Annotated in this window: 51 protein-coding genes; 9 read left to right on the top strand and 42 right to left on the bottom strand. The window is 33.5% G+C overall.

Translation table 11 applies throughout. The features are described from left to right. The 12 genes from ACTB0X_RS09915 to ACTB0X_RS09860 form a co-directional block, all read right to left on the bottom strand. On the bottom strand, positions 1-195 hold a 195-nt coding region (locus ACTB0X_RS09915), incomplete at its 3' end, for a hypothetical protein (RefSeq protein ID WP_463024858.1). Between the two features lie 131 nt (positions 196-326). Next, positions 327-989: a C40 family peptidase gene (locus ACTB0X_RS09910; protein ID WP_463024857.1), complete on the bottom strand. Its 663-nt coding sequence runs from the start codon at positions 987-989 to the stop codon at positions 327-329. Positions 990-1,002: 13 nt separating this feature from the next. Next, on the bottom strand, positions 1,003-2,055 hold the full coding sequence (locus ACTB0X_RS09905) for a patatin-like phospholipase family protein (protein WP_463024856.1): 1,053 nt from the start codon (positions 2,053-2,055) through the stop codon (positions 1,003-1,005). Positions 2,056-2,073: 18 nt separating this feature from the next. Then, positions 2,074-2,400 carry a hypothetical protein gene (locus ACTB0X_RS09900; protein ID WP_463024855.1) on the bottom strand — a complete coding sequence of 109 codons (327 nt, stop codon included), beginning with the start codon at positions 2,398-2,400 and terminating at the stop codon, positions 2,074-2,076. A 12-nt stretch (positions 2,401-2,412) separates the two neighbouring features. Further along, positions 2,413-2,868, bottom strand: a complete 456-nt coding sequence (locus ACTB0X_RS09895) for a hypothetical protein (protein WP_463024854.1) — start codon at positions 2,866-2,868, stop codon at positions 2,413-2,415. A 4-nt stretch (positions 2,869-2,872) separates the two neighbouring features. After that, the gene (locus tag ACTB0X_RS09890; protein WP_463024853.1) at positions 2,873-3,226 is read right to left on the bottom strand and encodes a hypothetical protein; all 354 of its coding nucleotides are present in this window, start codon (positions 3,224-3,226) and stop codon (positions 2,873-2,875) included. Positions 3,227-3,230: 4 nt separating this feature from the next. Next, positions 3,231-4,007 carry a hypothetical protein gene (locus tag ACTB0X_RS09885; RefSeq protein WP_463024852.1) on the bottom strand — a complete coding sequence of 259 codons (777 nt, stop codon included), beginning with the start codon at positions 4,005-4,007 and terminating at the stop codon, positions 3,231-3,233. Between the two features lie 486 nt (positions 4,008-4,493). Then, complete coding sequence (locus ACTB0X_RS09880; protein ID WP_463024851.1) at positions 4,494-5,216, bottom strand: hypothetical protein; 723 nt, start codon at positions 5,214-5,216, stop codon at positions 4,494-4,496. Between the two features lie 356 nt (positions 5,217-5,572). Then, positions 5,573-5,941: a hypothetical protein gene (locus ACTB0X_RS09875; RefSeq protein ID WP_463024850.1), complete on the bottom strand. Its 369-nt coding sequence runs from the start codon at positions 5,939-5,941 to the stop codon at positions 5,573-5,575. A gap of 521 nt (positions 5,942-6,462) precedes the next feature. Then, positions 6,463-6,711 (bottom strand): GIY-YIG nuclease family protein, encoded by a 249-nt coding sequence (locus ACTB0X_RS09870; RefSeq protein WP_463024849.1) that lies wholly within the window; start codon positions 6,709-6,711, stop codon positions 6,463-6,465. Positions 6,712-7,067: 356 nt separating this feature from the next. After that, entirely contained in the window at positions 7,068-7,418 is a 351-nt protein-coding gene (locus ACTB0X_RS09865; RefSeq protein WP_463024848.1) for a hypothetical protein, read from the bottom strand. A 15-nt stretch (positions 7,419-7,433) separates the two neighbouring features. Next, positions 7,434-7,790: a hypothetical protein gene (locus tag ACTB0X_RS09860; RefSeq protein WP_463024847.1), complete on the bottom strand. Its 357-nt coding sequence runs from the start codon at positions 7,788-7,790 to the stop codon at positions 7,434-7,436. Between the two features lie 160 nt (positions 7,791-7,950). Here ACTB0X_RS09860 and ACTB0X_RS09855 point away from each other — a divergent pair, with 160 nt between their 5' ends. From ACTB0X_RS09855 to ACTB0X_RS09820, 8 genes are read left to right on the top strand one after another with little or no spacing between them, the layout of a single operon-like run. Next, positions 7,951-8,955, top strand: a complete 1,005-nt coding sequence (locus ACTB0X_RS09855) for a type IV toxin-antitoxin system AbiEi family antitoxin (protein WP_463024846.1) — start codon at positions 7,951-7,953, stop codon at positions 8,953-8,955. After that, positions 8,933-9,775 carry a nucleotidyl transferase AbiEii/AbiGii toxin family protein gene (locus ACTB0X_RS09850; RefSeq protein ID WP_463024845.1) on the top strand — a complete coding sequence of 281 codons (843 nt, stop codon included), beginning with the start codon at positions 8,933-8,935 and terminating at the stop codon, positions 9,773-9,775. The genes ACTB0X_RS09855 and ACTB0X_RS09850 overlap by 23 nt, the downstream gene beginning before the upstream one ends. A gap of 16 nt (positions 9,776-9,791) precedes the next feature. Then, positions 9,792-11,807 (top strand): methylation-associated defense system DNA methyltransferase MAD2, encoded by a 2,016-nt coding sequence (mads2, locus tag ACTB0X_RS09845; RefSeq protein ID WP_463024844.1) that lies wholly within the window; start codon positions 9,792-9,794, stop codon positions 11,805-11,807. 2 nt (positions 11,808-11,809) lie between these two features. Further along, positions 11,810-13,213 carry a methylation-associated defense system restriction endonuclease subunit S MAD5 gene (mads5, locus tag ACTB0X_RS09840; RefSeq protein ID WP_463024843.1) on the top strand — a complete coding sequence of 468 codons (1,404 nt, stop codon included), beginning with the start codon at positions 11,810-11,812 and terminating at the stop codon, positions 13,211-13,213. Further along, positions 13,201-17,928, top strand: coding sequence for a methylation-associated defense system protein kinase MAD6 (mads6, locus tag ACTB0X_RS09835; protein WP_463024842.1), 4,728 nt, complete (start codon positions 13,201-13,203; stop codon positions 17,926-17,928). The genes mads5 and mads6 overlap by 13 nt, the downstream gene beginning before the upstream one ends. A gap of 2 nt (positions 17,929-17,930) precedes the next feature. Further along, positions 17,931-19,481, top strand: coding sequence for a methylation-associated defense system protein MAD7 (gene mads7 / locus ACTB0X_RS09830; protein WP_463024841.1), 1,551 nt, complete (start codon positions 17,931-17,933; stop codon positions 19,479-19,481). A 6-nt stretch (positions 19,482-19,487) separates the two neighbouring features. Next, the gene (mads8, locus tag ACTB0X_RS09825) at positions 19,488-24,890 is read left to right on the top strand and encodes a methylation-associated defense system ATP-binding protein MAD8 (protein ID WP_463024840.1); all 5,403 of its coding nucleotides are present in this window, start codon (positions 19,488-19,490) and stop codon (positions 24,888-24,890) included. Next, positions 24,890-25,594, top strand: a complete 705-nt coding sequence (locus ACTB0X_RS09820; RefSeq protein ID WP_463024839.1) for a PP2C family protein-serine/threonine phosphatase — start codon at positions 24,890-24,892, stop codon at positions 25,592-25,594. The genes mads8 and ACTB0X_RS09820 overlap by 1 nt, the downstream gene beginning before the upstream one ends. Positions 25,595-25,963: 369 nt before the next feature. Here ACTB0X_RS09820 and ACTB0X_RS09815 read toward each other — a convergent pair whose 3' ends face one another. The 29 genes from ACTB0X_RS09815 to ACTB0X_RS09675 form a co-directional block, all read right to left on the bottom strand. Continuing rightward, positions 25,964-26,113, bottom strand: coding sequence for a hypothetical protein (locus tag ACTB0X_RS09815; RefSeq protein WP_463024838.1), 150 nt, complete (start codon positions 26,111-26,113; stop codon positions 25,964-25,966). 75 nt (positions 26,114-26,188) lie between these two features. Beyond that, positions 26,189-26,689, bottom strand: a complete 501-nt coding sequence (locus ACTB0X_RS09810; protein WP_463024837.1) for a D-Ala-D-Ala carboxypeptidase family metallohydrolase — start codon at positions 26,687-26,689, stop codon at positions 26,189-26,191. A gap of 121 nt (positions 26,690-26,810) precedes the next feature. Next, a complete protein-coding gene (locus ACTB0X_RS09805; RefSeq protein ID WP_463024836.1) occupies positions 26,811-27,185 on the bottom strand; it encodes a hypothetical protein in 375 nt (124 codons plus the stop codon). A gap of 16 nt (positions 27,186-27,201) precedes the next feature. Then, entirely contained in the window at positions 27,202-27,687 is a 486-nt protein-coding gene (locus tag ACTB0X_RS09800; RefSeq protein WP_463024835.1) for a hypothetical protein, read from the bottom strand. A gap of 52 nt (positions 27,688-27,739) precedes the next feature. Then, positions 27,740-28,219, bottom strand: a complete 480-nt coding sequence (locus ACTB0X_RS09795; protein ID WP_463024834.1) for a hypothetical protein — start codon at positions 28,217-28,219, stop codon at positions 27,740-27,742. Between the two features lie 109 nt (positions 28,220-28,328). Beyond that, entirely contained in the window at positions 28,329-29,009 is a 681-nt protein-coding gene (locus ACTB0X_RS09790) for a hypothetical protein (RefSeq protein ID WP_463024833.1), read from the bottom strand. Next, positions 29,009-30,772 (bottom strand): hypothetical protein, encoded by a 1,764-nt coding sequence (locus ACTB0X_RS09785; protein WP_463024832.1) that lies wholly within the window; start codon positions 30,770-30,772, stop codon positions 29,009-29,011. Before ACTB0X_RS09785 ends, ACTB0X_RS09790 begins: the two co-directional genes overlap by 1 nt. A 66-nt stretch (positions 30,773-30,838) precedes the next feature. Then, on the bottom strand, positions 30,839-32,431 hold the full coding sequence (locus ACTB0X_RS09780; protein WP_463024831.1) for a hypothetical protein: 1,593 nt from the start codon (positions 32,429-32,431) through the stop codon (positions 30,839-30,841). A 5-nt stretch (positions 32,432-32,436) separates the two neighbouring features. After that, on the bottom strand, positions 32,437-32,856 hold the full coding sequence (locus ACTB0X_RS09775; RefSeq protein WP_463024830.1) for a hypothetical protein: 420 nt from the start codon (positions 32,854-32,856) through the stop codon (positions 32,437-32,439). Then, positions 32,756-33,112 carry a hypothetical protein gene (locus tag ACTB0X_RS09770; protein WP_463024829.1) on the bottom strand — a complete coding sequence of 119 codons (357 nt, stop codon included), beginning with the start codon at positions 33,110-33,112 and terminating at the stop codon, positions 32,756-32,758. The genes ACTB0X_RS09775 and ACTB0X_RS09770 overlap by 101 nt, the downstream gene beginning before the upstream one ends. Continuing rightward, positions 33,105-33,467, bottom strand: coding sequence for a hypothetical protein (locus ACTB0X_RS09765; RefSeq protein WP_463024828.1), 363 nt, complete (start codon positions 33,465-33,467; stop codon positions 33,105-33,107). Before ACTB0X_RS09765 ends, ACTB0X_RS09770 begins: the two co-directional genes overlap by 8 nt. Before the next feature lie 10 nt (positions 33,468-33,477). Next, positions 33,478-33,672 (bottom strand): hypothetical protein, encoded by a 195-nt coding sequence (locus ACTB0X_RS09760; protein ID WP_463024827.1) that lies wholly within the window; start codon positions 33,670-33,672, stop codon positions 33,478-33,480. Beyond that, positions 33,669-34,103: a peptidoglycan-binding domain-containing protein gene (locus ACTB0X_RS09755; protein ID WP_463024826.1), complete on the bottom strand. Its 435-nt coding sequence runs from the start codon at positions 34,101-34,103 to the stop codon at positions 33,669-33,671. Before ACTB0X_RS09755 ends, ACTB0X_RS09760 begins: the two co-directional genes overlap by 4 nt. A 9-nt stretch (positions 34,104-34,112) precedes the next feature. Then, positions 34,113-34,490, bottom strand: a complete 378-nt coding sequence (locus ACTB0X_RS09750; RefSeq protein ID WP_463024825.1) for a peptidoglycan-binding domain-containing protein — start codon at positions 34,488-34,490, stop codon at positions 34,113-34,115. A 1-nt stretch (position 34,491) separates the two neighbouring features. Beyond that, positions 34,492-34,716 (bottom strand): hypothetical protein, encoded by a 225-nt coding sequence (locus ACTB0X_RS09745; RefSeq protein WP_463024824.1) that lies wholly within the window; start codon positions 34,714-34,716, stop codon positions 34,492-34,494. Between the two features lie 11 nt (positions 34,717-34,727). Further along, the gene (locus tag ACTB0X_RS09740; RefSeq protein WP_463024823.1) at positions 34,728-35,216 is read right to left on the bottom strand and encodes a hypothetical protein; all 489 of its coding nucleotides are present in this window, start codon (positions 35,214-35,216) and stop codon (positions 34,728-34,730) included. 58 nt (positions 35,217-35,274) lie between these two features. After that, on the bottom strand, positions 35,275-35,661 hold the full coding sequence (locus ACTB0X_RS09735) for a hypothetical protein (RefSeq protein ID WP_463024822.1): 387 nt from the start codon (positions 35,659-35,661) through the stop codon (positions 35,275-35,277). Further along, a complete protein-coding gene (locus ACTB0X_RS09730; RefSeq protein ID WP_463024821.1) occupies positions 35,654-35,848 on the bottom strand; it encodes a hypothetical protein in 195 nt (64 codons plus the stop codon). Before ACTB0X_RS09730 ends, ACTB0X_RS09735 begins: the two co-directional genes overlap by 8 nt. Continuing rightward, complete coding sequence (locus ACTB0X_RS09725; protein WP_463024820.1) at positions 35,845-36,666, bottom strand: M15 family metallopeptidase; 822 nt, start codon at positions 36,664-36,666, stop codon at positions 35,845-35,847. The genes ACTB0X_RS09730 and ACTB0X_RS09725 overlap by 4 nt, the downstream gene beginning before the upstream one ends. Before the next feature lie 52 nt (positions 36,667-36,718). Continuing rightward, positions 36,719-38,068, bottom strand: a complete 1,350-nt coding sequence (locus tag ACTB0X_RS09720; RefSeq protein WP_463024819.1) for a hypothetical protein — start codon at positions 38,066-38,068, stop codon at positions 36,719-36,721. Further along, entirely contained in the window at positions 38,065-38,874 is an 810-nt protein-coding gene (locus ACTB0X_RS09715) for a hypothetical protein (RefSeq protein WP_463024818.1), read from the bottom strand. Before ACTB0X_RS09715 ends, ACTB0X_RS09720 begins: the two co-directional genes overlap by 4 nt. A gap of 30 nt (positions 38,875-38,904) precedes the next feature. Further along, on the bottom strand, positions 38,905-39,408 hold the full coding sequence (locus ACTB0X_RS09710; RefSeq protein ID WP_463024817.1) for a hypothetical protein: 504 nt from the start codon (positions 39,406-39,408) through the stop codon (positions 38,905-38,907). Beyond that, complete coding sequence (locus ACTB0X_RS09705) at positions 39,405-39,632, bottom strand: hypothetical protein (protein ID WP_463024816.1); 228 nt, start codon at positions 39,630-39,632, stop codon at positions 39,405-39,407. Before ACTB0X_RS09705 ends, ACTB0X_RS09710 begins: the two co-directional genes overlap by 4 nt. A gap of 13 nt (positions 39,633-39,645) precedes the next feature. Further along, positions 39,646-40,074, bottom strand: a complete 429-nt coding sequence (locus ACTB0X_RS09700) for a hypothetical protein (protein WP_463024815.1) — start codon at positions 40,072-40,074, stop codon at positions 39,646-39,648. A 2-nt stretch (positions 40,075-40,076) separates the two neighbouring features. Further along, positions 40,077-40,439, bottom strand: a complete 363-nt coding sequence (locus ACTB0X_RS09695; RefSeq protein WP_463024814.1) for a hypothetical protein — start codon at positions 40,437-40,439, stop codon at positions 40,077-40,079. After that, positions 40,439-41,086 carry a hypothetical protein gene (locus ACTB0X_RS09690; RefSeq protein ID WP_463024813.1) on the bottom strand — a complete coding sequence of 216 codons (648 nt, stop codon included), beginning with the start codon at positions 41,084-41,086 and terminating at the stop codon, positions 40,439-40,441. The genes ACTB0X_RS09695 and ACTB0X_RS09690 overlap by 1 nt, the downstream gene beginning before the upstream one ends. 5 nt (positions 41,087-41,091) lie before the next feature. After that, the gene (locus tag ACTB0X_RS09685) at positions 41,092-41,763 is read right to left on the bottom strand and encodes a hypothetical protein (RefSeq protein ID WP_463024812.1); all 672 of its coding nucleotides are present in this window, start codon (positions 41,761-41,763) and stop codon (positions 41,092-41,094) included. 72 nt (positions 41,764-41,835) lie between these two features. After that, on the bottom strand, positions 41,836-42,645 hold the full coding sequence (locus ACTB0X_RS09680; RefSeq protein WP_463024811.1) for a hypothetical protein: 810 nt from the start codon (positions 42,643-42,645) through the stop codon (positions 41,836-41,838). Between the two features lie 67 nt (positions 42,646-42,712). Then, entirely contained in the window at positions 42,713-42,865 is a 153-nt protein-coding gene (locus ACTB0X_RS09675; protein ID WP_463024810.1) for a hypothetical protein, read from the bottom strand. A gap of 219 nt (positions 42,866-43,084) precedes the next feature. Between ACTB0X_RS09675 and ACTB0X_RS09670 the strand changes: the two genes are divergently transcribed. Beyond that, entirely contained in the window at positions 43,085-43,951 is an 867-nt protein-coding gene (locus tag ACTB0X_RS09670; RefSeq protein ID WP_463024809.1) for a S1 family peptidase, read from the top strand. Between the two features lie 28 nt (positions 43,952-43,979). On the opposite strand, the gene ACTB0X_RS09665 is transcribed toward ACTB0X_RS09670, so the two are convergent. Further along, the coding region (locus tag ACTB0X_RS09665; RefSeq protein WP_463024808.1) for a T9SS type A sorting domain-containing protein at positions 43,980-44,336 on the bottom strand (357 nt) is incomplete at its 5' end.

Genomic DNA, 44,336 nt, shown 5'->3' with positions numbered 1-44,336 from the left:
ATTAAACTTCTTATTTTTAAGCCAGCCTAAGGTTCCCCAAATTGAATCTAGTTTTCCAAAATGTTGGTGTTTTACCTTTCTATAAAGTTGAGAACGGGAGTAATCATCTAGTTCTTGATAAGGCTCTCCCAACGGAAGAAATGATGCATTTTTGTAATTAAAAAGTGAATCGTTAGAAAAGTTATGTGTTGTCATGTTTTGAAAATTTTAAATTCGTTAAGTCTATTTTAATCCTCCATTTTTAGGTAAACTTCGCACAGCCACATTTTAATTATATTAATGGGCCCAACTAGGTTTTATCGTTTACTGTTTGAATGCAGCTTCCACTACTCAGAAATCACCTCCATTAAATAATCAGCAGTCTCCTTATCGAAAACACCATGCACATCAATGTTCCCTGAGGCCTGTAACTGAATCAAAGCCATCTTCGTTTTACTACCAAAGATTCCATCACTCGTTCCAGGTTTAAATCCCAATAATTTTAGGCTGTCTTGCAATTTCTTTACTTCTTCTCCTGTGTCTCCCATATTTAATTCTGGCTTTGGTAAGCTAAAACTATTGGTGGCGGTCAATCTTCTAAATCCTAACAATTTATCTTTTGGGTAAGCAGTAATTGAAACTTGATTTCCTTGATTGCCTCCTAAAGTGTAAATCCGTTCACCCGAATGGTCAAAACCTAAAAAGAATCCTACGTGACCTTGCCAAGAGTCAATCTTACCTCTCCAAAAAATAACAACGTCTCCAGGTTCCGGTGTTTCAGTTGGAATACCAATTGCCAACCAAGATCGAGCATTCGCTTTTTTGGTACTTTTCAAATTGGCTTTTTGAGCACACCAATTCACAAAAATGCTACACCAAGCTGTTTCATCATCGTTTACCCATTCAAAACCTGACTCTTTAGCATAATTTACAATGGTAGGGTTATCCTCAGCGCCACTAATTTCTTTCACCCCTATTTGTGAGGCTGCTATTTCAAGTAAATTTTTCATGTTTTTAATTTTGTTATGCTAATAACTCTGGAGCATTTGCATGCACCAATTTCTTTACAAATTCATCAATCTCTTTCTTGTAGGTTTCAGTTAATACCACTCCATGAGCTTTCAATGCTTGCATGTTTTTAGGACTCGCATCATCCATTTCATTATTCACAGTATTTGGCAATGTTGCTTCTATTCGAACATATTGATTCGGACAACCAATTGCATCATAAATTTGGCGCACTTGGTAATCTACTGTCTCAGCTACTCCACTCATCATAATGTCAATCACGGGTTTTACCCACTCTGCCAATCCCCAATTCTTTGCTTTATTGTAAGGGTAAATCTTTTTATTGTTTCCAGTTCCCAATGAAAGTATGAGCATATCAGAAGCCGTTACAGCCGATTGTGTATCTTCTTTTCTGAATAAATTTCGTGCCTCTGCATAAGCACAAAGTGTTGGATTATTGGCAAACAAACCTCCATCAACCATGGTGTAGTCTCTGTTTAAATCATCTTTGATGCGTGCACATTCAAAATAAGTGGGTGCAGAAGCTGTACTTTCTGCCACTTCTCTTACCAAAAAGTTGTTTCCACTTTTTACAGCATCGTGCTGAGTAAAAAAATGGGCCTTTCTTTTTTCAATTTCGTAAGCGGTGATGAGTGTTGGTTTTAATAAATCACTTAAAAGTGCATCACCCATGTATTCTTTTAGCACTTTTTGCATTCCTTTTTTAGGATACTTTTCATCCAAAACCCCTCCACCAGATTTTATTTTATGGAAAAGTGTGTTTTTAAAAATCTCTTCCCCGTGTTCCAAATAAAGATCAACAATCTGACTAGCCGTATACTTTGGATTATCATTGGTTTTATTCTTGAGTAAATAACAGCAACTTAAAATCCCTCCCGTACTTGTACCTGCTATCAAATCAAAGTAATCTGCTATTCTAGCATTGGGATTACCACTCACTTCTTGGAGTTTATTTTCGATGTAAATTAATATGGTGCCAGGGATAATACCTCTAATTCCACCGCCATCGATGGAAAGTATTCGAGTATACTTTTTTTGAGTAGTCATGTTTCGTTTCTTTTAGGATTACAATACAATATTTAGAGCCGCTTTTACAGCATTATTTAAAACGTCGATCGCTGCATTTGCTGCATTTTGTGCGGTTACCTTAGAAATTATGGCTATGGCATGCAATTCTGTCTCTGCGATCAGCTTTTCATCTATTAATCGCTGTTCAAACTTCTCTTGGGTAAGATCACCCGACAACCTGAATTCGACTAAAAGCTGCAACCGTTCTTTTCTATTTTGCATAAATCTATTTGCAGTAGATTTTGCTTCGCTCCACCCATCTCCTATCTCCACTTTCATAGCGGCTAGCATGTCGGAGAGTACTTCATTTATATCAATTTCCATAACTTATCGGTTTTAATTTGCCTTTTCTTTTGCTATTTCTGCGATGAGTAAGCTAAACATCATGGCTTCCATTCCTTTCATATTTAATTGGATATCCACATCATCAATGGTGCCTTCATTCTCATGTCGGTTTTTATATTCCTTCCAAAGTTGAAGTGTATTCTCAATAATTTTCACCGTTTCGTCGTTCTTCTCTCTCGCTTTGTTTTTCCGAAGTAATGAATTCAATTGTACTTGAATTTCAATATACTCACCTACACTTGCGGTATACTTGCGTTCTAGTTCACTCTTTTTTACTTCCAACAGCGTCAAATAGAAGTGATCAATCTCTTGCGTCGTTGTCTCTATTTGTGATTTAATGCTTTCTTCATATACCGGCAATAAATGTACTTTACAAGACATTAAAGCCAGCAGCATAAAGGAAGTAACGATCGATCGTTTCAGGTGCTGAATTTTTATTGTTCCCATAATGCTATAGTTTTTTTCCTTTTTGCATGGCATCAAATAGTGCTTCTACCACTATTTGAAACAATTGCTCTTCCTTTTTCTCATTCAACAATGGAAGGTTTATTTCTTTGTTTAATAGCAGAACAGTAGAGTTAATTGCTTCTTTCATTTCCTTTTTATCTCCTAAAATAAATCCCTCTGAAATGTCATTCAGGTAATTTAGCAAGTCCTCGGATAGTTTTTCCTCTAATTTTTCGATGATTCGATCTATGATTCTTGAAAAGAATTTTTTCTCGGCTTCTTCTCCCAATAGTGGGATGTTCACCTTTTTATTAATTTTCTTTAAGAGGTGATCTTTTTGTTCGGGTGACAATGTCATATTGTTATAGTTTAGATTTATGTGCAATTATTACGTTAGAAATCCATCCGATCACTGGCTCTTCTTTTTTTCCATTTTCAGTGACGATTACATCTTGAATCAATTTATTTGAATCCATTATATTTTTAGCATCAAGCAAATTGTCTCCTTTAGAGATGTATCCAATACCCGTATTTAAGATATTCTGTATTTCGATAGATCCTTTGGTCTCCATGTCTGCAATCGATTCATTCTTTACCTCCGCCCCATTTACTCCTTCTTCAATCGTTCTCGAAGTAAAATAATTCTCCACTGTACTTCTATGAATAATATAGGCGGCAATGCGTGCTTTTGTAAAAATTGGAATCCGATTGACATTGTACGACTTTGTAAATTGCAACAACTCCTCCACCGTAATTTCTTTATTTGATTGTTCAATTTCAAGATACTTGATGGAAGAGATTGGAATCCAGGCCTCTTCGGCCTTAATGGTCTTCAACTTATCGGCAGTGGTAATCTGACTCACTAAATGTTGTACACTTTTATTGGCCGCTTCAAAATTGTCCTTGGAAAAGTAGTAGGCTAAAATGGTTCCCATCCATGTACCTATTAATGGGAGAATAACACTGTAGACATAGGTCAATCCTTCTCTTTGGTCTTTATTGATCCATGGCAATACTAAGATCCCTGTAATTCCAATTATTGATACCCCGGCTATAGCAAATAGACTGACTTGCTTTGCCAATTTTTCTCTGGCTTCTTTTTTTTCTGTTTCCACTATGGTTGAATCGTTGGCGCTCATCCTACTTTTTATTAATTAGACTATAAACAACTGTCACCTAAATTATTGAAAACTAATTTCATAAAAAATATACCAAGCAGACCACCTGTTCATAACCCTCTTTTTATCAACACTTTCTAACTGTTGGATTTGTTAGAATCCCCGTATTTACTGCAATCGATTCCTATAATTGAAAAAAAATATGTGAAAAACTTTTCTTAGCAACTAGAAAACAACAAATTGGAACAATATTTGAAAGAAAAAATACAAAACCATCAAAAAATCGTGAAGACATAAGGGAAGGAGGCCAAAACAGACCGACTATTTTTAAAATTCTAGAAACAAACGATTAAGACCTCAACTTGATGGTTTATTGTCTTTTTAGGTAGGAATTAATCCAATTGGCGCAAAAAACGAGTTGGATACGCTCAATAAAAAGGATTCAAGTTTTTAAAATTGAGCCATTATTAGACCGATTTGTTTCTTTCTCGCATGAAGAAAAACTGTTTATTCAACAGGATAAATCTTATTCAAGTACTCTCTAATCATCACTGAGGTCTTGTATTCTGAAATAAACAGCTCGCCACCTTCTTGGTGCAATCCATGTCGCATCTCAAACTGCTTGTATTGTTTTTGGAGGGCCTCAATGTCGTTCTCCTCTCCTTCTTTTAATTCACCTAATATTTCAAAAATTTCAGCCAATAATTTATATACCTCAACTTTCTCTGATGCCTTATACTTCAAATTGATGTAACCCGAATAGTTTATAATTTGAGTTCTTAACTTGCCAATGATACTATAAAAGCTTTTTTCTGATTGACTTAAGCTTTCTCCACAACTGTCTAATTGTGACACCAGCTCAGAATTTTGATGTTTGGTTTCCTCCAACAAAAGTGTGATCTCCGAAGTTTTTTGCTCTAAAAGCGGAATTTGAGTACCGCTTTTTAATTGTTCCACTAAATAATCTGCTAATTTTTCATCTGTATCAAAGTCTGCAGCAATGTTCGCTCGCTCTGAAACGGAATGAATACTAATGGATTGATCATTGAAATCAACTCCTTTGAATACTGCAACAACCGCAATAACAACCTCGATGATTAAGGTGTAGAACAGTTTATTGAGGTAATTTTCTTTGATTCCTTTAATCACGTTGGTTATACCCAGGAGTGTGATAATAGCCGTAACAGAAAAGATAATAATAAAGACCCAAATGATTGTTTTCAATTCCATTTTAAGAGTAGTTTAGTTTATACTTTTTAAAATTTCGATGGTGCGCTGCAACACCTTTCAACAATGATGAACCAACTTAATTTAGTTTCCTTTCGGTTTTAGTATTATTGTTGCGATTAATTGGACTAAATGTAGTTCATTTATCTTTTCGATAAAATGAGGGAAATCACCCATTTTTTAGGGAACAAGTAATCCTATTTCTGATTGTTTTTTTGGGGGAGCTTAGAAGATAATTAGAAACACTAACTGTAGCTGAACGCATTCTGAAACCCGTTCGGAAGTCCCATCCGCGTGTATATTTTAGAGGACTTTGTATGTTAAAATTATTCTTTATTTTATAGATTGATCAATTTGCCCTACTCCCCTTTCTTAATTTCTTCAATCAACTCAAAGATCTGATTGCCTAATTCCTCTCCTTTCTGTCCCATAAAGTTATCCCATTTAGATGTCGGAGCAAACCAAACCTGAAATTGGTTGAGCTGAGAAAGGTCTCCACTTTTAAACTTCTGAATTGAAATTTTTAGTTCCTGATGAAACTCCTTTGCAGATAGAGTTTCACCAGAGTATCCGCCTGAATATTTTGAGACGACCCTTTCTGCTTCATCCAATAAATGGATTAACTGTGTTTTCTTATTGAATTTAACCGTTCGTTTGGTGAAGTATTGCCAAACCAAAAAACTCAATAACAACAGTAGATAGATCAACTGGGTATAATCAAACTCCATGAATTTTAATTTTGTAAGTGATGCTGTTGCGCTTTCAACAAATATAGTATTTGTAATCCTTCATTTCGATTTTTCATAACACACTATCTTAAATAAGATACAGAGCGATGAAATTCCATTTCAGGCCATAAAAAAAGGTCAAGAAACCAATCTTGACCCTTTAAAGTGTAGTGCGTGCCTGCCTTTTCGGTGGGTGAGCCGGTTCCGATAGCTATCGGAATAAACCGATGACCTCTATCTAACAAATAAGAATCCTTTTTACTAACAGCCATTTGAGGCCATAAAAAAAGGTCAAGAAACCAATCTTGACCTTTTAAAGTGTAGCGCGTGCCCGCCCCTTTGGAGGGTGAGGCGGTTCCGATAGCTATCGGAATGAACCGACGACCTCTATAAATGATTAAACTCTTGTCTTATAAGCAACATTCTAAAAACAAAAACAGCTTCACATTTCTGTGAAGCTTTTGTAGCGTGAGGCGGAATTGAACCGCCGTCCGCTAGCTAGCGGATATGAATCCGACACTCTACATTAACTTTATTAAATTCCATACAAAGTCTCTACCTTTAGCTGATTTCAATTGTTTTTCTCGAATTAAAGCAGCTTTATTCGTGTCCAAGCTTTCAGTATAAACAACAATCCATGGTCTATATTTTAATGTATATCCTTTCGTGGACAATTTATTATGAGACAACATTCTTTGTACTAAATTAGAGGTATAACCTACATAAATTTTATCATACGATTTGCTGTAAAGAGCGTAAACTATATACATAGATTCTTAGTGTAAATTGATCAGGCACTTTAATAAACCCTTCGTTTTACAAGTTAAGAATCTCATAATAATTATTATATAATTTTTTTGAACATTATTCTTGCTTGTCAATTAAATAAAGAGAAAGTACACTCTACCTTCCATAAGATTGAAAATCTAATTTTTTACAAAAAGCAAAAAAGCTTCACATTTCTGTGAAGCTTTTGTAGCGTGAGGCGGAATTGAACCGCCGACCTCAGGGTTATGAATCCGCAGCCCCTAAAATTTAAATACCTAAATTACAAATGCTTAAACACATTAGTAAATTTAAAAGCATGCAAAAAGTAGTCAAAAGTTGCGCATGTTCCAAACCAGCTTTATGAACTATAATTTTGAGTTAAATCATGTTTATTTGAGTCTAATGAGGCACAAAATGCAACCGTGTTTATGTATAACTTTTTACTATATGTTCCTCCTGAAACAAGAACTCCCAATAATAGAGAAACAACTTTAATTCTCTTTAAAAGTCGATCTGGAATTGGATTTTGCTCCTCTGCAATTTCAGCGTTAATTTCACATCTAATGGAAGGGAAATTCTTTTCGATTGTCGCATGAAATTCACTTTGTATCTCCATCCAATTTTTTACTGAAACATTTTTACCAAACTCTTGAAATATCCTTCCAATTTCGTTTTCTGAATTAGTTACTATTTTGTAAAACGTATCCATTTAAATTGTTTAATGTTAGTTTAAAATTAATGGTTTAGAACATAATTCTTTTTTGAGCAGATAGTCTACCGAGGAGAAATAAAGATTATGATTGTAAGATGTTCCAATAACGCAATGCCAAAGTAACAAAACGGATAGCTCTACTCTCCTAGCTGTCATACTTAGCACTTCTTTGCTCTTAATCTCAAAATGTGCAGTTTCTTCCCTTTTAAACGAATAATAACACTCATCCAATTGGTGTGTAAACTTTTCAAATAATTCATTAAAATCATCAGAGCTTAGCGAAGCTGCTAAACTTGAAAAAATATCTTTAATTGGTAGATCTCCTTCAACTACTTCTCTATAAAACTCTTCTTTGTTTATTAAAATCATCAATAAAACAACGTAATACTTTAATCTTTATTCTAATTTTTTATAATCTATTCTTTGACTTTTAAAAAAAACAGTAAATAATTTGGTTTTTCTCTCGCACGTTCATTATATTTGACCGTTCATTGTCACTGAACACACCAAAATAATGAACACGTAATTTATGTATCGTAATAATGATTTTATATATGAAGCTACTTCTAAGTTAGAACAACTTATCAACATACCTATTGAGATAGATAGTAGCAGGCAGAATTATGATGCGCTATTACGTATCAAGAACGAGCAATTTATTGTTGAAGCAAAATCAGCAGTAAGAACTTCTAATCAAGGTTTAGTAATGTCGCAATTAGAAGAGATGAAACAAAATAATAATAGACCTATTATTTTAATTGCAGAGTACATTTCAAAACAAGCTGCAGAAGAACTTAAATCGCGTGGTTTTAATTATATAGATATAGCTGGAAACGCTTTTATCAGGTGCAATGATCTTATTGTAGCTATAGAAGGACAAAAGAAAGCCAACAAAGAAAAAACCAATCAATCTCGTGCTTTTCAAGAAGCTGGTTTAAAGATACTATTTCATCTATTATATAAGCCTGAACATTTACAAGACTCTTATAGAAAAATCGCTGAAAAAGCAGATGTTTCTATTGGTTCAGTTAGCAATGTGATGGCTGAATTAGAAGATCTAAACTTTCTGCTAAAAACAAATGATAAACGTGTACTTAAAAATAAAGAGGAATTACTGGAACGATGGATTGTTGAATTCAATTCAGTACTAAGGCCTCGTATAGTAAGAAAGAAAATGCGTTTTTTAAATTCAGAAGTAAATCGCAATTGGCAACAGTTGGAAAACGAAAGTGATGAGGGCGTTATTTTATGGGGTGGCGAACCAGGAGGAGCTTTGCTTACTAATAATTTAAGACCTGAACAATTTGTCATCTTTACTGATTTAGAATTATCGAGACTTGCAAAACAGTTTCGTTTAATACCCGCAGAAAATGGAGAAATTGAAGTTCTACAAAAATTCTGGAAAAATGATTTAGGTAACAACAGGATAGCACCAGCACTTTTAATATATGCAGATTTAATTAACAGCGGTTTTGGTAGAAATATTGAAACAGCTAAACAAATACTAGAGAATGAGCTTAGGTATATCAAGTGAGAGGTTCACACATCCATTATTAAAGCCCATTCTTACTGAGCTTTATGCATACTTTAAGCAAGCAGGTATTTCCTTTTTTGTGATTGGTGCCACGGCAAGAGATATTGTAATGGAATTGCATAATGAGAAGTCGGGTCGATTAACGTATGATTTAGACATTGCCATAACAGTCAATGATTGGGAACAATGGCAAAACGTGGTAGAGGATATAGTAAATCTTGAAAATTTCACAAAAGATCCTGAACAGAAACAACGATTTATTTATAAAGATAAATTTCAATTAGACATTGTACCATTTGGCGATATAATGAAACAGGATAGTAAAATATTTTGGCCACCAGATGAAAGTTTTGCGATGTCAGTCCTAGGTTTTGATGCAGTAGAAGAAGCTTCACTAAAAGTAAATATAGATCAAGAAATAGAAATTCACATAGCTTCATTAAGCGGAATCTTTCTTCTAAAAATTACAGCATGGAAAGATCGCCATCATAAAAGCAATAAAGATGCAGATGATATAGGATTTATACTTGAAAACTACTTATCTATCAATGAAGAGCGAGCAGCTGTCAATCACTATGATGAAATCTATACTGAAGATTTTACAATTATAAAAGGTGGCTCGACTTTATTGGGTATTGACATTTCAGAGATTCTTATAGACTATCCTGAGGAATTGAAAATAATTAAACAGATTTTGATTGACACACTAGATATGAAAGAACGAAGTGTATTGATTAATCAAATTATAGAAACACATAAAATGCTATCCTACGACGAGCTTTTAGAAAGCATTAATAACATAGTCCAACAACTTAACTAAACAAAACATTTTTAGAATGTCTACAGATATAAAAAATAAAGAAGAAATAGTGTTAGAGGATAACGAGCTAGTTTGTATTCTCTCAGGAGAAGTCAAGAAGGTAAAAGCTCAAGAATCAAACCTACAGTCCGTCATACTAATGCTGAACGAAGAGTACGGCTTCGATCTGGATGATATGAAGCGAGACTTTACTGTGGAGTATGAAGATCCTGAGACAGGTAAAACTAAAAAACAAAAGGTAGATTTGGTCATCTTTGAAAAAAGGAAACCTCACGAACAAGATTTTATTATTAGAATTGCTGTTGTTCAAGATGATAAAGTAAAAGTAACTGATAAAAAGAAAGGACTAACAGCTACGCTAGAAAATGCAATGGGCGCTGTAAAAAGTTGTGAATTTGGGTTATGGGCAAATGGTTCTAGCTATAACTTTTTACAAAAAGAAGCAGATGATATTGGTTTTGATTTTGACTTTACAGACTTATCAGACTTCCCTGGTGAAGGAGAAACATTAGAAGATTTAGACAGGGCAGATCGCTCACACACCCGGACACCTGCGAATGATTCTTTAATTAAGGTATTCAAGCGTTCGCACGATTATATCTATGGAAATGAAGGTAGAAAAAAGGATGCATTTTGGCAGTTATTAAACTTAATATTTTGCAAGCTTTATGACGAGAAACGTCGTTTTATGGAATTGCCTAATGGCGAAAGTTACCGTCGTAAGTTTTGGGTTGGTGTTAAAGAACAAAACTCTGAAGAAGGAAGAAAGGCCGTGGCAAAGAGAATTAAAGATTTATTTACTGAGCTCAAAGAAGACGATCTTTTCTCAGAAGTATTTCAAGGTAATGAAAGTATAGACTTAACAGATAAAGGTTTAGCGTTCATTGCAGGAGAATTAGCAAAATACTCTTTCTTAGATGCCTCTGTAGATGTTAAAGGCTTGGCTTATGAAACCATTGTAAGCAACACCTTAAAGCAGGAAGCAGGTCAATTTTTTACGCCTCGTAACATTGTAAAATGTATGGTAGAGATGCTTGACCCAAAAGAGCACCATAGAGTGCTCGACCCTGCATGCGGTTCTGGTGGTTTCTTAGTAATGGTATTAGACCATGTTCGCCAACAAATGGCGAAAGAAATGTTTCCTGATTTAGAAGGGCCATATTTGGAAGAAAAATACAACTCGCCAGAAGTAAATGAAAAAGTAAGGATATATGCAGAAAATAGCATTTTTGGGTTTGACTTTGATCCAGATTTAAAGAAAGCTGCTCGTATGAATATGGTAATGGGTGGTGATGGTCACGCAAATATTTTTCACGTAAACTCTCTCGAATATCCACTTTGGGAACATCCTTCTGAGATTGAAAAAATTAATAATGCTATTGACAACAGCTTGCTTAAAATGCAAGATATTGAGAATGATTACGGGACGGATGCACGTGGAAAGTTTGATATGATTTTTACGAATCCTCCATTTGGTGCAAAAGTGAAAGTGGAAACTGAAATTGCCTCACGTTATCACTTAAGTAAGTATAGCACTGCCCCAGAAGTCTTATTTATTGAAGCTTGTTACAATTTTTTAAAAGTTGGTGGTAAAATGGCGGTCGTATTGCCAGACGGGATTCTCGGAAATCCAAATATGCAGTCAGTAAGAGAATGGATCTTAGATCGATTTAAAATTTTAGCTTCAGTAGATTTAGCTGTCGAGGCTTTTCTCCCTCAGGTAGGAGTTCAAGCATCACTACTTTTTTTAGAGAAAAAAGGCGAAGAACAGCGACAATTAGCTCAAGAAAGTTCAGAGAATTATGATGTTTTTATGGCAATCGCTGAAAAGTTAGGTAAAGATCGCAGAGGAAATCCTGTTTACTTGCGCGATGAAGATGGAGCAGAGCTAATTTTTAATACTGAAACCAAGTATCTAATAAAAAAGAAAAATGGTGACAAATCCTTAAGAATTAGAAAAGAAAAATTAAAGAAAGTTGATGATGACTTACCTAATATATCTGCTGAATATTCACGTTTTTTAAATAGGTAATTATGATTATTAAAAATATTAAATCAAATCAAATAATTTCGGAAGCTCGTTTAAATAGTGGATATTTTTTAAACGTGGATGCAGTTAATAGCAGTATTCTAGAGGAAAATAGTAATAATTGTAAAACACTTTCTGATTTAGCTGATGTTTGGAATCCTCCTATTTTTAAAAGACAATTTTCACAAGAAACTTATAAATCGACTCAATATTGTCAAAGTAGTGATGTTCCAAATTCATTCGAAGGAAATGAAGTTTTTATAAATAAGAATCAAGCTGAAAAAGTTAAAGCTCTTGTTGAAGAGAACCAGATCTTAATAACTGGATTTGGTACAATCGGTAATACCAGAATAGTTAATAAAATTAGTGACGGAATCTGTTATGCAAATAATGTATGCCGAGTAGATGTAAGAGACACGAATCAATATGGTTATGTTTATGCAGTGTTAACTTCGAAATATGGATATTCTCAGCTAAACAAAAATGCATCTGGTTCTGTCGTTCGTTATATTGAAGCACCCGGTATTAAAAAAACCTTAATTCCTAACTTTAATGAAAACTTTCGAAATCGAATTCACCAATTAATTGTTGAATCCACTAATTTAAAAGTTGAATCGAATTTAATTTTAGATAGTGCTTTAAAAGATTTGAAGTTGAACGCTGGATTAAGGAAATTAGAGTCAGTCGATTATGAGTATTTCGGAAATCATAGTAATCATCGAAAAACTTCAACTTTTACCAAGTCAATTAATGATATTTCTAGTTTAAGTATTAATGCATTTAACTATTCAAAAAAGATTGATAAACTAATAAATGAAATAAAGCAAACTAAACACCTAAGCCTTAGTGACTGTTTAGATAAAAGTCAATTTTTCACTACCGGTTCTTTCAGGAGATTAGAAGTTCAATCAAAAAAGGCAATTAAACTCCTTAATCAATCGGACATCTTCAATTTTAGAAAAGTTGGAAAAAATTTATCTAGAAGATATGTAAAATCAGATAGACTTGTTGAGTATGGTGAAGTATTAATTGCTGGAGTGGGAACTTTGGGTGAAGGAGAAACTTTTTGCAGAACAATCTTTGCAAACGAAGAATTAGCAAATCAACTAGTTGCCGGTGAATTTATAAGAATGAAAACGAATGAAAAAATACCTTCAGGTTATCTTTTCAGTTGGCTTTCTTCAGATTATGGTTTTAGGTTAATAAGATCCACTCAAACAGGCACTAAACTATGTAGACCAATTCAAGAATTTCTAAAAGATATACCAGTTCCAATATTAGAAAAATCGATTATGGAAAGAATCGACAGTAAAGTAAAAGCAGCTCATACTATGTTATATCAAGCTTTAGGAAAGGAAAATGAAGCCATAGCCTTAGTTGAAAAAGAAATAGAAGAATGGCAAAAATAATAAAACCACCTTATTTTGATTCGGTTGTAAATGCCGGAGAAAAGCGTTTGCTTGATTACTTACAAGTTAAGCTTCCGGACAATTACTTTTTAATTCCAAATGTAGAGGTAGCTTCTACTAATCCGAGAAACAATCGTACGCAGTTTTGGGAATATGATTTATTAGTTGTTGCTCCACATGCAGTTTATAACATAGAAAATAAAGATTGGAAAGGAAAAATTGAAGGAGCAGACGACTACTGGTATATCAATGACCGACAAAAACCTAATCCACTAAAGACAAACCGTCAAAAGACAGCTATACTTGCTTCAAAATTAAAAGAAGCAAATAGAGCTTGGGGAAAAGCTTGGATACAAAATATGGTGAGCCTGTCCTACCCTAACTCTTTCGAACCAATATTATTACAAGAAGCTGCAAAATTATCTTTTACGCTTACAGACAAGCTTATAAAATACATTACAGAATCTGAACAAATAGGCAAAGGAGATGACGCTATTGCAGACATCCAAAGTGATATTGTACAATTCTTAATTGGCGAGCAAAACAAAAAATCACCACATCAGAAAAATGAAGTTCAAGGCTACGAGATTGTTGAAATTTTAAAACAAGAGTCTGATAATTATGTAGAGTATTTGGTGAAACCTAAAAATGTGACTTCAAACATACGTAAGCGTGTTAAAGAATATGCATTACAAGTAGTTGGTTTATCTCCTGAAGAATTGCGCTCTCGTGAGGAGAGTATTAAAAATCAGTATAATGCTTTATTAAAAATAAGATCTAATCCGTTTATTCTACCTGTAGAGTTTAAAGTAGATGAAGAAAATCATTTATTCTATGAAATTACAGATTTAATGGAGGAAGACTCCTTACGATCTACCGCAAGAAGTAAAACCTTTACGTTTGATGAAAAGATAAACATTCTTAAAAATGTGATGAGTGCTTTAAAAGCAGCTCATAAAGAGAATATCTTTCATAGAGATATAAACCCTGAAAATATATTTTTAAATAATGGATATGCATATTTAGGTAATTTTGGAAAGTCATACTTTACAGACCATAATGACAATGGCTATACAGTAATGCATACGATAAGCGAGTCTAATGCTTCTCCGTATCATCCGCTAGAACTTATAGCAAAAGATGCCTCAAGAGCTTCGGACATTTATTCACTTGGGATATTAATCTATTGGTTGTTCTCAGGAAAAGAGCCAATAAAAAGCCCTTTTGAACTAGATAAATTAGGAGGTACATTACCTAAGGATAGATTGCCATCTTCAAAAAATAGTTCTTTGCCGCAATGGTTAGATGAAATTTGTCTGAAAACAATTCTTACAGATAGCGATAAACGAATAGATAGCCTCGAAGAACTTGAAGCATTTATTAACAATGCTTTAAAAATAGAATTGTCTACTAAAGAACAAACAAAAGCTACTACATCTAGCTCTTCTCAGGCAATAGATACATACGAAGTAAAAGAAGGAGACAAAGTTGGTGATTATATCATTCATAAAATTTTAGGTAGAGGCGGTTATTCAAGAGTTTTTAAAGCAAAACACGATTTACAAGGACGTGACTATGCATTGAAACTTTTTCACGAAAGTGTAAATATTAGTTCCGTATTAGATGAATACAACGCACTAATTGAATTAGATCATCCAAATATTGTGAAATTTAGTTGGAATGGTAAAACACCTCAAAACCAGTTTTATACAACTACAGAGTTTCTAGACGGAGATAATCTTAGTGCTTATATAAAAACAGATGTTAATCTTCCTATTACTACAGTATATAAATTAGCAACAGAAATTCTATCTGCTTTGGATTATCTTCAGACAAGAGAGAAACCAATAATGCACAGAGATGTAAAGCCTCAAAATATTATTTGGGATAATAAAGGTCGCTTTGTACTTATCGATTTTAATGTGGCTTCACTAATACAGAATGATAAATCCTATGTAGGAACTAACCCCTACTTGGCACCTGATTTATTGGACGGACATCACATTAACTGGGATTTCTCAGCAGATACCTTTGCATTAGGAATCACTTTATATGAATTAGTTACCAAAAATTATCCTTGGGCACAATTTAGAATACCAAGTATTAGTAAAGCTCCAACAAACCCAAAGGATCTCAATGAAAGAATCTCTGATGATTTCGCTGAGTTTTTATTGAAAGCAATTAGCACTAAACGGGATACACGTTTTTTGAATGCTAAAGACATGCTTGAAAGTCTTGAAGAAATTGGTCAAGACAATCTTCTTGCTGAAAATAAAAATGATGAAGGGGTTCAGGTAGGAAAATTATATCGCATAGAAGTCTTTATACGTCAAGGTAGCACTAATATTAAGCTATTGAATAAAATGTCAACTTATAGTGATATTCGCTCGACTGTTTATTCTTCCTTAGATAGATTTAAGGATGCTATTAAAAGTTACAAGAGCTCAATTTCATTAGATGACAAACTTAAAATTGTAATTAAAGTTGATGATGAGATTTTAATTAATGAAACCTTCTGGCAAGGTGGTGCTCACAACTTTAATGATGGCAATGTTTTACGAGTTTATAATGCTCTAAAAGAATCTTTTGAAGAAAATACTAATAGATTAAAGGAACATAAAATTGAGGTAGAAGGTATAGATGTAGTAGATTATATTAACTCGCTTTATAGCCAGTCTAAATCTGGAAATTGGGGAACCCGTGTAAATGATCGCGGATCTAATTATGACCAGCTTACCTATTCTCCCTCAAAACTTGATAGAAAATTAATTCCAGATATACTGGATGCTCGTTTTAAGCTCATCATTATAACTGGAAATGCAGGAGACGGTAAAACTGCTTTTATTAGGAAAATTGAGAATGATCCTAGTGTAAAAAACCTGAAACGCTTTAATCATAAAAATGGTGCTCGATTTGACATTAATGATACACCTTATGAAAGCAATTATGATGGTTCACAAGATGAAGATGGGAAAATTAACAATGAGGTACTTGAATCATTTTTTAACCCTTTTGAGGGATTAACTAATTATAATAATGCAGTTGAAGGAAGAGTTATAGCGATTAACGAAGGTCGACTTGTAGAATTTTTAAAAACCTCCAAAAAGTATAAATTACTTCATGATACCATAGATCAATATTTCTATAAAGAAGGTCATGCTAGTTTGCCACAAGGCTTAATGATTATAAACCTTAATCTTAGGTCTGTAACAGCAGTAGACGATAAAGAACCTAGTTTATTTAGACAGCAAGTTAAAGCATTGACAAAAAAGAGCTTATGGAATAAGTGTGAAGGATGTTCTGTTGCAAATAAATGTTTTATAAAGTATAACGTTGAATCGCTAAACGATCCTGCTTCCGGAGATGAAGTAATTACCAGAATGGAATGGCTATTGCGCACTGTTGCCTTAAAAAGAGAATTACATATCACGATGCGCGATTTAAGGTCTTATATAGCTTTTATGATCTCTAGAGATCATAGTTGTGAAGAGGTAGAAAATATTTACACAACACTGCAGCATGAACCTGAAGAATACTGGCAGTTGTATTATTTTAACCTTACTAATTCAGAGTATGAAGACTCAGGAAATAATGACAGGTTAATAAAACTTTTAAGAGAGACAGATATTGGAAATGTTGCTATACCTAATCTAGACAGAGATTTATTTTTTAGTCAACATATTGAAAGACATTACTTAGAATTTTCTGATAGAACATTTAACCTCTTTGGTGATTTTAATAATAATAAAATATATGTCCCTGCACATGAGCAATCAGAAGAACTAATAGATAAAATTAAAACAATTCAAAAAACATATATAAGACATCAATATTTTGAAGGACGTATAAGTAATTATCAAAAGCGTCTACCCTACCAATCATTATTGAATTTTTATAAAGCACTCAACGTAGACAAAGAAAATAGTGTTTCAGACGCTATTATAAATTATGTAACCGATAATGGTGAATCTAAGAACGTAAAATTACAATTCATTAAAGAAGATTTTAATGATCTTTCAGCTTTCATGAAACCATGCTTAGAACTAATAAAAAAAATAATTCAAGAAGAACAAAATGAAGTTAAACACATTAGTATTCAAAATTCAGGAACCGACTTTTATGAAATAACACCTTTAGTGGAATACAAAGTAACAAGTTGGACTGATTTTAAATCTACAACGAACATTGAAGCTATAAAAAAAATACTGCCCATATTATTTGAACAACTATCCGAAGATTCATTACTTAAATTGAAAATGTCGATTTCTCAGGCTATTTCAATGAATGAGGGTTGTGCAAATGAGTCTATTTGGCGAAATCACTTAGTGTTAAGCTCTTCTGAAACTAATGATCCTTTTAGTAAATCATTTAGATTATTTGATCTTAACGACTTTGAATTATTTGTAAGTCGCACAGATCATCTTGTCAAGTATTTAGAATACGAACCTGACAGTCTAATTTTTAGGCATAAAAAAGAACAACGTATTGAATTAGTGATTTCTTTAGATCTTTTTGAAATGCTCTATTTCATTCAGAAAGGATACAGTCCATCTTTAAATGACATAAGGGGAAGGTTTGTAGAGTTAACCATTTTTAAAAACCTTTTGGAAAATCTCTCCTATGATAAAGTTGTTGTGACTAAAGACAATATCAAGTTTTATGAAATTAGCAAAGATGTCAACAACCACCTCAGTATAGAAACATTGGAATTATAGATATGGCAATAAAGTTAAACAAAGAAGAGAGTGTCTTAAGAAATGAGCTAATCTATGCAGGAGATGCTAAAGCTGTAAATATTGACAATGTTTTTGTAAATCTATTTATGCTTTTAAAGCATAACGGAATTAGACCTCGACAGAGAGCAGGTAGCACTTTCATTGATTTAGATTATTTACAAGGTGTCTTCGGTAAACTAGAAGAGAATGGTTTAGTTAAAGGATTCACTAACAATAAAGATGCTGTAGAATTATGGATGCGAAGTAATTTAGTTAACATGGTTTATAGAGGAAACCTTGATAAAGAAAAGATATCTTCATTAAGACCAATTCACCTAGAAAGCTATCGTGTAAGAAACGCAGCTCATACCAGAGATTATAATACTGCAGATCAAGTTTATTTGATGTTAGGAGCAAATCCTATAGTAAAGGAGGATCTCAAGAGTTTTTTAATGGAAGGTTGGGATAGTGTTACTCAAAAAATCAATATTAAAGAGGGTTTGAATGTAGATAGTTTAGGATTACTGCATATTATAAAAAAATTTAATCCCGGTTTTTTAGACACAAACAGTTCTTTGAATCAAATCAGACCACTATTAGATAAACAAGCAAAATTATACTGCGATGACGTAAGACGCTTACTAGTTTATAAAAGAAGAATCCCAAGAAATGTGGTAGTTGATTATTTAAAAACTATTACTTCCTTTCATCTTTCCATATATATTCAAAAGTTAGTATATCTTTTACCAGAAATGGTAGAGAAAGGCTCTATTGAACATACTGATAATTGGAATATTGTAATTGATGCAACAGATAATAATGAAAGTAAAATTTCAAAACTTGCGAGTGCAGATGCAGAAAATCTAACCAATAGTGTATACGATTATATAAAAGCGACCTTTCAAGTTAATGCTGCTTTACGGCGATTGAAATTAGAAAAAACTGACTCATCTAATTTGGATAAAGCACTTTCTGCGTTGGCAAAAAAGCCAAATGGTTTTGAAATATATTTTGAAACCCAATGGGATAATCTATATAACTCTCTTGAGGAGGATGACCGAGAACTTATAAAAGATATGGTAAAATACGAAGACACCTATTTTGATAAGTACATTGAGTTAATTATTAAAGCCCGTGGAACTTATCAGTATCGATACCACGTTCAACTAATTGACAATTTATCTCAAAAAAATTCTGAGCGAGGTTTTATGTCTCAAGGAAGAAGTAAAAAAAATCCAAGACGCTATGTTTTAGGAACTAGGTTATTAGAAACATTAGTGCAAATACTTGTTCTTGATGTAGAAGATGATCATTTTAAAACAAAAACTTTATCAATAGAAGAGCTTATTGGCAACATGAGAGAAAGATATGGTTTAATAATAAATGGATTATCTGAAGAACGATTTAAAGATGCAGATTTAAACACACACTTGGCTTTTAAAGAAAATGTAGAAGCATTTAAAATGAAGTTACGTCAAATTGGCTTTTATAATGATTTAAGTGATGCATATATTTTGCAAAGAATACGTCCGCGTTACGAATTAAAAGATTAGATAAGAATGGACACAATAAATATATATTACCAAAAGATAATTGAACTTATTCTTGATTTACATAGGTCTGATTTTAGAAATGCTTCTGCTGGGCATTGCATGAAAATTACAGGACTTGGCACTTTAGAATTAGAGCATCTATGGGATTTAATTCTAAATGAACACAAGCATATAGATTTGTATATAGTATCTGAAGATGATAAACCCGACGCTAGATATATTTCTGCTACAAAGCTTATTGAATTAAGAAACAAACAGGATAAACCTTTATTAATTTTAGTACCATCCAATAGTAGAACTGCTGCTGAAGATTCATATGGCAATGCTACGTTTAAAGAGATTTCTTTTGAAGGAATTGAAAATGAACTTGCAAAGAAGCTTAAAAGTGAAATACCTAACGATTTATATGAAGTTATTTCAACAGATATTATTGACTATTTATCTCCATCAAAATCAGAGATTATAGATTATTTGATTGCCGTTGCAGAAGGTAACTATAGCGCAGAATCTATTGGTAATAATTTGTTTCATTTATCTCTAATTCCTGATTACATATTATTAAACCACAAAGAAAAGATAAGGTCTAGACTTAATTTTAATAGAGAAAGTGTTGCATTGTTATCTGCATTTAATAAACCTCTTTACGATCGTATTTCTGATTTGAGATTAGAGAATGATTCTATTCAAAAAGACATTGTTGATTTTTTAAAAAAAGAAAAAGATGCTAAAAATGCTCAAGATATTTGCGAGTCAATTAATGCAAAATACAGCAATTTAAATTTTAGTAATTGGCCAATACCAGATTTAGATTTTACTCATATTAAGTTGATAATAAGTGATATAAAATCAACAGATTTAAAGGTTGAAGAGGGTACTAATGTTCTTTATGCTAAAGAGGGAGCAACAGCTAAATTAAGAATTCGATTTAGTACAAATCCTAATCCAAAGGACATTAAGGATTTGAAATTTTTTAGAATTATTTTGATGGCTGTAAATGGAAGTAATGGAGATGAGATTACAGTCTTAAGAAAGGTAAAAAATTCAAATTCAAACAGGTCATACCGGGACGTTACTTTAGAGCTGAACCCAAATGTAATAGAAGTAGGATCTTATTTTCTAAAAGTTATAGCAGAGGATGAACATACAAACATGCTTAATGCTGATGATGACTTTAAAGATTCTAAAATTCAAAGAGCATGGGAAGAAGCAAAAAAAGACGATTCAGATGCTCATAAAAATACTTTCCCTTATAAATTAACCTGTGATTCAGATGATTTTGATTACGTGATAGAAGATGTTATAGACCGTGATGAAAACCAGAAAAAAAATAAGCTTAATAATGTTCTGCAAGCTTTCTTAAAGTACCGTATTGAGGCACTTAAGAACGATGAAGAATGCCATATACCTGAACCATCAGAGACTTCAAATGTTTGGATTAACGATGGGAAGGAAAAACACTCTTCTACATTTCATATTAATTATTCTGACAAGCATAATTACCAAGTCAACATTTCAACGAAACTTAGGCAAATAGAAAATAAGTTTCTCTTAAATGCTGGAAGCTTGGGATATGTAAAATGTCAGCTTAAAAGCAATAAGTTAGCTATAGGATTTGAAAACATAGAATTTGTAAAAAGTGAATTAAATGAAATTGTACCTAAGTCATTATTAAAACTTAGAAAGGAAGTTTTTGACGCTATTGTTAATTCAAATAATAATGAGGATGGAATATTTGAAACATCTAATTTGTTTATCCATAAGGAAGAGATAAAAAAATATGTTGAGAGTTATTCGAAATGGACTAGTAAATTAAAAAACCAATTAGAATCTGATAACATTGAATTAGAGGAGAAAACCAAACTTAAGGAGTTTTTAATAGAGCTTCAAATGATTGATGTTTCTCGTGTGAAGAGCAAATTACCTGATGGTAGTAAAGTTGAGGCATTATTAGTCTCTCCCTTACATCCACTTAGACTTGCATGGACTATTCAATTAATAGAAGTATTTGAAGACTGGGAAAGAAAGACAAGAGAGTTCTCAGGACATAAAGAAGCTTGGTCTCAACATTTAGAAGACTTGTTCATTGGTAATCTATCACCAGAGAACAATCAATTAGTGCTAATTGAGCCCAGTTCACAAAAAGCCTACAACTATAGTGGTGAACTATCTTATGGTTGGGGATTGTATTTGAGTACGATTTCTCAGGAATCAAAAAATGGAATGACGTCTATCTCTAGGCAGTTACAGCATTATTTAAGATTGCTATTTAATATTACCAAAGATAATTATGTAGAAACGGATTTAAGCTTAAAACTCGTTATTAGACACATAAAAAACTATTTAGCTCAACACCCTTATATTGATAAATTAGTCGTTAATTTATTTAATGCCGGTGATGCTGAAGTATTTTCAAATGCTTTTGTTGAATTAGAAAAGGAAAAGGTTTTTGAGAATATAACGTATGAAGTTAGAATTTTTAAAGGCAATGATAAAATTATAGAACATGGAGAGTCATTAAAAATACTTATCAATCCAGAATCAAATATTACGGAAGAAGCAGAGGCTTTCTCACAACCTTCAAGAAATAGATTGTTTCCTAAATTACGCTTTTCGATAAATAATATTTCTGATTATCTGAGTGATCCATCAAGTTTTACATCTCACTTAAGCTTCCTAATAAGTCCTTTTCCAATTTCAATAGAGTTAATAACACCTTCGATTGAAGATCGTAACTTTTACCTTAATGGTTTGATCACAGATTCATCTGTTGTAGTTGATGAAAATGGATCTCAAATTAAATGGAACAGATTTATTCAAGCTAATCAATTACTCTTGAAATATGATAGTACCACCGGATCTAGTGGTATTAAACTATTCGAAAATATTCAGAGCTTCGTAAGTAATGCTATGGTGTCAGAATATACTACGTCAATTCCCTCTACACAACTGAGATTAAATGATCGAGATAAAGTTCTTTTGACACATTTACACGATTACTCAGATTGGGTAATAACATTTGACAAAAACCTTGGGCCTCAAATTTTTGACCAACCTTCAAAAGATGGAAAAATTCCATTTTTGTTAGACTATGTTCCAGGTGAAGAAATATTAGGAATTTCTTCTTTTTTAACTACACGACCTACATCTGAAGTGCTTGGTTTGTTGGGTCCACATTTTGAAGAATTTAATCTTGACATTCATAATGAACAAGATGAACATAAAATTAAAATATTATTAGAAGATCTTAGAGCTGTAAGTAGTTCTTTAGTGTTACAGTTAAACTCAACAAAAAATAAAGCTTTCGAGGTCATTGGGTCTGCATTTACAAAGCGTGTTTTAGAGAAAAAAGAAATGTTGGAAGATGCTTTTTTAATTCCAATTGATCTTCATCAGAATTTATTTGAAAATCTTCCTTCAGGAAGTAAATCAAGAGCTGATAATCTTCTGGTTTCTATAAACCCCTCCTCAAAGGAAATTCACATTTCTGTAATTGAAATTAAATGTAGGAAATCATTAGGAGAAACAGAAAAAGATGCGCTTCGATTGAAAATGTTGGATCAAATTGAAAATACAATAGAAGCTTTTAGAAATCATTTTGATCCAGAATATAATAACTCATTTGATCGCTTAGATCGTGAGATTAAGAACAAAGAATTAAAATCGTTGCTTACTTTCTATTTAGAGCGAGCAAATAGATATCAATACTTATCAAATAGTGCCTATAATCAATATCTTGCTTTTATGCAAAAACTTGATTTAGGGTTTACGTTGAAATTCAAAAGATTGGGTTTAATATTTGACTTTGCTGCAAAGGAAAGACATAAAAAAACAGTTCTAGACAATGAGTCCATCTTTTTTACATTTGGTGGAAAGTTAATTGATGAAATTCTAGACCCTGATTCTGATTTAAACACAAAAAGACTTGAAGAAAGCGATTTTGACACGGATTTGAAAAAAGCTTTTGGAAATAAGAGTGAGCTAAAACCATTTATGCAGAAATTCAAATCAAAGCTTGAAAACGAAATTGAAACGAACAATGAGGATTTAGATATAAATGAAACAGAATTTCCACTGGATAAAAATATGGACGAAGCTCCTGCTAGAGAAGGAAATCAATATCCTGAATCTATTAGTGAATTGAATTTAGCCGTAGATGTAGAAGTAATAATTTCTAATGAATCATCAAAAGATCATATTGTGCCTAAATTTGATATACTTATTGGAAAAACCTCTCCTAGTGATCAATATGGTATTCTAGGTGAGAGTTTTCTTCAAAAGAAAATAGCTATAGACCTAAGTGAAACAAATACAATAAGTCTATTTGGCGTTCAAGGTGGTGGAAAAAGTTACACTATTGGGACAATTTCAGAAATGGTATTAAAACAATTTAGCAACATCAACCAATTGCCAGCTCCACTAGCAGGAGTGATTTTTCATTATAGTGAAAGTATGGATTATGAACCTGAGTTTACTTCTATGATTCTGCCAAATGATGAAGAAAACGAGTTGGCTAAATTGAAAGCTAGATATGGAGCTGATCCCAGCAGTATTCAAGATGTTATTATTCTCACACCGAAAGACAAAATTTCAGAAAGAAAAGTTGAGTATCCTTCAATAAAGGTATTACCTATAGCTTTTAATTCCAAAGAGCTTAATGTGCAAGATTGGATGTTTATATTAGGTGCTATTGGAAACGACTCAACTTACATAAGGCAACTCAAAGCTATTATGAAAGAACATCGGTCAAATATTACAATAGAAGCACTTGCAGTAAGTGTAGAAGAGTCTGAACTTTTAAGTAATTCCCAAAAAGCTCTCGCTAAACAAAAACTAAGTTTTGCTCGAGAATATATAGATGATGGTTTTATGATGAGGGATGTTTTGAAACCAGGTAGATTAATAATTGTTGATCTTAGAGATGAATTCATTGTGAAGGATGAAGCTTTAGGTCTCTTTGTAATTATGCTCAATATTTTCTCGGTGGTCAAAAATGTTGCTGGTCTCCACTTTAATAAATTTATAGTTTTTGACGAAGCTCATAAATATATGGATAACAAAGACTTGACTGGGAATATAGTTACCGCCATACGAGAGATGAGGCATAAAGGTGTAAGTATAATGATAGCAAGTCAAGATCCACCTAGTCTTCCAAATGAAATAATTGAATTAAGCTCAATCGTATTACTTCATAAATTCAATAGTCCTCAATGGCTTAGACATATACAAAAATCAATTACTCAACTTTCAACATTAACACCTGCAGATATGAGTGCATTAAAACCAGGAGAAGGGTTTTTATGGGCTACTAAAGCAACAGAAAATAGTATCTCTGCAAAGCCGGTAAAAATTTCAACTAGGCCAAGAGTAACAAAACATGGAGGTGGCACTTTACAAGCTACAGGGAATTAATGAAGACAACTACATTAACATATAAAGGAAAAAGAAAGGTCAATCAAGATGTTATCTTGATAAAGAATTTAGATTCTGATACCTATATATATCTTGTTGCAGATGGTATGGGCGGCTACGACAACGGTGAATTAGCTGCACAAATAGCGACTGAAAGCACATTAACTTTTTTATCAAATACTGATGATATAAATGAGGACACTATACAAAAAGCTATAAATAAGGCTAATCTCGCCATTCGACAATATCAAGAGCAAAACCATTCTAAGATGGGCACAACTCTTGGAGCTATTATTTTATCGAAAGGTATCGCTAAGTGCTTTTGGGTAGGAGATATTAAAATTCTACACTATTCAGATAACAAGTTGTTATTTGAAAGCAAGTCTCACAATTTAATCAATGAGCTTTCAGATAATGATTCCTTAAATGGAACTTATAAATCTTCAAAATATTCTCATATAGTGACTCGTTCTATACAGGGAGATGTTAAGAAGTCAATTATTTCTTATCAAGAGTTAACTATCAAAGCAAATGATGAACTAATAATATGTTCTGACGGAGTTCATAGTATTATTGATAGCCAAACATTTTTATATATGTTGAATGATGATAAAATTTCTATCTCATTTATTGATAGATTGAATTATAGACTCAAGAATGAAGCTATCGACAATGCGAGTCTAATTTATGTTAAAGAGTTTTAGTTCTAAAAACATTGTATTATTATAAATCTTCAAACGATTAGATAATATTTTTATTCGTCTATTCTTTTTCGAGACTATTTTTTGAATCAACAACGATTAGTTGAGTACTTCAATCAATAGTTCCAAATGTTTCGAAATTTCTTATCAAGATTCCTGTTTAAATTAACATTTAGTCCCTTTGTATAATTCAAGTCTAAACTAGGTTCTTCCAGATGAAAGGAGATATTATTTCCGAACTTTCTGTAGTTCCAGAGTTATAGGTTTGATAAATACATCTATAACTTTGTTAAGTTTTATGCTTAATTAATCCCTTTAAAATATAGGTTAACACGAAATATATTCTAGAAGTTCGTATCTATTTTAAAACTTTTATTTCTTCTTAGACGTTTTTTTCTTGTCAGGAGATTGAGTCAAAGCTGATGCTGCAACTGATTTCATAGCTTTAGTTGATTTTGGATCTTTTAGAATTTTAGAAGCTTTACTTGCTACTGATTTTGATGTTTTTTCATTTTTTGCCATTGTATATTTTTTAAATTTTAATTACAACCAAATATATGTTTTTATGAACTGTAATACAATAGATTGAAATTTTATTTAAGCTACCCTCCTCCCCTCAAATGGATCATAAGGAGCATCCTTCCCTTGCGGATAACCCCAAGCCACATAGAGTGGCTTAGTCAAATCATTATCAAGATGAACAAATGTATTAGCAATTCCTATTCTTTTAAATCCTGCTTTTCTTGCTGCTTCAACTACAATGTCTCTCTGTTTTATAGAATTAACCTTAATATCCACACCTAAACCTTTGGTATGAGAAGAGTCAGCTACCCCACCAACTATTTTATTATGACTTTTAGTTCTGAAAGCCGAATTATATTCAAATTTAAAACCTGCATAACGTTCAGCTTTTTTAAGCATCTTTAAAAATTGCAGGTTCATTTGTTTACCACTTCCCACTTTATCAGGACTATCAAATAGTGATAAGTCAAAACGGTTATTAAAGTACCGAGTAGTTAAATACACTACAATAGCTCCTGCTAGAATACCAGAAATGTAATAGATGTGTTGTTGCTTCATTTCTTTTTCTCCTTGCATTTATCGCACAGATCAACTGCTCTAAATCGATCAGACACCAGAAAGGTTAAATTGATTACAGTAAGGATTAAGGAAGCAGTCAAAAGGAATTGAACTACCGGACTTTGCTCTTTCAATGACATCATTTTTTTAATTCTAAAATCTCCTTCCTCAAGGCTAAATTCTCTTTTTGTAACGTCTTTACTTTTTGTTCTAATTCAAAAATTCGATTCTTTTGACTTTCAATCATGTCACTTTGTGATTCAACCCTTTTTATTAGTTTTCTATTTTCTCTTGCCACCGCCTCTAATTCTTTAACTCGTTGTTCTAGATGCTGTGACCATTGAATCCAATTACCGACTATTTGAGCCTCGGCCTGAACGTGTAGGTTTTTTGTTTCTGCAATACGCAATCGCTTATCAAACCTTGCTCGAATTAATAATTCAATGACTTTCCAAATGCCTGTGGCACCCAAAACCAATGTTGCTATTTTCCAATAAAAATCCCAATCTCCCATGTTTTCTCCCCTCCTATTATTGATTAATTCGCCTAGTTAATTCAATCCATTGTTCTCCGTTTTTCTGCAGCATGATTATGCTAAATGGATTGTTAATTGTAAAATCATCCTCTAATTTTAAGTTCCCTAATCCACTAATAGTTAATGCTGTATTTACACTCATTACACTAATTACTTGAGCTTCATGACCACCGACAATAGTTCTCAATTCCTCGAAATCATTTGCGCTTGAGACCTTGTATAAATTGCAAACCGGAGAAACTGCAATTGAGAAATTATCAATGTTTACAATTGCTGCACTTTTAATAGGAATGCCCTTCAACACATTATTGACAATACTTGTCAATTGTTCTAAGTCATACGTTTGAAATTTGACCAATTCAAACCCATCTAAAGTCTCCTCATCTTTGGTTACATACATTTCCCCTTTCTCAGTCAATATCATTGCCTGTGATGGATAATGAGTTCCTACAGTTGAACTATTTAGCTTTTTAATTTCCATTTAATCAATGTTAAAAAAGCCGAAAGGGAATCCCTTTCGACTAATTCTCATTTTACCACTGTGCAGCAGTTAAAAGCACCAAAGGTTTTCCATCGAATGTTGAATCACCTAACTTTGCTACATCACCTGCATTACTTAAAGCTGCTTGTTTTGAATTTACTTGACTTTGCAGTCCACTTTCTAGTGAATCAATTTGAGTCTTATTGTAAACCAAGTCTAGATCTGCTTTTTGATTAATACTCGACTGTAAATTGGTTTGAACTGAATTAATGGAATTGCTAATTTCAGTAGGACTAGAACCTGTTGGCATTTGGGCCAAAGGCAATTTTTGATTGCCATCAAGCTCTGCATAACCATTAGCTGTTCCTTTTAGCTCACTCATGTAGCTTTGAATGATTTGAACTGTAGTCACTGGAATTGCATTCCCTTCAGAATCCGAAACGTAATGAAGGGCATTTCCCGATTCACCCTCTAAAAAATAGAGACTATTTGGTTCCAGAACTGCCGGTAACTGAGTTACAAAATTTATCATTGAACTGATTTTATTCTGTCATTTTTTGACAAAAAATTAAAACTATGGAAGTCCTTGCGCCTTCTTCCTTTAACTGTTTTAAACGGACGCAACCGTCTACCAAGAATAGCTATTCGGTAAACTTTTTCCTTGCAAGCTCTACCCAAATGGTTGGTTCAATCTTTTGCAAGGTGATATTATCTAGTAATTGACTATCTTCTAAAGTGATTAAAGAAGAGAGCTTTAAAAAATCTGAACGAGTTAGACTTAAGGATTGACTGGTATACCTTTTTAGATTAATAATTTGTCCAACTTCTCCTCCTTCAATAGTAGAAATTGTTGCTCCTTCTAAATGGACTTTCACTTTTACAGAAGCGATAGCAACATTGATAACCAAAGGCAGAACTACTTTAAAGGTTGTTGTTTGGTCGATTGGTTTTAAGTCTAATGTAAATGAGTTAGAATCACTTTCTATTTCATGTTTTGGGATTCCCAAAATTTCTGAACTAAACTGATTCAACTTTTCAGTTAAATGAGCAGGTGTGACCATTTTTTGGTTATTCACGCCTATTAAAACCTCTTCATTAGTCGCAGGTTCAACTTGATATAAACGTTGCCATTCGTTTACTGCTGTTCCAATCTTACGATATCGAATAGCAGGCTTGAAATTACGATCTTCATATTCTACACCTATCGGAACATTGAATAATGGTTCTCCTAAACCAAAAATTAAGATTTGGCGATTGCTGAACTCTTTAGCTAAGAGTTCAGCATTTGCTTGTGCCTGATTAACTGTCCAAAATTCAGCCATTACACCACCTCTTCAATTGTAATACTAGCTAAACCAGTGGTGTTATTATTTACCGCTTGTTGATCTGCCCAATAGAATAAATTTCCTTTCACATTCAATGTTTGAGTTGGTCCAGTTATACTATAACTCTTTAACTCGTCAATTAAATTATTCTTGTAAATCAATGCAATAGCATCTTTATCTCTTGCCACTACTTTACTTGTCTCGGCAACATTCACTTCCAAATCAAATTCATTTTGAAATGCGGGAACTTGAATTGTTCTACTGACAAATCCACCAAGTTCATATGATGCATTGCCAGTTAATAAATTCACTACTTTACCTGCCAAATTTTTAGCAGATGTTAAGCCAAAGGCAAATACTCCTTTTTGGTCGTTATCATGAACTCTTAAATCTTGAGTCCACAAAGTTTTGTTACCACTATCTTGCATAGAATTTTGAAGCGTACCATGAGGGGCAGTAATTATTGGAGTTTCTATGAGTTCTTGATTTGATTGCAAGGAAATTTCATAGTTCTGGGCTTGTGTTCCATTGTTTCCACCACTTCTTAATCGTGTAATAGACTCATTCATTGAAATTATTGGATCTGCATCTGCAATTTGAACCACCCCATCAATAACAGTAACTGCCCCATTTGAATCTTTCGTTAAAGTGATCCGTATATTTTTATTATTGACATTATAATCTCCTCCAATTCTATTGACCTGTTTAAAGGGTTGAAAATTATTTGGATTTGTGATTTGTAATTCTCCGTTAGGAGAGTCATAAAAAATTACATCATAACCACTCGCCTCAAGATCAACCAATGCTTGTTCATTGGCTTTTAATGCCACTTGATCTATCGGGTATTCTATTGCATCAATAATTCCTGCAGGATATTCGTTATTGAGATTTAGTAATTCAATTCCATCGACATTTCCATAATCTTCAGTAGAGTATTCGTTGCCAAAAGATCCGTTTGCATTCATTGCTCTCAACTTAACTCCAAAAGGCTTTGGTGTACTCCCTTGATCTGCAATTGTAATCTCAATGATGGTAGAACTTGTTTTAGGGAAATCAAAAACTTGAGCTTTAGCTGCTCCATATGGTAAAACTTCAATTCTAGTCATATCAGAATCAGTGGTCACCTCCAATAAAAATGAATCATTTTCTTTCAATTCTGTCTGCCCATTGGGATAGTTTCCTGAAAAGTTGGCTAGGGTAATTTCAGCTCCTTGATCTGCAACTATTTCAACTTCATGTGTTGCTCCATCCTCATGGACTGCAATTACACGTTCAGCCCCATCTAATTCAATGTCAATTGAACCTTGCCAAATGGATTGATCTTCATTTTGCACTAAAACTACATTCTGTCCCAACACTTTTATAGCTGGCTTATAGTTGGTATGACCTAACGCAGCCAATATATTGACAGTGACTAAATCTGTATTAGTAAGAGCGGAGTCGAGCACATTGCCATCTGAACTATATACTTTCTGACCTACATTATTAAGTGGATCTTGCGGCTGTATATCGGTGATGAATACTGCACCATTGATACTTTTACCTCCTAGACCCTCAGCCATCCAATTACTGCCCACTCCTAGATCTATCTGAACATAAGTTACGGGAGGAAAAACAGATTTATCCATATACTTAGCTCCTTGTGGAGCATTGTCTGTAGGAATTCCATCTCCTTTGACTAAAATTTGTCGGTTTGCAAATTCTTGCGCATTTAATGCGGCATTTGCTTCAAAAACTTGTTTGGATACATTGTCTGCCATAATCTTCTACTTTTTATACCATGTTTTTCGACATAGCGGTTCAACTTCACTTAACTAATATGACTTTTAAGGGATTTCCTCAATCGAGATGGTTGCTAACCCTGTGCTATTGTTATTTACTGCCTGCACATCGTTCCAATGAAAAATATTGCCTTTTGGATTAATTTGATCAGAAGGACTTGTAATCGTAAAGCCCAAACGACTATCTATGACGGTTGGTGAGTATTGCATTAATACATCGTCTTTATCACTAACAACAAGCTTATTTGTCTCTGATACATTTGTTCCGATGGCGGTTTCATTAGTAAATTCTTGGAACTGTAATATCCTTTTAACAAATCCACCAATTTCATATTGTGCATCATTATTAAAAACAGTGCTCACTATACCTGATAGACTTGTTGCTATTAATAATTGGGCAGTATAGACTCCCTTTTCGTCGTTGTCATGAATTAATACAAACTGCTCGTAATTATCTGTTTCATTATTATACAGCGCTTCATTTTCTAATGTTCCTTCAGGTATTGTAAAAACAGGACTATTTAATAATTCTTGACTCGTATCAATTACAAATTGATGCCTTTGAACTTGTGTATTCATATTGCCTCCAGATACTAGTCGTGTTTCAGGCGCAATAAATGTGATCAAAGGAGCAATATTTGAAATATTGACAATCTCATTTGCTACTGTAATTGCTCCATTTGCACTTCGCTTTGCTTCAATACTAATATTGGATTCTGAGATATTGTAATTGCCCCCTTTTCTACTTAAAGTTTTGGAAGTACTGTAATTGTTGATTTCTTCAATATTTAATTCTTCGTTTGGTGAAGAAAAAACAATTGTATCATAATTTGCAACACTGCTTTTCAATTGAGCAGATTCGTTATTCTTTAAAGCTCTTTGATTCTCTGGATAAATAATTTCATTGATAGTTACGCTTGGAGAAAGGTTATTTAAAACAAGTAGATGAACTTTATCTGTTGAACCAAAATCTTCCGTTAAATACCAATTACTCTTTGTTCCATTTTCATTAATCACTCGGACTTTTATACCAAGATTCGTTGCAACATTTCCTCTATCTGCAATTAGTATAGATGCTGTGGCATTGGTACTGACATTTACTGTTTTCAATTGTGCTTTGGAAGCTCCATAATCGGCTACCTCAATTGTTGAGAAAGGGATTGAGGCCTCAACAATAAAGTTAAAGACATCATTCTCTTTCAATTCTGTTTGATTAAATGGGTAATTTCCACTAAAAACAGCAGAGGTGATAACCGGAGTTTGTTCACTATTAATCATGCACCTATGAAAAGCCCCATCATTGTGAATGGCCTCTATATAAGCTTTCCCATTCAAATCAATGTCTATTATTCCTGTCCATACGTTCTGATCTTCATCTTGTATCAATTCAACAGGTAAGCCTTCTACCATGACAATTGGCTTAAAAGTCGAAAACCCAGTAATTGCAAGGATAGAAACGCTCAACAAATTAGTTGAGCTTGAGCAACTCTGCAAGACTGATCCATCAATCGAAAAAACCTTTCCAGCCACATTCTCCGAACTTTCCTGTGGCTCTATATTCGTAATGAAAATTGCTCCACCAAACGCATTGCTATTTGTTAAAGCTATATCACTTTGATACCCTCCTTCAAAACTCATAATCTCTATTTTAAAATGATTGCGGTGCTTGTTAAAATCAAAGCCGTGCCTAAAGCTATTTTTTGCCATTTGGCTCTTTTTAACTTTTTATCACGTCGATTGACTTGATCAGTCAAAATCAAAATACTTTGGTCATTATTATCAATTATGGTATCTAGATTGAAGACTTTCTGCTTCAACTTTTCGTTGATTTTAAAGTCGTTGTCAACTCTTTCTTCTAAGAGTTGTATTTGCTTTTCGTATTGACATTCAAGTGTATCTGAGAATTTCCCTTTAACTATGTATTCAGCAATTACTTTGCTTTGTGGTATAGTAAAGCAAAAGTTAGTATCCTGATTGACTGTTAACACCTTCGGTTTTAAAGTTTGAGAAGAAGCCGTAAAGCTCACTATTATCCATCCCATCAATATCATCCAATTTTTCATCTCTCTCTCTTTTTATTAATGTTGTTATTTCTTTCTCGACTTTCAATTCTGATATTATTCTGTCATTGAAAGTTGTTAATTCTAAAATCTCCAAATCCAGTTTAGAATTAATTGATTTAAGCTGTAAATTTTCATCCCTTAGTTTGGATAATTCCTGCTTATAACCTTCTGCTGAACCATCAAAGTCAACTACAAATACCAATACAATGAAATTGAATACCATTAAAAGAATGAAGGCTATTTTTCCTTTAGACATCTGAACCTCCTAGTTCTTTGAAGCTATATGCACGTTTATTATGTTTCTGTATGGCATTTATTATGATATCTACTAACAGTTTATGAAAAGCGAACGAAACGAGAAATGAACTGAATAAATAACCGATGTCTTCTTTCCCAAGTCCCCACAAGTAATAGTAAACAGGTGTGTAACAAATTCCAATTAACGCAACTTTAAACCTGGTTTTAATTTTTGATAGAAATGCAACTTTGATATTCCTTTCAATCATTTGATAATTGTAACAAAGTAAGATGAACGTGATGATGTAAATCCATTCTAACTTTTCTAAAAAAGGTAGAATATTGCTACCAATAATTTCCATTAATGCTTCCATATATAATTATTTAATTGATTACTTTATTAATTCCTACACCTAACAAGTGGCTAAAAATGACCAAACCAAGCCCAATTCCAAGTAAAGTAAATGCGGTTTCTCGATCTACACTTATGGCAAACTTGTTAGTCGTCTTAATCCCATCAGACCCCATTACTCTGTCGAGGTAACTGAATAAATTTTGGGGTTGTTTTTCGTTACTCATTTCGTCTGTTTTAGTCGTTGATCATGGACCATTTCATCTAACATAAACTGCTGATACAGTTTTTGACTAATGGTTTTTACTTTGAAGAATTTCTCAGCTCTTCTTTGGGTTATTAAATCAAATCGTCCATCTGGCTGTCGCACCCAACCCAAGTTTCGCATCAAAAATATTTGCAACCGTTTTACTCTATCGCCCTCTGATCCCAACCCTAGTGGAAAGTCATCACTTCCTTTTGTCTGTAAGGGTTCCTCTTGGATAATTTCAAGTGCTTGATCTTCTGTTTTTAGATTGATAGTTTTCTTTTTGGGTATTTCATGTTTTCCCTCATTTTCAACTTCTTCTTTTCGAGAATGAATCATCAGTTTACTTATGGAAAAACCAACGATAAAACCTGAAACTAATCCTAAGAATATCTTTGTATTTTGTGTCATAATTGTGCTTTACAGAAATGGATTAAAATGTATTTTGAATTGATTAAAAGCCGTTTGACTCACTGAACTCAACTTTTCGATTTGGTTCAATGCGAGTTTGGTACTGTTTCCGAATTTTCCGTCTACTGTTAATAGAACTCTCGGTGGTTTTATTTTAGAATTCAAATACTTTTGAAGTACAATAACATCCTCTCCACAGGAACCAACTCTAAGTGGAAATCCAGAATGTTTGCAAAAACTATTTTTACTATTTTTTTGAGTAGTAAAAGATGGGAATTGGCTATCTTTTGATAGTAAATAATAAACTCCATACACAATACCGATCGTTGCAATTCCTGATAGAATTAGCCAAATCGGTTTTATTTTAGTTCTTGTTATTTTTTGCATCTTACTTTAGATCTTTCTTGAATAAATAAGCTATTCCTCCTCCACCAATACTCCCTATCCACATGTATCCTAGAATTGCTAACCATCCTTTCTGCTTGCTGATAGCAAATGCAGCACCTGCAACTATTCCAATACTAATTAGACCCTTTTGAGTATTAGTAATCATCGAAAACTTGTTGTTTTGTTGTTGCACTTTTCCCTTCTCTAACTTTTTCTCTTTTTCCATGTTAGTTTTAATCAAACTTTCTTGATTACTATACTTTTAACTTTTGCAAACTCTTCACTACTTAGCTTTGATATTAGGTGTTTCCACAAGTCTTTACCCAATACCTTTTCACTTTGATAAACATGGGACACTCTGGATACATCTCTAAAAGTCTTTAGTCTGTGATCTTCAAATGCTCTGTAAACTTCCTCTTCTAAGTCATCCCAAAAAGAACCCGCATTCCAAGCTGCTGCAATTCTGTGAGCAATTTCTAAGGCCACTTTTTCAGAGATAACAGTGCCTTTTTGAGAAGCTTCTTGCCAATATGTAGGATTAAAGGCTTTGTTTAATACCGCCTCATTAATTTTTTCAGGTTCCTTCGCGCTTTCTAGTTCTTCAATAAACTTCCCAAAAGCTTGGTCTTTCTTTTCCTTTGTTCTTTTCCGATGAACTCCTATTACAATTCCCGAAATGGAAATGACCCCGACCAAACTAATTGCATAAATCACCCCTCTTTTCATAGTTATACTTTTAATTGTTTTGCAATAGAACCTGCCTTTCCAAGAGGTAGAACCTCCATTACATCGGATACCTGAATTTGCTTTGCAATCCTGAAAACAAGAAAAGTGTTATACCTAATCCACCAACAATAGCAACCATAGCAACTTTTGGAGTCAGACCAGTTAGTGTTCCTAAACTGCTGATTAAATTGCTGCCAATTCCGGTCACACCTGCAATTGTTTTATCCACTCCATTAGCTACATCAATTTTATTTCTTGCTGCCCAAGTATTGAATGCTTTGTCTTTAGTACAACTAGAATTACCACTTTGGTTAAACGTATACAACCAGGCTTCTCTGGCATTTGGAGTTCCATAATTGCTAACTAATGCTGAATAATAGAGTTTCCAAGATTGGCAAGGAGAATCCTTGTCGGGAATTGATATGTTAGCTATTCTATTATTCATCTGTCCCAAAAACTTTTAGTATTAATCCTTCAATTTCAGATTGATTCCAATCAACAGAAATTAGGTAGTTTCTCAATTTCCTTTTTGTAGTCTCCTTTTCAACTTTTCGTTGTTTAAGAGCTAATCGTTCATAAACTTGGCTACTGATCCAAAAACCAATTGCTGTAAATACGACTGCCCTAATCACAATTTAACTGCCTGAAAATGCATCCAATCATAATCCTTTTCTACTCCAAGAGAAACCCATCCTTCGGCAGCGAAACTGTCAAGAAGAAATTGGTATTCACTTTTAGCAAATAAAGCACGTTTATGATTCCATTTAAGTTGATTCATTTCAGGATGAAGATCAATCGCAGCTCCCCATGAATGAGTTGAAAGTTTTCTACCTCCTCTCATTTTTCTATGGTTGAAACAGCCACCATATAAATCGATCCCTAGCTCTTTGATTCGTTGATATCCATAATGCTCTAAAAGGTCTTCTAATATTCCGATAAGTGAAGGAGCAACCTTTTTATGGCAAGTGATCCTTTTTACTTTTACAGAAATATCCCAAGCCAAACGAAGTGCAAATGGAATTCGAACTGTTGTTAGATTCGTGGTTGGTTCTCCATAATATCTTTTAATTGCGCTATAAGTTGGAAATCCATGTGGATTTTGGCCAATAGCATTTGAGTTAGAACCAACTGACTCTAGATCCTCCTTTCTCCATGTTGGAGGCAATTTTGAATGCTTTTCAAGATACAATAACTGCTCAAAAGCAAATCTAGTTTGAGGACCAATAAGTCCATCTATTTTGCCAACTTCAATTCCGCTGGTTAATGCGGTATATTGAATCAACGCAACTAACTTACGAATGCTATTAAACTGCTTATTAATCAGTTTAATTTTATAAGTATTTCGCTCTATTAGTACTTTTGTGGCATCTCCGATAATTCCATCGTCAACACCTTCCATTAATCGCTGTGCATAGCGAATCATTCTATTTAACTCATCTCTCTTCTTCATCTCTCTCTTCTGTTAAATTCTTATCCTTGATCCTGCCTATTCTAAAGCGGTTTTAACTATGATACAATAGGAGTGTCATTGTTTGCTCAGGTGGGATTAAAACCTCCCAAAAGGCTCTCCCATCTATTATTTCATTTTTTATTTCTTGCACATCGTAAATAGTGGAAATATGCTGTGGGCTATTGTATTTATGCAATGATATTAATCGGCTTTCAAGTTTGCCAGATGAGCTTTTTGTTCCTATTCTAATCAATGGCATTTGGTTTAAATCAGAGTAGAATACCTTTAAATGTTTCAACAAAATAGGTTGATACTGAAAATCTGATAGAACTTCCTTGTAGTTTTCACTATAGTTGATTGGAGAGTTATTTTCATCTCCTACCACCGATATTCTATTGTTGATTGCATCTGTGATGTAGAAAACTCCATTTTCTACATCTTTTGTCCAATGAATCGGTTTTATTGGAGTTTCTATTGCTGCAACTTGATTGAATTCTTCGTCTAACTCAATAATCTGATTGAACTCTATTGTGGAAACAATTACATTTTTGCCATCTCCTAATTGAATCGAATGAGGTTGGAAACTAAATGGAGTTGATTGTACTATTTCTCCGTCAGAAATGCTGATGATAACCAGCCTCTTTTCGTTCTTTTCTATTGCCATTATTTTCATTCCATCCTTTGAAAATAATAGATTCCCAAGTTCACTCAATTCACTTTCGGAGTTTCTAATTCTATTATTCTCTTTACTGAATAATTCTATGTTACTGGTCTCTTTACTTAATGTAGCCCAGGCTCCACTTACTTCATTTACTGCAACTGAACTTTGTATAGCATTCAATTCTATTTCGACTAAAGAAAAATCTTCATTCAAATCAATCACACTAACTGTTGTCAGAAGTAAATGCTGAACATATAGCTTATTGGTTAATGAATTATGCTTTACCGAAACCGGACGGTTTCCAAGCATCATAGTCTTTGTTATCTCGAAATTTAAACCAACCACATATAGCAAATTAGAAATAGAACCAATTATATATGCCTCACCAGTAATTGAGTTTATGGCAATATCAACTAGCGAAGCTGTAGGGATTATATTTTCATCTAGAACTACTACAGCTAACAATTCGCTATTTACATTAAAAATTTGCAGTGTGGCTGCCAACTGATTAACTACATAAATAGCTTGATTAATAGAATTAAATACAATTGCTTGTGGATATGTATTCGTTTCTATAAAGTTTGGCTTGTTAGGAATCGAGGTAGCTTGGTTAGCTCCCCAAATCTTTACCCACCTTTCTTGTTGACTCTGATTTCTAAATGAAACCTGTGTTGCATTGAAGGTGTCCAATTGACTCGACCAATTTTCATAACTATCTATATGGTATCCGCTTCCTATCATGCAGCTACTTTTGAAGTTTTAGTAAACTCTACTGTATTATTTATGATGTATTGATTGATGTAACTGTGTATGTCTTTTAAACGGGTAACTTTTGCTTGTTTAGCCATAGTGGTTTCTGCTTTCATGGCTAAAGTGCAGGCATATATTGCTTCTACTTTTGGGAAACCATAATCTAAAAACACACGAAGGGCGGTTAAATCAGCTACCTTTTCTACTCTTGTCGGTAATTGAAAATGTTTTCGTTCATGCATTAAAATAAACCATCGAACAGGAACGCTTAGTGATAATAAATGATGGCGACTTGCTTCAATTCTACCATTAATTCGTGAAGTTCTTGCAGGAGTAATCATGGGAACTCCATGATCATCTTTTATCACCGACATATAATCGATCATATATTTTAAATCAGGGCTATCATAGATTCCAACAGGCAATACACCGGCTTTCTGTGAAAACCAATTTGCAAATGGAATAAAATCATGGATGTCCCGATGTTCCCAAATTGCCCTTGGTTCCATTGTTGAGATTTCGAACTTACTCACTTCAAAAATATTTCGTCCAATTTTATCCTTTTCCCAAACATCTAACATCATAAAATTAGGTGCTAATGGAAAGGGAATATTTATCTCTCGATATCCTAAACCGTCTGAAAAGTATTTTCTTCCAATGGACACTTCTCTTGAAATGTAAGTCGTATTAGGATTTTCAGCATCTCGCCCTATCAAAATTAAGCTACAAGGCTGAATAACCGTAAAACCTATCGTTAAACGAAATCTCTTTTTATGACATGGAATTGGAATTCTCATTTTTATGCTATTTTTAATGACAATTAGACTTCATTGTTGAAGAGTTGAAGTATTTAGTTGATTCGGTCGACTTTTAATGAAAACTATTATTCCTCCAACGATTACTAAAACTCCAAGTCCTGCTAAACCGATGTAAAGCATTCTTCTATTTTCACCTTGCTCAACATCAACTCTTTCCTGTTCTGTTTTCACTTTTTCCTCTTCAATCTGTGTCCTCTCCTGAACTATTTTCTCTTCAAATTCAGCCCTTTCTTTCAACAGGTCTTGTTTACTCGTTTCCAAAGCAACTTTTTTTGCCTTAGAAGCATTATTAAGTTTTCTCTTAACTAAAATTGTAGATTGAGAGGGTAATTGTTGGGGTGGCTTTTCCCTTAACTTTTTAATGAGGCCTATTCCCCTTCCAAGTGGATTGAAAACTTGAAGTGGATTCACTTTTTTTATTGTCCGATTGATATTCTTTCTAATCTTTTTAAAAAAAAGATCGTACTCCTCATCGTGATATTGTCCAATCCATTGTTCTTCTCCTACTATCATAACGTATATCTTATTTTAAATATTGAACCATTTGTTTGAAACGTGATGGACTGATATGGTTTGCCTACAAAAGTGTAATTCGTTGCTTCACCTACTTTTAAGGTGATATTATTAACCTTACCATCGACAGTTCCAATATTCTTAAATGAAACCACAATTGCTCCAGCAGGAATATTTCCATCTTCGCTTGTTTCAAATTCTATAGGATTTGCTAAAATGTCCATCTCTATTTTCGTTTTAAGCTACCTTAACCTTGGCTATATTCTTTGTCTTTAATGCGGTATTCTTACTTTGCTTTACTAGATAGATAGCCATTGCAACACCTCCAATTACTACTATTCCTGCAATTGCTATCCCTACATATTTTAACTGAGTACTTGCTTTTGCCCCTTGCAGTTGTGTATCTGCTTTTTCAGCTAATTTTTGTGCTGTTACAGCCCTCATTTGCTCAGCTTGTGCCTTAAAAATTTCTGCCTGAGCTCTAGCTGCTGCTATCCTATTTTGTTTATTAGTCAAATTAAGGGTTGCATCTCGTTGTTGGATATCTAGTTTTTCTTTTTTCTTCTTATGCTTTGACTTAAATATTCCACCAAGAAACAGATCATATTCTTCCTCTTGCTGCCCATAAATTCTTCTTTCCTTACCTGCTGTTTCTTGATTATTCATACCTATACAGTTAAATCATTTGTTGAAAGTGGCTTTTCAGTTAATGGAGTTTTTCCGTTCTTCTTAATCAAAACAACCGCCCCAATGCCCAATACCACCACTAAACCACCAATTAAGGCGATTCTACCAACGCTTATTCCACTACTTTGTGAGTTATCTTGCTCTGTGAGCATATGCTGCATAGCTGCTGTCTCAGCCCTCATCCGTTCAATTTCTGCTGACTTTTGATCACTTCTCAGCTTCTTTTGAGTTTTACTCTCCCAAAACCAATTATCATAATCAGAGTTATTGCTTTGCGGAATTTTGTATTTATTATTTTGAGACAGTCCAAAATTTCCTCTTTCTAAGTCTTTTGTAGTTCCCATTATGTCGCCTTTTTATTTTGTTTGAAAAACACTGCGGCCACTATTAACCCCACCAATGTGATGATGGCAATTATTATAGCTGTTGTGGTTTTTTTGCTAGACCCCTCACTGCCTAGTTTAGCAGATTTATATTGAAACATACTAGATAAAGTCATTGCTGAGGCTTTACTTTTTTCTATCTTCTCTTGTTTTGCAGAACTTGCAAATCCAAAAATCCCTCCAATCGCTCCTAATGCTGCCCCAACAATACCACCGCCAACTGCACCTTTTGCTGTACTTGCGCCTATTGTTTTTGCACCATCCAACAATTTATTACCACTTGAACCTCCTCCAAAATTATCGTAGCCTGATAATGTTTGTAATTCCGGAATAGCTATTAATATCAATTCCTCTAGGTGAGTATTAAATTCTTCATCTTGCTCTGACACCTTTTCAATTACAGAATTGATTAAATCTTGATCAGAATAGTCTTCTCCAATAGAAACTCCATAGTACTGGAGTAATGACTTTACTTTTAACGGAATTTCAGCAACGGTCACAGCTAACATTTGAGAAAATGCTTTAGCCAGATCCCGAACTTGACCTGTAGTCAATTTCACTTTAGGTCTTGGGCTGTTTTTTTTTGGACTTTCATCTATATGTACCATTTGCTTTATCGGATTTGTGAGATGATTAATGCTATACCAAAAACTAGAGATCCAACAGCCAAGTCTTTTGAGGTTACCGAAAAAACAGCATTTTCTGTTTTAATACTGCTTTTCCTCCCTTCTAAAGTTTTCGGTTTTTCTCTTAACTTTTCATCAATCTCTTTTTGAGATTTTAAATGTTCCCAAGTTATTTCAACTTCAGTTCTGAGTTTTTCATCATCGGGAAATTTCTCAAGAAGCCTTTTCAAGCTTTTGTAATGTAAAAGCAACTCCTGTTCACTCAACACCGATAATTCTTTAATTATTTTTTGTTTTTCAGAATCTTCAGAAAATGAAGATTTTGACTTGCAAGGACAAGGAGAACCATCAAATGAACTTTTGCAACCACAACCTGAACCGTCAAAAGAGCTTTTCCCTCCACAACCACAGCCTCCATAATTTTGAAATTCATTGGCATTTGCAGAAATGATAGCATTCTTTTCAGGATGAACCTGAAGTAACTTAATCACTGCTTCTTTACCTCCCTTTTGAATCCACAACTTAGTTTGGTCAATTAGCTTTCTAATATCTGTGGATGGCTGAATTCCTTCTGACAACAATGTTGTTGAAACTCCATTTGGATTTTCTTGAACAATGTATTCAATGCGGTTAATTCTATTTTTAAGTAATTGTTCCATAGTGCTTTTTCTTATTGCATTAAATACTGCCAAAGGGCAGAACGCTCCTTTGGCAGTATGAGAAACCAAATCTTAGCCTTCTCTTCTGAAAGTTTGTTGTATGGGTCGTTGGGGAGGTCGTTTAAACCTTCGCTTACGAATCTTACGCATTGGTTGCGCCAACTGTCTCAATTTGGTCATGGGCTTCAATCTATTGTCCATCTGTGGTAATCCTGTCACTTGTGGAGCAGTGTTTACTTCTGCAACATTTTTACCAATCAAAACATTGCCCAAGTTTGTTCTTGATTGAACAGAAAAGGTGAACACTGTTGTTCCTTTTTTTGCTTTGAATCTCATCGATGTTTTTCCAGTCACATGCATCGTAAAGTTGATCGCATGGATGGAATTCTGATCAAAATTCTGAGGAGACTGCCATGTCCTTGGTTGCCTCACATTGGTAGTGGTTCTTCCTGTTGAAGTCTTCTCGTATAGGAATAAAACGTTGTCAAATTGCTGCGAATTACTCACAGACATTTTCATACCAACAATTGTAAAAGGATTTGCTTTCGATTCTTCTCTAACTTCATTGTGAGAAGATTCTGCAACTTCAACCGTGACTCCTTCAGGAGGAGTTAAATTTTCATTTGCTCCAAAAAGAACAACTTCTCTTTCTTCTTCTCCTGTATTGGTAACAACAAAAGTGTAGGTCGTATCATTCGGGTCTAATCTACCAACTGCATCTCCTGAATAGGAATCAAACTCATCCTCATATTCATCGGCAACTTCGTATTCTTCATCTTCATAGTAAAAATCGTCTTCATCAGGAAGTCCTTGCCCTCCGTAATTATCATACCGACCCTCACCATCACGCTCGTAGCGTTCTAATTCATTTTCATAATCCATCTTAAACGGTTTTATAATTTTTACTAATGTTGCAGGATGCAACTTTAATTTAGCTGTAATTCAGCCCTTATGCTTTTGATTTTTCATCATTAGCGTCTTCATCATCTTTTTTGATAACCAAAAGATGATAAGCAAGAAGTGCAGCAGTTACTACTACTGCTGAAATCCCTACTGCTAACATTGAAAATTTTGTCAATTCTTTTTTTGCGACTACATCCATGCTTGAAATTTTAGAATTTGTATTTATTTGAGGAAGGTGTTGAAACCATTCCGTTCATCTTGGGTACAAAGTTCTAAATGAAGTATTGATTATACACGGAAATAATGGGGCTGATGGGACGTATAAATAAAATAAGATATTGATTAAAAAAGTATTATGAATAAAAACTACTGCCTAAAATAATATTTTGTTTAACTTTAAATGATAAATTGTAACCAATTGAAAGAGGCACATAGAATTGAATTAATAGAAAGTATTGAACAATTATCTTATTCCACAATTAGGATAGAAGCAAAAACTGAAAGTGGGACGACTACTGGATCCGGTTTTTGTTATCGAATTGCAGAAGATATGCAACCAGGACAATGGATTCCTTATTTAATTACTAATAAACATGTAATAGAAGGTGCTATTGAAATTAGGCTAACCGCTTCTACAAGTATTGAGAATGAAAAAGTAGTGGATAAGGATATTTTTAGTATTGTTTTAACCGGTAAAGAAGTCTCTAATAATATAACCTATCATCCTGATGAGAATATTGATTTATGTGGCATTAACTTATTTATTCTCATTAAAAAAGCCAGAGATTTAAAGAAAGAAGTAGCTTTGTATTATATAGGTATGGCTGAAAAGTTTAGCAGAAATGAATTAGAAAAACTAGATGCTTTTGAAGATGTTATTATGATAGGTTACCCTAATGGTATTTGGGATCAAATTAATAATAAGCCAATAATTAGAAATGGTTGCACTGCTAGTCATCCTAAGAAAGATTATAATGGGAAAAGTGAAATAATGATTAATATTCCTAGTTTTCCAGGCTCTAGTGGTTCTCCTGTATTTTATAAGTCTTATGATGGTATTAGGCAAGATAAAAATGGACTTATTTTAAGTCCTCATTTAAAAATTAGATTACTCGGTATTCTTTATGCTGGCCCAATATTTAACCTTCAAGGAGAGGTTGAAATGAGTTCAAATGCCTTGACAATTACTACGAATTCACCTTCAACTATGAATCTTGGTTTGATAATAAAGGCTGAAAAGTTAAAAGAGTTAGAAGAGGAAATAATAAAAGAATCTTTTATCTAATGTATTTAATAATAAAGAAATATTATTTCTAATACTTCACCAATTTCATCAACTCAACTGTATTCCCTGTAGCAATTTTAATGAGGTAAATTCCATTTGATTCATTGCTTAAATCAATTGGAAAAATACCTGAATCATACAATCGTTCTTGCAGGATTAACTGACCCTCAATTGAAGTAACTGAAATTTCTAATGGAGAATTGTCCATTTTTCTCAAATAGGTAATTCCTTTGGATGGGTTTGGTGCTATATAATATGTTTGCTGCTTTAATTCCTTAACTCCTACGCCAACTATTTGAACACATCTTGAAGTGTCGGTGCATCCATTTGCACTAATTTCTACGGCATAACTTCCACTATTGGTGGCGATAAAACTCTGATTATT

The organism is Acidiluteibacter sp., from assembly GCF_055129545.1.
Note: the sequence above shows the minus strand (reverse complement) of the source record. Positions and strands in the feature narration are given on the sequence as shown.

Bases quoted from the DNA above. Each gene is read 5' to 3' on its own strand.
- ACTB0X_RS09910 (WP_463024857.1), bottom strand. From the start codon at position 989: ATGAAAAATTTACTTGAAATAGCAGCCTCACAAATAGGGGTGAAAGAA.
- ACTB0X_RS09905 (WP_463024856.1), bottom strand. From the start codon at position 2,055: ATGACTACTCAAAAAAAGTATACTCGAATACTTTCCATCGATGGCGGT.
- ACTB0X_RS09900 (WP_463024855.1), bottom strand. From the start codon at position 2,400: ATGGAAATTGATATAAATGAAGTACTCTCCGACATGCTAGCCGCTATG.
- ACTB0X_RS09895 (WP_463024854.1), bottom strand. From the start codon at position 2,868: ATGGGAACAATAAAAATTCAGCACCTGAAACGATCGATCGTTACTTCC.
- ACTB0X_RS09890 (WP_463024853.1), bottom strand. From the start codon at position 3,226: ATGACATTGTCACCCGAACAAAAAGATCACCTCTTAAAGAAAATTAAT.
- ACTB0X_RS09885 (WP_463024852.1), bottom strand. From the start codon at position 4,007: ATGAGCGCCAACGATTCAACCATAGTGGAAACAGAAAAAAAAGAAGCC.
- ACTB0X_RS09880 (WP_463024851.1), bottom strand. From the start codon at position 5,216: ATGGAATTGAAAACAATCATTTGGGTCTTTATTATTATCTTTTCTGTT.
- ACTB0X_RS09875 (WP_463024850.1), bottom strand. From the start codon at position 5,941: ATGGAGTTTGATTATACCCAGTTGATCTATCTACTGTTGTTATTGAGT.
- ACTB0X_RS09870 (WP_463024849.1), bottom strand. From the start codon at position 6,711: ATGTATATAGTTTACGCTCTTTACAGCAAATCGTATGATAAAATTTAT.
- ACTB0X_RS09865 (WP_463024848.1), bottom strand. From the start codon at position 7,418: ATGGATACGTTTTACAAAATAGTAACTAATTCAGAAAACGAAATTGGA.
- ACTB0X_RS09860 (WP_463024847.1), bottom strand. From the start codon at position 7,790: ATGATTTTAATAAACAAAGAAGAGTTTTATAGAGAAGTAGTTGAAGGA.
- ACTB0X_RS09855 (WP_463024846.1), top strand. From the start codon at position 7,951: ATGTATCGTAATAATGATTTTATATATGAAGCTACTTCTAAGTTAGAA.
- ACTB0X_RS09850 (WP_463024845.1), top strand. From the start codon at position 8,933: ATGAGCTTAGGTATATCAAGTGAGAGGTTCACACATCCATTATTAAAG.
- mads2 (WP_463024844.1), top strand. From the start codon at position 9,792: ATGTCTACAGATATAAAAAATAAAGAAGAAATAGTGTTAGAGGATAAC.
- mads5 (WP_463024843.1), top strand. From the start codon at position 11,810: ATGATTATTAAAAATATTAAATCAAATCAAATAATTTCGGAAGCTCGT.
- mads6 (WP_463024842.1), top strand. From the start codon at position 13,201: ATGGCAAAAATAATAAAACCACCTTATTTTGATTCGGTTGTAAATGCC.
- mads7 (WP_463024841.1), top strand. From the start codon at position 17,931: ATGGCAATAAAGTTAAACAAAGAAGAGAGTGTCTTAAGAAATGAGCTA.
- mads8 (WP_463024840.1), top strand. From the start codon at position 19,488: ATGGACACAATAAATATATATTACCAAAAGATAATTGAACTTATTCTT.
- ACTB0X_RS09820 (WP_463024839.1), top strand. From the start codon at position 24,890: ATGAAGACAACTACATTAACATATAAAGGAAAAAGAAAGGTCAATCAA.
- ACTB0X_RS09815 (WP_463024838.1), bottom strand. From the start codon at position 26,113: ATGGCAAAAAATGAAAAAACATCAAAATCAGTAGCAAGTAAAGCTTCT.
- ACTB0X_RS09810 (WP_463024837.1), bottom strand. From the start codon at position 26,689: ATGCAAGGAGAAAAAGAAATGAAGCAACAACACATCTATTACATTTCT.
- ACTB0X_RS09805 (WP_463024836.1), bottom strand. From the start codon at position 27,185: ATGGGAGATTGGGATTTTTATTGGAAAATAGCAACATTGGTTTTGGGT.
- ACTB0X_RS09800 (WP_463024835.1), bottom strand. From the start codon at position 27,687: ATGGAAATTAAAAAGCTAAATAGTTCAACTGTAGGAACTCATTATCCA.
- ACTB0X_RS09795 (WP_463024834.1), bottom strand. From the start codon at position 28,219: ATGATAAATTTTGTAACTCAGTTACCGGCAGTTCTGGAACCAAATAGT.
- ACTB0X_RS09790 (WP_463024833.1), bottom strand. From the start codon at position 29,009: ATGGCTGAATTTTGGACAGTTAATCAGGCACAAGCAAATGCTGAACTC.
- ACTB0X_RS09785 (WP_463024832.1), bottom strand. From the start codon at position 30,772: ATGGCAGACAATGTATCCAAACAAGTTTTTGAAGCAAATGCCGCATTA.
- ACTB0X_RS09780 (WP_463024831.1), bottom strand. From the start codon at position 32,431: ATGAGTTTTGAAGGAGGGTATCAAAGTGATATAGCTTTAACAAATAGC.
- ACTB0X_RS09775 (WP_463024830.1), bottom strand. From the start codon at position 32,856: ATGAAAAATTGGATGATATTGATGGGATGGATAATAGTGAGCTTTACG.
- ACTB0X_RS09770 (WP_463024829.1), bottom strand. From the start codon at position 33,112: ATGTCTAAAGGAAAAATAGCCTTCATTCTTTTAATGGTATTCAATTTC.
- ACTB0X_RS09765 (WP_463024828.1), bottom strand. From the start codon at position 33,467: ATGGAAGCATTAATGGAAATTATTGGTAGCAATATTCTACCTTTTTTA.
- ACTB0X_RS09760 (WP_463024827.1), bottom strand. From the start codon at position 33,672: ATGAGTAACGAAAAACAACCCCAAAATTTATTCAGTTACCTCGACAGA.
- ACTB0X_RS09755 (WP_463024826.1), bottom strand. From the start codon at position 34,103: ATGACACAAAATACAAAGATATTCTTAGGATTAGTTTCAGGTTTTATC.
- ACTB0X_RS09750 (WP_463024825.1), bottom strand. From the start codon at position 34,490: ATGCAAAAAATAACAAGAACTAAAATAAAACCGATTTGGCTAATTCTA.
- ACTB0X_RS09745 (WP_463024824.1), bottom strand. From the start codon at position 34,716: ATGGAAAAAGAGAAAAAGTTAGAGAAGGGAAAAGTGCAACAACAAAAC.
- ACTB0X_RS09740 (WP_463024823.1), bottom strand. From the start codon at position 35,216: ATGAAAAGAGGGGTGATTTATGCAATTAGTTTGGTCGGGGTCATTTCC.
- ACTB0X_RS09735 (WP_463024822.1), bottom strand. From the start codon at position 35,661: ATGAATAATAGAATAGCTAACATATCAATTCCCGACAAGGATTCTCCT.
- ACTB0X_RS09725 (WP_463024820.1), bottom strand. From the start codon at position 36,666: ATGAAGAAGAGAGATGAGTTAAATAGAATGATTCGCTATGCACAGCGA.
- ACTB0X_RS09720 (WP_463024819.1), bottom strand. From the start codon at position 38,068: ATGATAGGAAGCGGATACCATATAGATAGTTATGAAAATTGGTCGAGT.
- ACTB0X_RS09715 (WP_463024818.1), bottom strand. From the start codon at position 38,874: ATGAGAATTCCAATTCCATGTCATAAAAAGAGATTTCGTTTAACGATA.
- ACTB0X_RS09710 (WP_463024817.1), bottom strand. From the start codon at position 39,408: ATGATAGTAGGAGAAGAACAATGGATTGGACAATATCACGATGAGGAG.
- ACTB0X_RS09705 (WP_463024816.1), bottom strand. From the start codon at position 39,632: ATGGACATTTTAGCAAATCCTATAGAATTTGAAACAAGCGAAGATGGA.
- ACTB0X_RS09700 (WP_463024815.1), bottom strand. From the start codon at position 40,074: ATGAATAATCAAGAAACAGCAGGTAAGGAAAGAAGAATTTATGGGCAG.
- ACTB0X_RS09695 (WP_463024814.1), bottom strand. From the start codon at position 40,439: ATGGGAACTACAAAAGACTTAGAAAGAGGAAATTTTGGACTGTCTCAA.
- ACTB0X_RS09690 (WP_463024813.1), bottom strand. From the start codon at position 41,086: ATGGTACATATAGATGAAAGTCCAAAAAAAAACAGCCCAAGACCTAAA.
- ACTB0X_RS09685 (WP_463024812.1), bottom strand. From the start codon at position 41,763: ATGGAACAATTACTTAAAAATAGAATTAACCGCATTGAATACATTGTT.
- ACTB0X_RS09680 (WP_463024811.1), bottom strand. From the start codon at position 42,645: ATGGATTATGAAAATGAATTAGAACGCTACGAGCGTGATGGTGAGGGT.
- ACTB0X_RS09675 (WP_463024810.1), bottom strand. From the start codon at position 42,865: ATGGATGTAGTCGCAAAAAAAGAATTGACAAAATTTTCAATGTTAGCA.